The organism is Vibrio vulnificus CMCP6, from assembly GCF_000039765.1.
GTDB lineage: Bacteria > Pseudomonadota > Gammaproteobacteria > Enterobacterales > Vibrionaceae > Vibrio > Vibrio vulnificus_B.
On the sequence record NC_004459.3, the window covers coordinates 3,168,795 to 3,226,465 of the forward strand.

Annotated in this window: 49 protein-coding genes, 1 tRNA gene and 1 other RNA gene (2 of these 51 cut by a window edge); 27 read left to right on the plus strand and 24 right to left on the minus strand. The window is 46.7% G+C overall.

All coding sequences use genetic code 11. The annotated features are described in order from the left end of the window. From nth to VV1_RS14720, 3 genes are all read left to right on the plus strand, one after another. On the plus strand, positions 1-453 hold the 3' portion of the coding sequence (gene nth / locus VV1_RS14710) for an endonuclease III (RefSeq protein WP_011080901.1). The gene continues 189 nt to the left of window position 1, outside the view; 453 of the gene's 642 nt are visible here — the last part of the coding sequence; the start codon falls outside the window, past its left edge; it ends in the stop codon at positions 451-453. 24 nt (positions 454-477) lie between these two features. Then, positions 478-894 (plus strand): lactoylglutathione lyase, encoded by a 417-nt coding sequence (gene gloA, locus VV1_RS14715; protein ID WP_011080902.1) that lies wholly within the window; start codon positions 478-480, stop codon positions 892-894. Between the two features lie 129 nt (positions 895-1,023). Next, complete coding sequence (locus VV1_RS14720) at positions 1,024-1,458, plus strand: DUF2753 domain-containing protein (RefSeq protein ID WP_011080903.1); 435 nt, start codon at positions 1,024-1,026, stop codon at positions 1,456-1,458. On the opposite strand, the gene motY is transcribed toward VV1_RS14720, so the two are convergent. Beyond that, positions 1,455-2,336, minus strand: coding sequence for a flagellar protein MotY (gene motY, locus VV1_RS14725; protein WP_011080904.1), 882 nt, complete (start codon positions 2,334-2,336; stop codon positions 1,455-1,457). The genes VV1_RS14720 and motY overlap by 4 nt on opposite strands. 198 nt (positions 2,337-2,534) lie before the next feature. On the opposite strand from motY, the gene rnt reads away from it, so the two are divergent. Together rnt and VV1_RS14735 are read left to right on the plus strand one after the other, a co-directional pair. After that, complete coding sequence (rnt, locus tag VV1_RS14730) at positions 2,535-3,188, plus strand: ribonuclease T (RefSeq protein ID WP_011080905.1); 654 nt, start codon at positions 2,535-2,537, stop codon at positions 3,186-3,188. A 28-nt stretch (positions 3,189-3,216) separates the two neighbouring features. Next, entirely contained in the window at positions 3,217-4,542 is a 1,326-nt protein-coding gene (locus VV1_RS14735) for a Na+/H+ antiporter family protein (RefSeq protein WP_011080906.1), read from the plus strand. Between the two features lie 132 nt (positions 4,543-4,674). On the opposite strand, the gene VV1_RS14740 is transcribed toward VV1_RS14735, so the two are convergent. Both VV1_RS14740 and VV1_RS14745 read right to left on the minus strand, forming a co-directional pair. After that, the gene (locus VV1_RS14740) at positions 4,675-5,304 is read right to left on the minus strand and encodes a DsbA family protein (protein WP_011080907.1); all 630 of its coding nucleotides are present in this window, start codon (positions 5,302-5,304) and stop codon (positions 4,675-4,677) included. Positions 5,305-5,412: 108 nt separating this feature from the next. After that, complete coding sequence (locus tag VV1_RS14745) at positions 5,413-5,751, minus strand: Grx4 family monothiol glutaredoxin (RefSeq protein WP_011080908.1); 339 nt, start codon at positions 5,749-5,751, stop codon at positions 5,413-5,415. Between the two features lie 300 nt (positions 5,752-6,051). On the opposite strand from VV1_RS14745, the gene sodB reads away from it, so the two are divergent. The 3 genes from sodB to VV1_RS14760 all read left to right on the plus strand — a co-directional run bounded on the left by sodB (position 6,052) and on the right by VV1_RS14760 (position 8,165). Further along, a complete protein-coding gene (gene sodB / locus VV1_RS14750; protein WP_013572124.1) occupies positions 6,052-6,636 on the plus strand; it encodes a superoxide dismutase [Fe] in 585 nt (194 codons plus the stop codon). Positions 6,637-6,757: 121 nt separating this feature from the next. Further along, the gene (locus VV1_RS14755) at positions 6,758-7,261 is read left to right on the plus strand and encodes a VC2046/SO_2500 family protein (RefSeq protein ID WP_043921056.1); all 504 of its coding nucleotides are present in this window, start codon (positions 6,758-6,760) and stop codon (positions 7,259-7,261) included. A 220-nt stretch (positions 7,262-7,481) separates the two neighbouring features. Next, positions 7,482-8,165 (plus strand): SDR family oxidoreductase, encoded by a 684-nt coding sequence (locus VV1_RS14760; protein WP_011080911.1) that lies wholly within the window; start codon positions 7,482-7,484, stop codon positions 8,163-8,165. A 151-nt stretch (positions 8,166-8,316) separates the two neighbouring features. On the opposite strand, the gene adhE is transcribed toward VV1_RS14760, so the two are convergent. After that, on the minus strand, positions 8,317-10,992 hold the full coding sequence (adhE, locus tag VV1_RS14765; protein WP_011080912.1) for a bifunctional acetaldehyde-CoA/alcohol dehydrogenase: 2,676 nt from the start codon (positions 10,990-10,992) through the stop codon (positions 8,317-8,319). 647 nt (positions 10,993-11,639) lie between these two features. Here adhE and VV1_RS14770 point away from each other — a divergent pair. Together VV1_RS14770 and VV1_RS14775 are read left to right on the plus strand one after the other, a co-directional pair. Next, the gene (locus VV1_RS14770) at positions 11,640-12,278 is read left to right on the plus strand and encodes a YchE family NAAT transporter (RefSeq protein WP_011080913.1); all 639 of its coding nucleotides are present in this window, start codon (positions 11,640-11,642) and stop codon (positions 12,276-12,278) included. A 51-nt stretch (positions 12,279-12,329) separates the two neighbouring features. Then, positions 12,330-13,190, plus strand: coding sequence for an ion transporter (locus VV1_RS14775; protein ID WP_011080914.1), 861 nt, complete (start codon positions 12,330-12,332; stop codon positions 13,188-13,190). Positions 13,191-13,238: 48 nt separating this feature from the next. Here the strand turns inward: VV1_RS14775 and VV1_RS14780 are convergent, their stop codons facing one another. Beyond that, positions 13,239-13,760, minus strand: coding sequence for a prepilin-type N-terminal cleavage/methylation domain-containing protein (locus tag VV1_RS14780; RefSeq protein WP_043921057.1), 522 nt, complete (start codon positions 13,758-13,760; stop codon positions 13,239-13,241). 117 nt (positions 13,761-13,877) lie between these two features. After that, positions 13,878-14,993 (minus strand): aspartate-semialdehyde dehydrogenase, encoded by a 1,116-nt coding sequence (asd, locus tag VV1_RS14785; RefSeq protein ID WP_011080916.1) that lies wholly within the window; start codon positions 14,991-14,993, stop codon positions 13,878-13,880. 411 nt (positions 14,994-15,404) lie between these two features. On the opposite strand from asd, the gene nhaC reads away from it, so the two are divergent. Continuing rightward, the gene (gene nhaC / locus VV1_RS14790) at positions 15,405-16,841 is read left to right on the plus strand and encodes a Na+/H+ antiporter NhaC (RefSeq protein WP_011080917.1); all 1,437 of its coding nucleotides are present in this window, start codon (positions 15,405-15,407) and stop codon (positions 16,839-16,841) included. Between the two features lie 94 nt (positions 16,842-16,935). On the opposite strand, the gene VV1_RS14795 is transcribed toward nhaC, so the two are convergent. The 3 genes from VV1_RS14795 to yejK all read right to left on the minus strand — a co-directional run bounded on the left by VV1_RS14795 (position 16,936) and on the right by yejK (position 20,655). After that, positions 16,936-18,147 carry a chemotaxis protein gene (locus tag VV1_RS14795; RefSeq protein ID WP_080553481.1) on the minus strand — a complete coding sequence of 404 codons (1,212 nt, stop codon included), beginning with the start codon at positions 18,145-18,147 and terminating at the stop codon, positions 16,936-16,938. 57 nt (positions 18,148-18,204) lie between these two features. Beyond that, positions 18,205-19,539: an Hpt domain-containing protein gene (locus tag VV1_RS14800; protein WP_011080919.1), complete on the minus strand. Its 1,335-nt coding sequence runs from the start codon at positions 19,537-19,539 to the stop codon at positions 18,205-18,207. Between the two features lie 114 nt (positions 19,540-19,653). Next, positions 19,654-20,655: a nucleoid-associated protein YejK gene (gene yejK / locus VV1_RS14805; RefSeq protein WP_011080920.1), complete on the minus strand. Its 1,002-nt coding sequence runs from the start codon at positions 20,653-20,655 to the stop codon at positions 19,654-19,656. Between the two features lie 84 nt (positions 20,656-20,739). On the opposite strand from yejK, the gene VV1_RS14810 reads away from it, so the two are divergent. The 7 genes from VV1_RS14810 to VV1_RS14840 all read left to right on the plus strand — a co-directional run bounded on the left by VV1_RS14810 (position 20,740) and on the right by VV1_RS14840 (position 27,599). Next, entirely contained in the window at positions 20,740-20,967 is a 228-nt protein-coding gene (locus VV1_RS14810) for a YejL family protein (RefSeq protein WP_011080921.1), read from the plus strand. A gap of 21 nt (positions 20,968-20,988) precedes the next feature. Further along, positions 20,989-22,809 (plus strand): DUF3413 domain-containing protein, encoded by a 1,821-nt coding sequence (locus VV1_RS14815; protein WP_011080922.1) that lies wholly within the window; start codon positions 20,989-20,991, stop codon positions 22,807-22,809. A gap of 85 nt (positions 22,810-22,894) precedes the next feature. Next, positions 22,895-22,985: transfer RNA gene (locus VV1_RS14820), tRNA-Ser, on the plus strand. Positions 22,986-23,284: 299 nt separating this feature from the next. Next, the gene (locus VV1_RS14825; protein WP_011080923.1) at positions 23,285-23,947 is read left to right on the plus strand and encodes a potassium channel family protein; all 663 of its coding nucleotides are present in this window, start codon (positions 23,285-23,287) and stop codon (positions 23,945-23,947) included. Then, positions 23,944-25,314, plus strand: coding sequence for a TrkH family potassium uptake protein (locus VV1_RS14830; protein ID WP_011080924.1), 1,371 nt, complete (start codon positions 23,944-23,946; stop codon positions 25,312-25,314). The genes VV1_RS14825 and VV1_RS14830 overlap by 4 nt, the downstream gene beginning before the upstream one ends. Before the next feature lie 135 nt (positions 25,315-25,449). Beyond that, positions 25,450-25,917, plus strand: a complete 468-nt coding sequence (locus tag VV1_RS14835; protein ID WP_013572145.1) for a NanQ anomerase/TabA/YiaL family protein — start codon at positions 25,450-25,452, stop codon at positions 25,915-25,917. A gap of 206 nt (positions 25,918-26,123) precedes the next feature. Next, complete coding sequence (locus VV1_RS14840; RefSeq protein WP_043921106.1) at positions 26,124-27,599, plus strand: phospholipase D family protein; 1,476 nt, start codon at positions 26,124-26,126, stop codon at positions 27,597-27,599. A gap of 23 nt (positions 27,600-27,622) precedes the next feature. Here VV1_RS14840 and VV1_RS14845 read toward each other — a convergent pair whose 3' ends face one another. The 6 genes from VV1_RS14845 to VV1_RS14870 all read right to left on the minus strand — a co-directional run bounded on the left by VV1_RS14845 (position 27,623) and on the right by VV1_RS14870 (position 36,712). After that, a complete protein-coding gene (locus VV1_RS14845) occupies positions 27,623-28,537 on the minus strand; it encodes a diguanylate cyclase (protein WP_011080927.1) in 915 nt (304 codons plus the stop codon). 38 nt (positions 28,538-28,575) lie between these two features. Continuing rightward, positions 28,576-30,726 (minus strand): PAS domain-containing hybrid sensor histidine kinase/response regulator, encoded by a 2,151-nt coding sequence (locus VV1_RS14850; protein ID WP_243742150.1) that lies wholly within the window; start codon positions 30,724-30,726, stop codon positions 28,576-28,578. A 251-nt stretch (positions 30,727-30,977) separates the two neighbouring features. Further along, positions 30,978-31,916, minus strand: a complete 939-nt coding sequence (locus VV1_RS14855) for a histone deacetylase family protein (protein ID WP_011080929.1) — start codon at positions 31,914-31,916, stop codon at positions 30,978-30,980. Positions 31,917-31,921: 5 nt separating this feature from the next. Further along, positions 31,922-33,892 carry a DNA topoisomerase III gene (locus VV1_RS14860; RefSeq protein WP_011080930.1) on the minus strand — a complete coding sequence of 657 codons (1,971 nt, stop codon included), beginning with the start codon at positions 33,890-33,892 and terminating at the stop codon, positions 31,922-31,924. 85 nt (positions 33,893-33,977) lie between these two features. Beyond that, a complete protein-coding gene (locus VV1_RS14865; protein ID WP_011080931.1) occupies positions 33,978-34,526 on the minus strand; it encodes an NAD(P)H nitroreductase in 549 nt (182 codons plus the stop codon). 173 nt (positions 34,527-34,699) lie between these two features. Beyond that, positions 34,700-36,712, minus strand: a complete 2,013-nt coding sequence (locus tag VV1_RS14870) for an NADPH-dependent 2,4-dienoyl-CoA reductase (protein WP_011080932.1) — start codon at positions 36,710-36,712, stop codon at positions 34,700-34,702. A gap of 245 nt (positions 36,713-36,957) precedes the next feature. On the opposite strand from VV1_RS14870, the gene sppA reads away from it, so the two are divergent. Together sppA and ansA are read left to right on the plus strand one after the other, a co-directional pair. Next, the gene (gene sppA / locus VV1_RS14875; protein ID WP_011080933.1) at positions 36,958-38,808 is read left to right on the plus strand and encodes a signal peptide peptidase SppA; all 1,851 of its coding nucleotides are present in this window, start codon (positions 36,958-36,960) and stop codon (positions 38,806-38,808) included. A gap of 104 nt (positions 38,809-38,912) precedes the next feature. Further along, on the plus strand, positions 38,913-39,926 hold the full coding sequence (ansA, locus tag VV1_RS14880; RefSeq protein ID WP_011080934.1) for an asparaginase: 1,014 nt from the start codon (positions 38,913-38,915) through the stop codon (positions 39,924-39,926). Between the two features lie 57 nt (positions 39,927-39,983). On the opposite strand, the gene VV1_RS14885 is transcribed toward ansA, so the two are convergent. Beyond that, positions 39,984-40,268, minus strand: coding sequence for a YeaC family protein (locus VV1_RS14885; RefSeq protein WP_011080935.1), 285 nt, complete (start codon positions 40,266-40,268; stop codon positions 39,984-39,986). 104 nt (positions 40,269-40,372) lie between these two features. On the opposite strand from VV1_RS14885, the gene VV1_RS14890 reads away from it, so the two are divergent. Continuing rightward, complete coding sequence (locus VV1_RS14890; RefSeq protein WP_370293212.1) at positions 40,373-41,191, plus strand: DUF2989 domain-containing protein; 819 nt, start codon at positions 40,373-40,375, stop codon at positions 41,189-41,191. 195 nt (positions 41,192-41,386) lie between these two features. On the opposite strand, the gene msrB is transcribed toward VV1_RS14890, so the two are convergent. Continuing rightward, on the minus strand, positions 41,387-41,803 hold the full coding sequence (gene msrB / locus VV1_RS14895; protein ID WP_013572152.1) for a peptide-methionine (R)-S-oxide reductase MsrB: 417 nt from the start codon (positions 41,801-41,803) through the stop codon (positions 41,387-41,389). Positions 41,804-42,139: 336 nt separating this feature from the next. Here msrB and gap point away from each other — a divergent pair, with 336 nt between their 5' ends. The 3 genes from gap (at position 42,140) to VV1_RS14910 (ending at position 46,448) form a co-directional block, all read left to right on the plus strand. After that, the gene (gene gap / locus VV1_RS14900; protein WP_011080938.1) at positions 42,140-43,135 is read left to right on the plus strand and encodes a type I glyceraldehyde-3-phosphate dehydrogenase; all 996 of its coding nucleotides are present in this window, start codon (positions 42,140-42,142) and stop codon (positions 43,133-43,135) included. Positions 43,136-43,317: 182 nt separating this feature from the next. Then, complete coding sequence (locus tag VV1_RS14905) at positions 43,318-44,202, plus strand: D-hexose-6-phosphate mutarotase (protein ID WP_011080939.1); 885 nt, start codon at positions 43,318-43,320, stop codon at positions 44,200-44,202. A 209-nt stretch (positions 44,203-44,411) separates the two neighbouring features. Further along, a complete protein-coding gene (locus VV1_RS14910; protein WP_011080940.1) occupies positions 44,412-46,448 on the plus strand; it encodes a methyl-accepting chemotaxis protein in 2,037 nt (678 codons plus the stop codon). A gap of 62 nt (positions 46,449-46,510) precedes the next feature. On the opposite strand, the gene VV1_RS14915 is transcribed toward VV1_RS14910, so the two are convergent. Together VV1_RS14915 and VV1_RS14920 are read right to left on the minus strand one after the other, a co-directional pair. Continuing rightward, positions 46,511-48,199, minus strand: a complete 1,689-nt coding sequence (locus tag VV1_RS14915) for an LruC domain-containing protein (RefSeq protein ID WP_011080941.1) — start codon at positions 48,197-48,199, stop codon at positions 46,511-46,513. A 10-nt stretch (positions 48,200-48,209) separates the two neighbouring features. Beyond that, positions 48,210-48,686, minus strand: coding sequence for a hypothetical protein (locus tag VV1_RS14920; protein ID WP_011080942.1), 477 nt, complete (start codon positions 48,684-48,686; stop codon positions 48,210-48,212). Positions 48,687-48,968: 282 nt separating this feature from the next. Here VV1_RS14920 and VV1_RS14925 point away from each other — a divergent pair, with 282 nt between their 5' ends. Then, the gene (locus tag VV1_RS14925; RefSeq protein WP_011080943.1) at positions 48,969-50,720 is read left to right on the plus strand and encodes an amidohydrolase; all 1,752 of its coding nucleotides are present in this window, start codon (positions 48,969-48,971) and stop codon (positions 50,718-50,720) included. A gap of 225 nt (positions 50,721-50,945) precedes the next feature. On the opposite strand, the gene ffs is transcribed toward VV1_RS14925, so the two are convergent. From ffs to VV1_RS14935, 3 genes are all read right to left on the minus strand, one after another. Further along, positions 50,946-51,042: signal recognition particle sRNA small type (ffs, locus tag VV1_RS23985), an RNA gene on the minus strand. Between the two features lie 153 nt (positions 51,043-51,195). Continuing rightward, a complete protein-coding gene (locus VV1_RS14930) occupies positions 51,196-53,169 on the minus strand; it encodes a GGDEF domain-containing protein (protein ID WP_011080944.1) in 1,974 nt (657 codons plus the stop codon). A 124-nt stretch (positions 53,170-53,293) separates the two neighbouring features. After that, positions 53,294-54,037, minus strand: a complete 744-nt coding sequence (locus VV1_RS14935) for a VP0952 family biofilm-associated protein (RefSeq protein ID WP_011080945.1) — start codon at positions 54,035-54,037, stop codon at positions 53,294-53,296. 150 nt (positions 54,038-54,187) lie between these two features. On the opposite strand from VV1_RS14935, the gene VV1_RS14940 reads away from it, so the two are divergent. Beyond that, positions 54,188-54,490, plus strand: coding sequence for a DNA base-flipping protein (locus VV1_RS14940; protein ID WP_011080946.1), 303 nt, complete (start codon positions 54,188-54,190; stop codon positions 54,488-54,490). Between the two features lie 66 nt (positions 54,491-54,556). Here the strand turns inward: VV1_RS14940 and VV1_RS14945 are convergent, their stop codons facing one another. Beyond that, complete coding sequence (locus tag VV1_RS14945; RefSeq protein WP_011080947.1) at positions 54,557-54,982, minus strand: YbaY family lipoprotein; 426 nt, start codon at positions 54,980-54,982, stop codon at positions 54,557-54,559. 190 nt (positions 54,983-55,172) lie between these two features. Between VV1_RS14945 and tesB the strand changes: the two genes are divergently transcribed. Further along, positions 55,173-56,039, plus strand: coding sequence for an acyl-CoA thioesterase II (gene tesB, locus VV1_RS14950; RefSeq protein ID WP_011080948.1), 867 nt, complete (start codon positions 55,173-55,175; stop codon positions 56,037-56,039). 84 nt (positions 56,040-56,123) lie between these two features. Here the strand turns inward: tesB and VV1_RS14955 are convergent, their stop codons facing one another. Continuing rightward, positions 56,124-57,671 carry the 3' portion of a hypothetical protein gene (locus tag VV1_RS14955; RefSeq protein WP_011080949.1) on the minus strand. The gene runs 1,500 nt beyond the window's last position, so 1,548 of the gene's 3,048 nt are visible here — the last part of the coding sequence; its start codon lies beyond the right edge, outside the window; its stop codon occupies positions 56,124-56,126.

Here is a 57,671-nt window from a genome sequence, read left to right on the forward strand (position 1 = left end):
ATGTTGGATCTTGGGGTGGAAGGTCTGAAAGAGTACATTAAGACCATTGGCCTGTTTAATTCCAAAGCGGAAAACACCATCAAAACGTGTCGCATTCTGCTCGAAAAACACAACGGTGAAGTCCCTGAAGACCGAGACGCTCTTGAAGCACTGCCCGGGGTTGGGCGCAAAACCGCCAATGTGGTGCTCAACACCGCCTTTGGCTGGCCAACCATCGCTGTCGATACCCATATTTACCGCGTTTCCAATCGCACAAAGTTTGCCCCAGGCAAAAACGTGGATGAAGTCGAGCAGAAGTTACTTAAAGTGGTACCAAAAGAGTTTAAACTCGATGTCCACCACTGGTTGATTTTGCATGGACGCTACACCTGTATTGCACGCAAGCCTCGCTGTGGCAGTTGCATCATTGAAGACCTGTGCGAATTTAAAGAAAAAGTCTACCCAGAGAATTAATCTCTATCTGTAAGGAGCATAACAATGTCAAATGGTCGCATTCTTCACACTATGTTGCGTGTGGGTAATTTAGATAAATCGATTCAGTTCTACACCGAAGTTATGGGCATGCAATTGCTTCGTACCAATGAAAACAAAGAGTATGAATATACTTTGGCGTTTCTAGGTTACGGTGACGAATCACAAGGCGCAGTCATCGAGTTAACTTACAACTGGGGTAAAACGGAGTACGACCTTGGCAGTGCATTTGGTCACATCGCGATTGGCGTCGACGACATTTATGTTACTTGCGATGCCATCAAAGCCGCTGGCGGTAATGTGACTCGCGAACCTGGCCCAGTAAAAGGCGGCACAACCCACATCGCCTTTGTGAAAGATCCTGATGGCTATATGATTGAGCTGATCCAAAACAAACAAGCATCAGCAGGTTTAGAAGGCTAATCGCCACGTCAATATGGCGGAATAGCAACGAGGAGGCTAAAGCCTCCTCTTTTGATCTTAATCATGAAACTTTACATGATAATAATTTTCATTTAGATTAATCCCAATTTTGCTAACTGGGATAAGCACATGATCAGTGAATGGGAAAAACACACGTTGCTCGCCGATACCGCGCTGCAACTTGACGATCCAATTCGTAGTATTTTGCACTATCAACAAGCCTACAATTTGAGCGAAGACATCATTGCTTCCTCAACGGTAGAAGCTGACGACAAATTACTGATATCCGTGATCTCGTGCCACAACTTGGCACAATTTTGGCGCTGGGCGGGTGACACCGACTATGAGCTAAAATATCTGCAACTGGCCTCGGAAAAGGTGCTGACCTTAATTCCTCAGTGCCCTCACCACCAATGTGAAAGTTTTATCGAGTCTATTGGATGCTGCAAAAAAGCGTTGTTCGATTTTTTAAAGCGTCACCCAAACCCAAAGATCGCGCAGCTGGTGGAGAAGATTGACACGGCTACCCATTGCGAAATCATCGCAAAGTTCAAACTCAACTAAACTTCACTTCGCCCCAGTGAAATGACAACGCGGCGGTTTTTATCTTTACCAATAGGCGTTGCGTTGTCTGCAATTGGGCGGCGTTTACCATAACCTTGAACTTGGATGCGATCTTCCGTCAATCCTAGTGCTTTGAAATAATCTCTCAACGATTCCGCTCTACGTTCTGATAAGTTTTGGCTAACGCTAGTACCATCAGTGGAATCGGTGTAAGTCGAAACCAACACCAAATCAATATCAGAGTTGTAGCGCACGTATTCAGCAATCTGCGACAAGCGCTTTTGCGATGCCTTGGTGAGTTTATCCCCATTGCGTTCATAATGCAGAATAGTGAACGAAATATCTTCAAAGCTGTAAGGCAACAGATTGGCGACACAATCGCTAAATACGTTGTATTTTTGCTGGAACAGAACGGCAGATAGCGCAACTTCAATTCTTTGGTCACGGCTTTGCCAATCTTGATAACTAAACGTCGGATAACGCCCTTTCTCTAACTCAGACAGAATGCCCCATGCCGTTTGCCCACCAACATAACCATTAAACTGTTGAAAGAACTTAATATTAGTAATGCGGTCGGCATTTTCTCCTGGTCGCCATGGAGGCGGCATCGAAATCAAACTCACATTGCGTGTTTCGCCCATAGGTCGACGCATTTTTAGCTCAAAATCCAACACAATTTTTTTACTTGCGCGTGAAGAGAATTCCGCATCACCGTAGTTAGGGATCGGATGCACCAAACGGCATTCCAGCGGTGAATTCATCACCATTTCCCATTGTGATTGCTGCGGGGTGGCAATATAACGCTTCGTCATCGCTGCCGATGGCAATGATGCAAAGGTAGTTAGTACTAAACCACTGGTTATTAGCCACTTTTTCATTATCACTACTTCTCTTACTCGCTCACGGTTGCGTGGCAGACATTTGCCACTACCGGATGAATTCTATCTGACTTACACATTTATGCAAAAACCTCGCCAAATAGGAGCAAAACTTTTGCGGTTTTCTCCTTTTGTAACGTTTTTTTCATAAGGATAATCTGTAATAATGCAGCCTTTGTCACACAAAAATATAGAAACATGACTGTAGAAAACACAGCACTGACCCTGAAAAAACGCTTTCGCGGCTATTTTCCTGTTGTCGTCGATGTTGAAACCGCCGGGTTCAATGCCCAAACGGATGCCCTCTTAGAAATTTGCGCCGTCACACTATCCATGGATGAAAACGGTGATCTTCACCCTGCATCGACCATTCACTTTCATGTTGAACCCTTTGATGGGGCAAATCTCGAAAAAGAAGCACTTGAGTTCAACGGCATTCGCGACCCGTTTAGCCCATTACGCGGCGCAGTGACGGAACAAGAAGCGCTAAAAGAGATCTATAAACTCATCCGTAGAGAACAAAAAGCCGCTGATTGTAGCCGCGCCATTATGGTGGCACACAACGCAGCGTTTGACTTAAGTTTCGTTAACGCCGCTAATGAGCGTTGCAAACTTAAACGAGTCCCGTTTCATCCCTTTGCCACTTTCGATACCGCAACGCTCAGTGGCTTAGCTTATGGCCAAACTGTACTGGCGAAAGCGTGTAAAACCGCAGGGATGGAATTTGACAATCGTGAGGCCCACTCGGCGCTTTACGATACCGAAAAAACCGCAGAGCTGTTCTGTGGCATCGTCAATAAATGGAAAGCGCTTGGAGGCTGGCCATTAATTGAAGATGAAAACGAAAAATAATAAGTAAACACAACTACCTGAGAAAACTATGAATCCTGTCGTTATATCTGTTTGCGTCATGCTAATTTTAGCCTTGATGCGAGTGAACGTGGTGGTCGCCCTCACGTTCAGTGCCATCGTTGGTGGCCTTGTTGCTGGAATGGGCCTAGGCGATACCATCGCTGCTTTTGAAAGTGGCCTTGGTGGAGGTGCAACCATCGCACTGAGCTACGCCATGTTGGGCACCTTCGCAGTTGCTATTTCGAAATCGGGCATTACTGACCTGCTTGCCAGAAGCGTAATTAAGCGCCTTAACGGCAAAGAAAGTGACGCTTCAACCACCGGCTTAAAATACGCTGTTTTGGTCGCGCTCGTACTGGTGACCATGTCATCGCAAAACGTCATTCCTGTCCATATCGCCTTTATTCCCATTTTAATTCCACCTCTATTGGGCGTATTTGCAAAACTCAAACTCGATCGTCGATTGGTCGCTTGTGTGCTGACATTTGGCCTGATTACGCCATACATGGTCTTGCCTGTCGGCTTTGGCGGTATTTTCCTCAATAACATCCTATTGAAAAACCTGCACGATAACGGTTTAGAAAGCGTTGTCGCCAGCCAAGTACCGACCGCAATGCTCCTACCAGGTGCGGGTATGGTGTTTGGTCTTTTGACTGCTATTTTCTTTAGCTACCGCAAACCTCGCGAATACCGTGAAACCGAGCTGACCGTGGTGCATGAAGAAAGCGAAGGCATCAACAAAAAGCACATTCTGGTTGCAGCCCTAGGTATCATCGCAGCTCTTAGTGTTCAGCTATACACGGGTTCAATGATCATTGGTGCACTGGCTGGCTTTATGGTCTTCACCTTTGGTGGTGTCATTGCTTGGAAAGAGACTCATGATGTATTCACTAAAGGTGTTCATATGATGGCAATGATCGGCTTCATCATGATCGCCGCCGCTGGTTTTGCTGCGGTAATGAAACAAACGGGTGGCGTTGAAACACTGGTAGAATCGCTGTCAACCAGCATCGGTGACAACAAAGGCCTCGCTGCTCTTCTTATGCTTGTGGTCGGTCTGCTTGTTACGATGGGGATTGGTTCTTCTTTCTCAACCATTCCAATCTTAGCAACCATCTACGTTCCGCTTTCCATCGCTTTTGGTTTTTCACCGATGGCAACCATCGCTCTTGTGGGTACCGCAGCAGCGCTTGGTGACGCAGGTTCACCCGCTTCTGATTCAACGTTAGGCCCAACTTCTGGCCTGAATGCCGACGGGCAACACGAGCACATTTGGGAAACGGTTGTTCCAACCTTTATCCACTACAATATCCCGCTCATTATTTTTGGTTGGATCGCAGCTATGGTGCTGTAAGCACTTTAATACGTTGTACGATCGACAATCATAAAGAAGCCGCTCTGTTGAGCGGCTTTCTCTTTCAATAAAAATAGGTTGGTCTTTTCAGCGTGTCTCGCTGGCCTATTTCATCGCGTTATTTTCATCACACTATTGAGCGGGCATATTCTCGACAATGCGCTCACGGATCAACTTTAACGTCGGTTCGGTGGAGAGGTAATCGATCTCGATTGGAAAATACGCATCGTTAATTTGCAATACTAAACTTGGGTAAGAGTTTACGCCTAAGCTTCGAGCTAAACTCAGTTGATCTTCAAAGACACCTTCCAATAAACGCCCCGTCACATCGTTTTCAAACTGTTGAACATTGAGTCCAATTTCTTGCGCAAGCTGGCGATGTGTCGCTTCATCATGTGGCGGCATGGCGCGCAAATAATACGCGTGTTGGATCGCCTCTAGCATTTGCTCATAAGAATCTTGAAAACCTGCGGCAATCACCGCACGACACGCCTGATAGGTACTACGAACTGGTGTACAACTTGTCCAAAACTCATAATTAAATTGAGTCCCTAGGCGCTGTTCAATTTGATGCCAAATGCTTTCAATTTTTTGCTGCATTTCAGGTGGCATCGGCAATGTTGAATCTGGCGCTAAGCCGCCAACCACATACTCAAACTGAATGACTCCAGGTAACTGTTGCTTCAATTTTTCCAAGGTAGGTTTGTATCCCCAGCACCAGCTGCACATAGGATCATGGACGTAATATAGTTTGATTTTCATGGTAGTAACTCAAAAACAAAAAGGAGCCAAACAGCTCCTTCGTATTCTATCTTCGTTTGAAGATAACCACTACCGAAACTCTTTCAAGCTCCATAGTGGTTGGCCAAATTATTCCGCGTCGCTGCCCGCTGCGCGTGCTGCCGCTTCTTTGATCAATGGTTGAAGTTCGCCTTTTTGGAACATCTCAATCACGATATCACAACCGCCAATCAACTCACCTTCAACCCATAGTTGTGGGAAAGTAGGCCACTCCGCGTATTTTGGCAACTCAGCACGAATATCTGGGTTTTGTAGAATGTCTACATAAGCAAATTTTTCGCCACATGCCATCAATGCTTGAGCTGCTTGAGAAGAAAAACCACAGCTTGGTAGCTTTGGAGAACCTTTCATGTAGAGAAGGATTGGGTTTTCTGCGATTTGTTGTTTGATTTTGTCGATAGTTTCCATTGCTTCCTCGTTCACGGAATGACTGCAAATTTTTCGCACATTCTACCTTATTAGTGCAGAATAAAAAGCACATAAAATTAAGGGCTATTGTCCGTACTAGATCCGCATTAGAATGACAAAGAAATTTCATATCAAAAAGCGGATTTTTCCTTTTAATAAAGTAAAAACTTGCTAAACTATAGCGCAAGTCAGTCATATTGACAGTCGATTCGTTGATGAATCATCAAACGGGTTGATTTAATTATAAATTCACTGGAAGCAACCGAAGGTAATCCCTTCATATAAATGGAGAATCGAGCAATGGCATTTGAACTACCAGCTCTTCCTTACGCAAAAGACGCGCTTGAGCCACACATCTCTGCAGAAACTCTTGAGTTCCACCACGGCAAACACCACAACACTTACGTTGTGAAACTGAACGGCCTAATTCCTGGTACTGAATTCGAAGGTAAAACTCTAGAAGAGATCATCAAGACTTCTACTGGCGGTATCTTCAACAACGCAGCGCAAGTATGGAACCACACTTTCTACTGGCACTGTCTTGCTCCAAATGCAGGCGGCGAGCCAACAGGTGCAGTTGCAGAAGCGATCAACGCAGCATTCGGTTCATTCGAAGAGTTCAAAGCAAAATTCACGGATTCAGCAATCAACAACTTTGGTTCATCTTGGACTTGGTTGGTGAAGAAAGCTGACGGCTCTCTAGCAATCGTTAATACTTCAAATGCGGCAACACCAATCACTGAAGAAGGCGTAACTCCACTACTGACTGTAGACCTATGGGAACACGCTTACTACATCGATTACCGCAACCTACGTCCAGACTACATGAACGGTTTCTGGGCACTGGTTAACTGGGATTTCGTTGCAGAGAACCTAGCGAAATAATTTTCGCCCCTTAAGTTCCAATTTAGTCATACTTGAAAGCCCGCATTCGCGGGCTTTTTGTTTATTTTCCCTAAAGTTATCTGCCGACGTGCCGCTAATAAAGCATCACACGGAGAGCCGCATGCAGATACACACATTAGACAAAGCAAGCATCATTAACGAGCTGAGCTTCGGCAATGGCATTAGCCAAGCCGTTCAGCAAGGACGTCGTGCCGACTTTGCACTGCTGCTTTCGATGTTTTCTGAAGACGCTCGTCACATCACCCCCGTAGAACAAATTGAAACGCAGGAAATGACGAATGCCGTGTTGCGTAAGCAATTTGGTTTGTCTGAACCTCAAAAATTGAGAAGCGATCAATCAAGTTACGCGATTTCTGCAGAACAAGCGAAACAGTTCCACAATGCAGGGCTTCCTTCTGCCAAACTGAGTCACTATCTCAGCGCAGAGCCATTGGCTTATATGCCAGAAGAGACGTTTGATCTACCAGAAGAGGTTTATCAAAACCTTTCTGGGCACGAGCGAACAAAACTCGCAACCCCTGAAGTTAAATTGCTACCAGAAGCAGGGTTGTACAACCACCTATCCACTGCACTGGTCAAAGCGAAATTTGCCGCTTACGCGTAACACGCTGTTTATCGTTGTATTTACTGGCATGGCACGGATCAACTTTGCTAGACGCTATGCGACAATTTTTCATCCCTCAGAACACCAAACTGTGACTGTTTACAAATATCTCATCATCTCTTTTGCACGATTAACCGTTGTTTGAAGTTATTCACACAGCGTACCCAATTTCTCACCCAAGATGAAAGTACGGTCTGAATGCTTGAGGGAGAGCAACGAGATGGATATCAAGAACGCTTTGATTTTAGTGACGAGTGCGGGCTCATTATTGGGCAGAACAGTGGCAGCGCACTTTGCGCGTCTCGGTGCCATTGTTATTCTCTGCGACCAAGACCAAGCTGCATTGAATGATACGCACAAAGAGCTTTATGCCATCACTCAAGATGTTTATCCGATCACCTTGCAAGACTACAGTCAATCTTCCATCCAATCCTTGTTTGACCACATTCAGGCACAGTTTAACCGAGTCCCTAATGTACTCGTAAACTGTTGGACCAGCTCTCCTCTGCCACTTTTGAATACTGAAGCAACATCAGAAGGCTTCATAGAAAAGCTATCAAGTACCGCAGGCGCACTATACGGCTATGTGCAAGTGTGCGCGGAACGAATGCGACGCACCGAAACGAAAGGCGTGATCGTTAATGTTATTTCGCACGATGACCATCAAAATTTTACCGGTGTTGAGAGTGTGACTTCCCTAGTTTCGGGGTTTACCCACAGTTGGGCGAGAGAGCTCACCCCTTTTAATATTCGCGTTGGCGGTGTGATCCCTTCGATCTCTCATCTTCACGGACAAATAGACGCGACACATTGGGCTCAAGTGCAGGATGAACTCATTCGCAACGCTGAGTACATCGTCGCCAATGAGTATTTCAGTGGCAGAGTGGTGACCACCGAAATCTAACTGAACTCAAAAAATCAAACTGAAAAAAAGCCCCGGTCTTTCGACTGGGGCTTTGATCTTTTTCCCGATTTTTTTAGGTTTCGTGCTAGCGAAAACCTACCTCATTCCTGAGTCTTACTTCTTGCTGACACTTAGTGACTAAGTATCAGACTTATTTTTTCGCTTTTGGCGCTACTTGGTCTGCTTTCTTCTTGATTACAGTCGTACCTTCGAAAGTTTCACCTTCAACGAAAGCTTTACCGTAGTAAGAAGCCAGTAGAACTTCTTTTAGCTCAGCGATTAGTGGGTAGCGTGGGTTCGCACCAGTACACTGGTCATCGAACGCTTCTACTGCTAGTTCATCAACTTTCGCTAGGAAGTCAGCTTCAGCAACACCTGCCGCTTGGATAGACATTGGGATGTCTAGGTTACCTTTTAGCTCATCCAACCATGCTAGTAGACGTTCAATCTTCTGAGCAGTGCGGTCACCAGCTTGGCTTAGGCCTAGGTGGTCAGCAACTTCAGCGTAACGACGACGTGCTTGTGGACGGTCGTATTGAGAGAACGCAGTTTGCTTAGTTGGGTTATCGTTCGCGTTGTAACGTACCACGTTAGAGATAAGTAGAGCGTTCGCCAAACCGTGTGGTAGGTGGAACTCTGCACCGATCTTGTGCGCCATAGAGTGACATACACCTAAGAACGCGTTCGCGAATGCGATACCAGCGATGGTCGCTGCGTTGTGTACTTTCTCACGAGCGATTGGGTCTTTTGCACCGTTCGCGTAGCTTGAAGGTAGGTACTCTTTTAGCATCTTAAGTGCTTGTAGAGCCTGACCATCTGAGTATTCGTTCGCAAGAACAGATACGTAAGCTTCTAGAGCGTGAGTCACTGCATCGTAACCACCGAATGCGGTTAGAGACTTAGGCATGTTCATCACTAGGTTCGCATCTACGATTGCCATTTGAGGAGTCAATTCGTAATCCGCTAGTGGGTACTTAGCACCAGTCTTGTCGTCAGTCACAACCGCGAATGGTGTAACTTCTGAACCTGTACCTGAAGTGGTAGTGATACATACAAGTTCAGCTTTCTTACCCATTTTAGGGAACTTGTAGATACGTTTACGGATATCCATAAAGCGCATTGCAAGTTCTTCGAAGTGAGTTTCTGGGTGCTCGTACATTACCCACATGATCTTCGCAGCATCCATTGGTGAACCACCGCCTAGCGCTAGAATCACATCTGGCTGGAAGCTTTGCATTGCCGCTGCGCCTTTCTCTACAACAGATAGCGTTGGGTCAGCTTCAACATCAAAGAATGTTTGAACTTCCATGCCTTGAGCTTTAAGAAGTTGTACTACGTCATCTGCGTAACCGTTGTTGAATAGGAAACGGTCAGTTACTAGGAATGCGCGTTTCTTACCTTCTAGGTCGCTTAGTGCGATTGGAAGGCTACCACGACGGAAGTAGATTGACTTAGGTAGTTTGTGCCACAACATGTTTTCAGCTCGCTTCGCAACAGTTTTCTTGTTGATTAGGTGCTTAGGACCTACGTTCTCAGAGATAGAGTTACCACCCCATGAACCACAACCAAGAGTTAGAGATGGTGCAACGTTAAAGTTGTAAAGGTCACCGATACCACCGTGAGTAGTTGGGATGTTTACAAGGATACGTGCAGTCTTCAGTTTGTCACCGAAGTAACGGATACGGTCTGCGTTTACGTCTTGGTTAGTGTATAGACCAGATGTGTGACCGATACCGCCGATTTCAACCATGGTTACTGCTTGTGCAACTGCGTCTTCGAAGTCATCAGCACGGAATAGACCTAGAGTTGGAGATAGCTTCTCGTGAGCAAATGCGTCATCGTAAGACACTTTGCCTAGGCCTTCACCAACGAGAACTTTAGTATCAGCAGGAACTTTAACACCTGCCATTTCAGCGATTGCTGCAGCTGGCTGGCCAACGATTTTCGCATTTAGTGCGCCATCGATTAGCAGTACTTTACGTACTTTTTCTGCTTCAGCTTTGCTAAGTACGTATGCTTTGTGAGAAGCAAAACGCTCTTTCACTTCGTCGTATACTGCGTCAACAACGATTGCAGCTTGCTCAGAAGCACATACTACGCCGTTATCGAACGTCTTAGACATTAGGATAGATGCAACTGCACGTTTGATGTCCGCAGTTTCATCGATAACAACAGGAACGTTACCTGCACCTACACCGATTGCTGGCTTACCAGAAGAGTAAGCAGCTTTAACCATGCCTGGACCACCAGTTGCAAGGATAAGTGCGATGTCATCGTGCTTCATAAGCGCGTTAGAAAGCTCTACAGATGGCTGGTCGATCCAACCGATGATGTCTTTTGGTGCGCCAGCTGCTACCGCTGCTTCTAGAACCAGTTTCGCTGCGTCGTTAGTCGAGTTTTTCGCACGTGGGTGTGGCGAGAAGATGATACCGTTACGAGTCTTCAAAGAGATCAGTGATTTGAAGATTGCAGTCGAAGTTGGGTTAGTGGTTGGAACGATACCGCAGATGATACCTACTGGTTCAGCGATAGTCATCGTACCTAGGTTGTCATCCTCTTCTAGGATGCCACACGTTTTTTCGTCCTTGTATTTGTTGTAGATAAACTCAGATGCAAAGTGGTTCTTGATTACTTTATCTTCAACAATACCCATACCAGATTCTTCAACCGCCATTTGTGCTAGCGGGATACGAGCTTGGTTAGCGGCTAGAGAAGCTGCACGGAAGATTGCATCTACTTGCTCTTGAGAGTAAGTAGCGAACTCTTCTTGCGCTTTCTTAACGCGTGCAATCATCGCATCTAGTTCAGCCATATTAGTTACAGGCATAGGGAATCTCCTAAAATTAACAAATATTAAAAACTTTTTAGTAAGGCTACTTGTCTATCGTTTTTACTGTTTATCAGTAAGTTACTGAACAACCGACTTAGTAAATTGCTTTCAGGGCTGAGTATAATATTTCAGAGTGTGAAAAAAATTGACTTGGATCAGTTCACACACTCTAAATACCCCCAAAGTGGTGCTTTAGTACAACAAAAACCGCTAATTCATTGATAAACAAGTAAATTAAAAGTTACTTTTGGTTGAGCAAAAAAGAAGCAAACGAACCAAAAGGTCAAATTAACAACAAAACCTTGTAAAAAAGTTTCATCATAAATCTACAAAATTACATAAAATTACATGTAGACGAGAAATTCTGTGCTACTGAGAGTATATCCAAATGGTTAACTCGCTAAAGAAGCGCGCTTGGTTTTTATCAAAAATGTGCGAATGTTAACGTTTATGTAAATTGATTGGATGTTCGCGAAGGATTATACACAACAAAGTGTGACAAATTATTTTACAACTCTTTCAATAATTAGTTTTTCTCAGCAATCAAACAGCTCACACGTTAGTTTTTTTCATTCGTGAAGTCGCGCAATATCGACTATATTTCGCCAACAATCTGTTCTCCTATCTTTCGTGTGGTTTCTCTAATGCAAACGTTCGAAGTCGCTATCTTTTTGCAGTTTTTCTTAGGCTTAGTGGCCGCAGTAAACCCTGTGGGCATCATGCCAGTATTTGTGTCGCTTACAGGCCACATGACACCGGAAGAAAAATACAAAACCGCACTTACCGCCAATGTGGCGGTGGCGATTATTCTGACCGTTTCATTGCTAGCCGGTCAGATGCTACTCGACATGTTTAGTATTTCTCTCGACTCCTTCCGCGTTGCCGGTGGTTTACTACTACTTAGCATCGCCTTTTCGATGATGAGCGGTAAGTTGGGTGAAGATAAACAAAACAAACAAGAGCAGTCGGAATACGTGAGTCGCGAACAAATTGGTGTTGTGCCTTTGGCAATGCCTTTAATGGCAGGCCCTGGTGCGATTAGCTCGACCATCGTTTATGGCTCTCGCTACCCAAGTATGTTCGATACCATGGGTATTGTGATCACTATAGTTGCCTTTAGCTTTTGCTCATGGCTGCTATTTCGCTCAGCGCCAATTATCGTTCGCTTTTTAGGGCAAACAGGCATCAACGTGATCACCCGTATTATGGGTCTTATCTTGGGTGCACTCGGCATCGAGTTCATCGCCAATGGCCTGCGTAATCTCTTCCCCGGATTAGCCTGATTCCCGATTTAAAGGTATGATGTTGCAACGTTTCAACTATGTCGCAGCATCATGTCACGCCAGTCACTCAAGCATCATCTTTACGTTATTATTTTCGGTACGCACACGCCCGCAGGCAGAGCCTTTGATATTGGCTTGATCATCGCGATTTTGACCTCGCTGCTGGTGCTTTTACTCGAATCTATCCCGTCGATTCGCGCTCAGTGGGCAAGCGAACTCAAATACCTTGAGTACGGTTTTACCGCCCTATTTACGCTCGAGTATTTGCTGCGTTTATATTGCTCACCAAAACCTGCCGCCTACGCACGCAGTTTTTATGGTGTGGTGGACTTACTGGCGATACTGCCGACCTATCTTGCCTTTTTATTCCCATCAGCGGCTTTTATGGGCGTAATTCGACTGCTGCGTGTGATGCGTATCTTCCGTATTCTGAAACTCGTCCGTTATTTGCAAGACTCAAATTTGCTGATGCGCTCCTTGCTGATGGCTCGAAGAAAAATACTGATATTTTTCAGTGCGGTGGCTATTTTGGTGACCATATTTGGCGCCCTGATCTACGTGATTGAAGGTCCGCACAATGGCTTTACCAGTATTCCCAAAAGTATCTACTGGGCCATTGTGACGATTACGACCGTAGGCTATGGTGACCTCGTGCCACAAACCGATCTAGGCAAAGCCATCGCGTCGCTGACAATGTTACTCGGTTACTCAATTTTGGCAGTGCCGACGGGGATCATTACCGCCGAACTCAACCAAGAGATGAACTCACACCGGCAATTGGTCAAGTGCCCTAACTGCTCACGTGCTGGACATGAATCCGATGCACTCTTTTGCAAACACTGCGGCAGTGAACTGGCGGATCCCGATAAACGAGTGGTCGCCGTCCAAAACGCAGAAACCGACAAAAAATAAGCGCTCGTGTGAGCGCTTGATTACCTTGTTACATGAGCCGTAGCGGCTTCAACATCCGTCTGTGATGGTTTCCACGGCAAAGTCCGCCCCCGGTTCCATCGCGGCGGTATATTTGACGTAGCAACGACTATCTTCAATGGCTTTATTGAAATCCACAATGTTGTCATCGGCCAACCATTGTGACTGCGTAATGATCCACCAATCGGGATCTGAGACTGAGCCATTATTGTGTGCAGCCCAAACCCATTCACGTTCTAAATCATGGTACCCCGTGTCAATTTGTAAGAAGCTTTCCATTCCACCACGCGAGACACTCGGATAACCATATTGCACAATCCCGTAATTTGGCACGTGGTAGGATTCAATAGCTTCCATCCCTTCCACAGCGGCTTTTCCATACGCCATCTCCGCCGCATTCGTTACGGCGCCAGCTAAACCTTCGACGACGGAACGCCGTGCATCGGATTGCAAATTCAGGAATCTTGGCGCAGCGACCACCGCTAACACGGCAACAAGCACAATCACTACGATCAATTCTATTAGTGTAAAACCTCTAAATTTCTTATACATACAGCACACCACTCTCAAAACCCACGCTAAAGTAGGTCATCAATGTCAACGAACTGTCATTGAAAAAATAAAAAAGCGCCTTTTAGGCGCTTTTTAGAATGATGTCTCATATTTGAGTTATTGCTTCTCAGCAAGAATGATTCTTAGCGTACGACGCAAAGGTTCTGCCGCGCCCCAAAGAAGTTGGTCACCCACGGTGAATGCGTTAAGGAAATCATCACCCATCGACATTTTGCGTAAACGGCCAACAGGGATTGAAAGCGTTCCTGTCACTTTAGCTGGCGTTAGCTCTTGCGCGGTAATGTCACGCTCGTTTGGAATCACTTTAACCCACTCGTTGTCGCTAGCAATGATCTCTTCAATTTCATCAAGAGGGACATTTTGCTTAAGCTTGATAGTCAGCGCTTGTGAATGGCAACGCATTGCACCGATACGAACACAAGTACCATCGATTGGAATTGGAGAGTTTTGTAAACCAAGGATCTTGTTCGCTTCTACGCCACCTTTCCACTCTTCTTTACTTTGACCGTTTTCGCGTTTCACGTCGATCCATGGAATCAATGAGCCAGCTAGAGGCGCACCAAAGTTGTCAACTGGGAACGAGCTGCTGCGCATCGTTTCCGCAACCTTACGATCGATATCAAGAATAGAGCTTGATGGGTTGGCCAACTCTGAACTTACGGCATCATTGATCACGCCCATCTGAGAAATCAGTTCACGCATGTTCTGCGCGCCTGCACCAGAAGCCGCTTGGTAAGTCATCGCACTCATCCACTCGACCATACCTTGTTTGTATAGTCCACCTAACGCCATTAGCATTAGAGAAACGGTACAGTTACCACCTACAAAGGTGTTTGTGCCGCTATGGATGCCTTGCTGAATTTGAGCTAGGTTAATTGGATCAAGAGTGATAATCGAATCTGGAGCCATACGCAGCGTAGATGCCGCATCGATCCAGTAGCCTTTCCAACCCGCTTCGCGCAGCGCTGGGTAAACCTTTTCTGTATAACCACCGCCTTGACAAGTGATGACTGCGTCGAGCTGTTTCAACGCATCAATATTGAATGCATCTTGTAGTAAACCAGCATCTTTACCAAAATTTGGCGCTGGAATACCAATTTGAGAGGTACTGAAAAAGACTGGTTCAATCAGATCAAAGTCTTTTTCTTCAACCATGCGCTGCATCAGCACCGAGCCAACCATGCCACGCCAACCAACTAAACCCACTCTCATCACATTAACTCTCCGTGTATTCAAATAACAAAATAAATTTGCATTAATAGTTCTATTTTCTAGGCAAAATCTCAAGCACTAATTGACGAAAACGTCCAACTTTTTCGTTTTGATTTGTTAAGGTCGCAAAACTTCATGATTTAGCTTTGGTAAGAGCTCTGACCGAGCAGGATTTCCTACCCGGCCGCCACATTCACATATGAAGCACATTTATTTCACATTACACAACACTTAAAACTAATTATTTTAAACTTTAGTAGTTTATTATTTCACAAAATACGTATTACACCGATCCACATCAAAACAAACGACTAAATAAATCGAATTATCCACTACGTTAATGTAATGTAAGCATCCTAAACATACGGGGGCGTAATCCCTCTAACGCTCCGACATTTATCAGAGGAATATATGAAGCAGGAAATTACTCGCTTACCAAGTCTTCCCCAAGTGCTTATTTCACTGGGATTGTTTTTACTTTTGGCTTTTTCGTTTACCGCGAAATTAGATCTACCTATTCAGCTAGCACTTTATATCGGCTGGTTCATTATTATGGTGTTGGGCTTACGTCTAGGTCATCAGTATAAAGACCTGGAAAAAGCGGCATTAAACGGAATTTCGAATGGTTTGGGTGCTGTTCTTATTCTATTAGCCGTTGGCGCATTGGTTGGTACCTGGATCTCCGGCGGTATCGTACCCACTATTATTTACTATGGTCTGAAGGCAATACATCCTTCTATCTTCCTTTTAGCCACTATGATCATTTGCTCCCTAACAGCACTTGCAACAGGCACCTCTTGGGGCGCAGCAGGTACCGCAGGTATCGCAATGATGGGGATTGGCCAAGGCCTTGGCGTACCAGCGCCGATCACAGCAGGTGCGGTACTATCAGGCTGTTACTTCGGTGACAAAATGTCTCCGCTGTCAGATTCTGTGATCCTTGCTTCTTCAATGTCGAACGTGGAAGTCATGGAGCACATCAAAGGCATGCTACCTATCGCTCTGATCAGCTACATCATTACTGGCATTATGTTCACAGCATTTGGCTTCCATTACGCAGGTAATGTTGACATGAGCCAAGTGGAATCTGTGATTAAAGCGATGGATCAGCAGTTCTACATCACGCCTTACTCGTTTGTTCCTGTCATTATCGTATTGGCGCTACTTGCCATGCGCATGCCTTCATTCCCAGTCATCAGCTTTGGTTCTCTACTGGGTATTATTTGGGCCGTGATGATCCAAGATGTGGATTTCCTAACCGCGTTCAATACTGCTTGGGCACCGTTTGCGATTTCTTCAGGCGTCGATTTCATTGATTCCATCCTAAACCGTGGTGGTATGTCCTCCATGCTGGGCTCGGTGGCCGTGATCGTGTTTGGTCTTGGTTTTGGTGGTCTACTGGATAAAGTTGGCGTGCTAGAAACCATCGCGAAACTGTTTGAGCGTCGCGTGCAAAATGCAGGTTCTCTCGCAACCAGCACAATTGGTACAGCGTTTATGGGTAACGTGTTCGGTTCAGCGATGTACGTTTCACTGATTCTGACACCAAAGATTTGTGCGAAAAACTACGATCGCCTAGGTTACAAACGTAAGAATCTGTCACGAAATGCCGAGTTTGGCGGCACGCTAACATCCGGTATGGTGCCTTGGAGTGATAACGGCATTTACATGGCGAGCATCTTAGGGGTGGCGACGTTATCTTACGCACCGTTCATGTGGTTGAGCTTTGTCTGTATCGCAGTGACGATTTTCACCTCCTACATGGGTTGGTTTGTCGACAAGTGCGAGCCAACCGCGCAAGCGAGCGAAGAAGAAACACTGGCAGAGACAAGACAACAAACCGCTTAACCTCCGCCACTCAATAAAAAAGCGTAGCCCTCGAGCTACGCTTTTTTGTTTGTCGTTTCAGCAGCACTCGTTGCGCCAACGGCCAACCCTTTGGCTAATTGCTCTTTCTTTGTGCTCTCTTTCCGAGTGCGTAACCTAAGCCAAGCGGAGCAAAGAAAATTACAGCGATAAACAGAACAAAGTAAATAATCACGCTTTTGATCAGCTCAACCAACTTATCCATCGCCAGCGCGACCACATCTTGTGAGAGCTTATCCATGTCTTGAGTAAAGCTCACTCGTTCTTGCGTCACCATCTTATTCAACGCTTCTCTTTCACGCTCTATCATCGCAAACAGCTCAACCCTCTCGCGTGCAACCATGGCTTCCAACGCCGCCCTTTGTTCATCGAGTTTACTCATCTGACGCGAGGTTTTTTGGTCAATGTCAGCCACCAGCGGCTGCAACTCTATGGCCATCTGCTCCGCCAAGTTCTTCATGTATTCTGGGTTATTCTTCACGAAATCTTGAAAGGCCTCAGAAGTGGCCTTCATGGAGGCCAAGGTTTGTGACAAATCTTCGCCACTGATGTGGCTGTTAAGTGCAATAAGCTCCGCTTTCCAACTCATGATCTTCGGCGTTTGCTCTGAAATCAAACTGAGGCGATCAGAGACATCGCCTAAGGCTTCCGGCATGGTGCCTAGCGTGGTTATCGCCTCATCTTCATTAATATCATTGGCTTTTAGCCAAGCGCGGTAAGCTGGTGTGGGATTAAATTTGAGATCGGTAAATGGGTGTTGCGTGGCAAACTCGCGAACAAATTGCTGGCTGCTCTTGTACGAACTGTTCTTCAATAGAACACTCGCCAACTGTTCCACTTGTGTCAGTAAAGCTTGTGATGCATCTGAGGCGAGAGCCGATTCAAACTGCTCGCGACCCGGCCCTCGAGAAAAATAGTCGGTCATTTGCTGAGTAAACACCCAACTGTCGATCAGCGCCGCAGTGGGTGAAACCTGATACGCAGCCCGTGCTAAACCTTCCTCTGCATTGATTTTCCACAACAAAATATAGGACTGGTGCAGAGTATCCGTCGCAGGATAGCCACTTTTAAGCGTATCCGCCGTTTGCTCGACTTGGGTAAAAAATTGCAATGCGTATTCACGCGTATGTAAACGAGTATTCAGCTCTTGCTGAGTCAACGGGGTGACTTGGCTATCCAGCTTCACCTCTAATAACGAGCATCCCGACAAACTCATTAGCACCAAAATAGGCAAACAAAAACTTTTGTAAAAAGCGACCATCGTTGAGCGAGTCATTGCTATAACCACTACAAAAAGAAAAGGATGACGAATATAACCAGTATAAGTCAGAGAAATATCAGCATCTTATGATGAGATGACAATCTCGCGATTGAGAATGCGTTGCGCGTAAGCCACGGTTTTATCAATGCACTCTTTCAGTTGCTGCAATTGTTGCTCTGTCGGTTCATGGCCATGCTTCATGCTGGATTCAATCTCCATCGCCACTTTACGTAAAGCATCTGCACCAAGGCTGGCAGCGACCCCTTTCAGGCTGTGAACAATGCGCTGCGCCGTTTCGGGATCATCGCGATAGGTTGCAACAAAATTGCTGTGCTCATCTGCATGATCTTGGACAAACACGCTCAATAACATCTGCACCGATTCTTCATCTCCAGATAAAGAGTCCATCATCAAATCGATTTTAATCGGCGGCAGTTCTTCATTCCCATGCGGTACTGTCGTGGTGGAAACGGAACGGTTTCTGTCTATCTCTTTGCCCTGCTCAACCAGAGATGTGTCATTTTGACGGCTTGGTTGCTCTGGCCTCTCCGCGGTTTGCACCGCTTCGGATGACAATCGTTCATTCAAGGTTTCTGTTGGTACGTGCAACACCTCATTTTCTGCCGATTGTTGTGGCGACTTCACTAACGTATTGCCCCAGTACAGTAACCACAACAAGCCCAGAAAACAGAGCCCACTCACCGCAATCACAATCACGATGGATTGCAAAACAATATGGTGATACTGCTCTTCTAACCAAGATTGCTGGGCGTACACTTCATGGGTACTGACTTGATTAACCAGATGGTTCACTTCGGCATTTTGCCCAAGTACCACCGCCGATTGGGCCAACAACTTTTGTAACGGCACACGTTGCGCTTCTTCAAGGTCATTCGATAACAACACTAAATTATCGATATCTTTGAATACTGGGCTTAAGCGCGTGCTGTTACTTAACGTGGCCTCGGAAATATACGAGCCAAGTAAAGCAAAGGAGAGAATGGAATCCGCATGCGTTTGCTGAAGACGTTGGCGACGCACCTCAGCAACCAAGTCTGACAAGCGGCTGTCGATTTGCAAAATGGTTTTTACGCTGTCTACGTAGCGATCGGTGACGTGCAAAAACTGCGTAATATCAGGGGCAAAAAACGAGTGTACATAGGTTGCTTCGAGTTGAATACGTAACGCATAAATCAATTGCACATTCAGCGAAATTTCATCTAACTTTTGGATTCTTTGTTCACGCTTGTAAGAAAATGCCGCGTGCACTTCTTCAATTTTGTTCCCAACTTCCTCTACGGCATCGACCGCAGCACGCATGTTGGTGATTTGCATCCAAACAAACGCGACAGAGCACAACCACACCAAGGCAAGACCCAAAGAATAGCGAAATACCCATTTATTACTCAATCGAACCATGCTCCATCCTTGCACAGAGATTCCAAGTTGCTTTCATAAGCTTATAACACAATCCGCTAGGGTAATGTGAAGTCACAAAAAAAGAGAGCATCTCGCTCTCTTTCTTCATTTGTCTTAACGATTTCGCGTCAGTTGGTCACGCAGATTTGGCGGCGTACCTTTGATCGTCAGCGTATCGGTCTCTGGATCGTAGAAAATGCGCTCACCCAACAGCAAGCTGTCGAAGCTCACGTTAAGACCACCACCTGCCCCAACATACTTAGTCAACTTGCGCACTAAGCCACGATCGGCAGGAAAACTCTCTTCCAAACCATAGCCTTGTTCTTGCGTAAATTCTAAGAAGCTCGCGCCAGATGGGCTTGGTGGTAACTCGCCAGAAAGTTCGCGAATTTCCACTTCTTCGCCTGCTTTGATCTGGCCATTACAGTATTCATAGACTTGTTTCTTGTACTCGTTGACTTCTTGTTTTTCCAACTTCGCATCGGTACAGAAATCATCAAGTGCTTGCATCAATACTTGGTTTTGCTGCTTGCTGTCTAGGCCCACTTCCGCTTGCAAGAAATCGAGGAAGAAATCCGCCACTTTACGGCCAACTCGGCCCTTAATGTAAGAGAGATAACGGTTGGATTCTTTATCTGCTTCGTATACCGACAAATCAATACGCGCAGCGATGTCCATCTTATTGATGTCCAAATAATCGGTCGCACTGATGTCCAACCCTTCTGTCACTTTCAAACTTTGATTCAGCGGTAATATGCCCACGAACAAATAATCGGTCGCTAGGCTCTGGTACTCCGCAAACACAAGAATACCTTCGTCCGCAAACGGGTATTTTGCTAACTCTTCTTTCAGTCTTACGGCGCATTTTTGTGAGAAATCATAAAAATTCAGTTCGCCGCGTTGTAATTCATTGAGCCAAATCTGAAATTCGCTGTCAGATTGAAAACACCCAAAGCCTTTTCCTGCTTTGGAATGAAACACGCGATGCAGCTCAGCGACCAGATTTTCTGTAGAAGAATCATTGACCAGGGACTCAGAACGGTAGTTTACCATTAGCTCATCCTGATCATTTTTACTAAGCTGATGCAGAATAACGTTTGAAAGATGCAGACTCATAGTATTTTATCTTGCTTCAAGGTTTTAGTTGCGAGGCATTGTAGGTTATCATAGGCCGCTTTTACTATCATTATTAGAGTTTTTATGCCGATTACATCGAAATACACAGACGAACAAGTAGAAACCATTCTTACTGAGATTGGAGCGGTGCTTGATAAGCACGGTGCAACACCAGAATTATCACTGATGATTGCCGGAAACATCGCAACAAACGTTCTTAATCAACAAGTTGCCGCTTCTCAACGTAAGCTAATTGCTGAAAAGTTTGCACAGGCACTGATCTCTTCTTTACAAGAACCAAAAACTCACTAATAACGGATAACAGAATCAGACATGGTTGACAGCGGAAACTCATACGGCGAGCGCGTATCCAGATTAGTTGGATGGGGTCACTGGTTCGCATTTTTCAATATCATTGCTGCGATGTTGATTGGTACGCGTTATATCACCCAGTCCCCTTGGCCAGAAACGCTACTCGGGCAATTTTATCTGGTTGTCTCTTGGGTTGGTCATTTTGGCTTTTTGGTGTTTGCCTTATACCTACTGATTCTGTTTCCTTTAACTTTTTTATTGCCATCGCAACGGTTATTCCGTTTAACTTCTGTGGTTTTTGCGACCACCGGATTGACGGTGCTGCTGATCGATACACAAGCGTATCAAAGCATCAACCTGCACCTAACCCCCGTGGTTTGGGAGTTGCTCTTTAGCGATGACAAATCGGCTCTCAGCGCCGATCTCCAGCATCTGTTTATTGTGCTTCCACTGATCTTTTTCCTGCAACTTGGCTTGTCGGAATGGGTGTGGAAGAAACAACGTAAACTCGCACACAAACATATTGGCCGCCCGTTAGCTGCCGTCTTCTTTGTCTGCTTTATTGTTAGTCATCTGATCTACATGTGGTCCGATGCTTATTTCTATAATCCAGTGACTAGCCAAAGAGCCAACTTCCCGTTGTCTTACCCAATGACAGCGAAAAGCTTTATGGAAAAACATGGCCTACTGGATCGTGATGAATACCTAAAACGTTTGGAAGCGAACGAAAACAACGTCGAGTTGGTGCGTTACCCATTAGACCAGCTAACGTTCAACCGTCGTGGTAACAACCTCAATGTACTGATGATCAGCGTAAACAATTTACGCAGCGATCGTCTATCGGCAGAACAAATGCCAAATATGTTTGAGTTTGCCTCTAACAACCAATGGTTTACCAACCACTACAGCTCAAGTAACGATGGCTATGGCATTTTTGGCCTTTTCTATGGCCTGCCGACCAGCTACGCCAGCAGCATTAAAGCGCAAGGTACCGCCCCCATTTTCTTGAAAGTCCTCCAAGAGCAGGGCTATCAATTTGGTTTGTTTAGCGGCAATGGCTTTAACGAGCCTTTGTATAGTGAAGTTATCTTCCGTAATCAGAATTTAGCGACACAGATCGAAGCAGAGAAAAAAGCGGAACAAGCGGTGACTCATTCCGATGCACAAGCGGTCGATGCGTGGAACGAATGGTTAGTAAATCAAGCGAAATCGCCTTGGTTCAGCTACATCGAAGTGACTGAACTCGATAATATTGAAACCGCTTCGCTGCCAACCACGGCCAACGCGAGCGATAAATTCAAGCAAGCTTATGATGTTGCAGTGCGACAAGCCGACAGCACGCTACAACGTATTTTTGCAACCCTAGATGAACAGCAGTTAAGCGATAACACCGTGGTGATCATCACCTCAAATCACGGCAGCGAGTTTAACGAAACCCAAACCAACAGCTGGGGCGCAAACAGTAACTACAGTCGTTACCAGTTGCAGGTACCTATGGTGATTCATTGGCCAGGAAAACTGCCTGCGCAATTTGGTCAAAGTACCAGTCATTTGGACCTTTCCGTTACCCTACTTCAAGACCTGATGGGGGTCGCGTCGAATCCGGCTGATTTCAGCTCCGGTCGCAATTTGTTTGATGAAAGTAAACGCCGTTGGATCCTTGCAGGCGACACCCGCGAAATCGCGCTGATCACGCCAAGTCAAACGACGGTGATCGATAAATTCGGTAATTTCAAACTGTACGATAACCACTATCAGAGAGTTCGCGACGACAGCCCAAAACTGCCCGTTTTGATGCAAGGGCTCACTGAGTTACAGCGTTTTTACGCTAAAAGTAACTAAGCCGCTATTGGTTGGTGATTTTCTATTCACTTAGCATTCATAGGGCTTTACAAACGAATTCTGGGCTTATATATTTGCCCGCACTGGAGAGATGGCTGAGTGGTTGAAAGCACCGGTCTTGAAAACCGGCGTACGTTAATAGCGTACCTAGGGTTCAAATCCCTATCTCTCCGCCACTTTAGTAAAAGGGCCACTAAGACATTAGTGGCCCTTTTCGTTTCTGCCGCATCCAAATTAGTTATCTCTTCTTTTGCCAAGTAAATTCAGACACCATTTCTCACACAAATCAGCAAAAGTATTTATTCTGTTCAATCTTAGGCGTGTAGCTTCACGCCTCACCCGCGCCATCATGAAACATCGCTGTTTTTATGCACAATTTCCGTTAATCTTCTGTCAAATTCTCATCAATAAATTTGCACCGCAGTAAAATTAGGCGCAGACTTTTCTGCCGAAATCCATAGATTAAGAGGCGCTCATGAGACGAGCTGAAAAACAATTTGCGGTGATTGGCTTAGGTCGTTTTGGTCTGGCGGTGTGTCAGGAATTGACCGATTCAGGTGCTCAAGTGCTGGCCATCGACGTTAATGAAGAACGCGTCAAGCTAGCAGCTGGTTTTGTCACTCAAGCTCTAGTGGCCAACTGTACACATGAAGAGACCATGGCAGAGCTGAAATTGGATGACTACGACATGGTGATGGTCGCCATTGGTGCAGATATGAACTCCAGCATTTTAGCTACTCTGATTGCCAAAGAAGCGGGCGTCAAATCCGTTTGGGTCAAAGCCAACGACAAGTTCCAAGCTCGAGTTTTGCAAAAGATCGGCGCAGACCACATCATCATGCCGGAGCGCGATATGGGTATCCGCGTGGCGAGGAAGATGCTCGACAAACGCGTTCTTGAATTTCACCCACTTGGCAGCGGCTTGGCCATGACTGAATTTGTGGTTGGTTCACGCTTAATGGGCAAAACCCTCGGAGAGTTGGCTTTGTGTAAAGTCCCCGGCGTGCAGGTACTTGGGTTTAAACGTGGCCCAGAACTGGTCAAAGCCCCAGAGTTAGATGTCGAACTCGAAATTGGTGACATGATCATTCTGGTTGGCCCACAAGATGCATTGGCAAACAAACTCAGTTCACTATGAATCCATTTTCTTCTAACAACGGCTTGTTTTACCTCGCCGATAAAGCATCGAAACAGAGCAAAGGGAATGAGCCTCGCATCATTCTGCTTAGTTTTTTGGCCGTGCTATTACCCTCCGCAATCCTGCTGACATTGCCCGTTTTTTCTGTCTCAGGCTTGTCGATAACCGATGCGCTTTTTACCGCAACATCCGCCATTAGTGTGACTGGACTTGGTGTGGTGGATACCGGCGAACACTTCACCTTAGCAGGAAAAATCTTGCTGATGCTGCTGATGCAAATCGGTGGTTTGGGACAAATGACGCTTTCTGCCGTGCTACTTTATATGTTTGGTGTGAAACTGAGCCTTCGCCAACAAGCGTTAGCCAAAGAGGCGCTTGGGCAAGATCGACAAGTGAATCTGCGTCGATTGGTGAAAAAAATCGTCATCTTCGCTTGTGTCGCAGAGTTGATCGGTTTTGTGTTATTGGCGTTTCGCTGGGTGCCGGAAATGGGCTGGCAAAGCGGGCTGTTTTACGCCCTTTTCCACGCCATTTCTGCATTTAACAATGCCGGCTTTGCGCTCTTTTCTGACAGCATGATGAGCTTCGTTGACGATCCTCTGGTCATCTTCACCCTCGCTGCACTGTTTATTTTCGGTGGCTTGGGATTCACTGTGGTGGGAGATGTGTGGATGAACTGGCGACGCGGTTTTCACTTCCTCCATTTGCACACCAAAATCATGTTAGTCGCCACCCCTGCACTGCTCATTATTGGTACGCTGTTATTCTTCGTCTTAGAGCAGCACAATGCCAATACAATGGGCGAGTTAAGCACTTCTGGGCAGTGGCTTGCCGCCTTTTTCCAATCCGCCAGCGCGCGAACAGCCGGATTCAACAGTGTCGACCTCGCCCAGTTCACGCAACCAGCCCTACTGGTGATGATTGTGTTGATGCTAATTGGTGCAGGTTCAACCTCTACAGGTGGCGGGATCAAAGTCTCTACCTTCGCCGTCGCGTTTATGGCGACCTGGGCATTTTTGCGTCAAAAGAAACATGTGGTGATGTTTCAGCGCACCGTGAACTGGCCAACTGTGACCAAATCTCTCGCAATCATTGTGGTCAGCGGCGCAATTCTTACCACGGCGATGTTCTTACTCATGATCACCGAGCAAGCTCAGTTTGACAAAGTGATGTTTGAAACCATCTCTGCATTTGCCACGGTCGGTTTAACGGCAGGCTTAACCGCTGAGCTTTCGGAACCGGGCAAGTACATCATGATCGTGGTGATGATCATCGGACGAATTGGGCCACTAACGCTGGCTTACATGCTGGCGAGGCCGGAACCCACCCTGATCAAATACCCTGAAGACACCGTATTGACGGGCTAGCAAAGCACGCACAATATCTCATTTTAGAAACGGCGTTTCGAAAAATGACTGGCGTTTGCTTTCGCGAGCAGTAAAATCGTCGCAAACCAGCAAAACTGGTTTGCGACTTTTATTTTCTTCTTGGGGGTAATCACCGTGTTTGTCGGTAAAACAACAGAGCTCGCCTTTACATCTTGTCTCTCTTCAAATCTCAAGCAAATCATTACGCAGGTAGTGGCTAAACTGGCTGAGCCCATTGAAGATGGGCGTCATGAGTTGGACGGCGACAACGCGTTCTTTCTGGTCATGAGTGACCATACTCAGCCACTCGCGTTAAGAAAATCAGAATGCCACCAGCGCTACCTCGACGTACAAATTCTGTTAAGCGGGAAAGAGACGTTTGGCTACAGCTTGCTACCGTTTGCCGCATTGGATGAAGACTATCTCGCAGAGCGCGACTTGGCATTTAGTCACCATGTTGTGGATGAAAAGTTTGTGACACTCGGCGAAAACGAGTTCATTATTTTCCCGCCAGGGCAGCCCCATCGTCCGCTTATCGCACCAGAAGGCGAAGGCTCACCCGTGCGTAAAGTGGTCATTAAGGTGGATGGCGCAACGCTTTAATCTCACTCAAGGTCCATATGATAAAACGATGCGCCAAGCACTTGGGCCGCATCGTTTCTCCCTCCAATATCGTGAGCTTTACTGGATTTAAACCTCACACGACTTGCATGCCTGCCGTGCCACTTCCAGAATATCTGAAGAATCCATTTTTTGGGCTTGGTCCGTTGCGAACATTTATCCATAAAGCATTGACGTATTGTTCTGTGATGTTGCTCTGCGCGTGTACATCACTCGAAAATCACTCACCGTTCGACAAGCAACCGAGCTACCAACTGGGCTACCAAGCCGACTCTCGCCTTTCGGCCTATCTTAACCATCATCCTCAAGACAGAGAAAACTTGACCGCTTTTTTCCCTCTGGACAAAGGGCATGATGCGCTTCTCGCGAGATTGGCGTTAATCGAGGCAGCCGATAAAACGCTCGATTTGCAATACTACATCTTCCGCAATGACGAAACCGGACAATTACTGACATGGCGTTTATTTGAAGCTGCCCAACGAGGGGTCCGAGTTAGAATTCTCCTCGATGATATGCAGAAAAGGAACGATGAAGGATTGGCTCGATTAAGCGCTCATCCCAACATTCAGATTCGCTTGTTTAACCCGCATCAATATCGAACGGCACGTACGCTTGCGATGGCCAGTGATTTTTCACGACTCAATCGGCGCATGCACAATAAGTCCCTCACCGCAGACAGTGTGGTGGCCATTGTTGGTGGCCGTAACATCGGTAACGAGTATTTTTCGGTTAACTCTCCAGTCGAATTTGGGGATTTTGATTTGATGCTTTATGGCAACAGCGTTGAACAGACCGCCGAGCAATTTGATTTGTATTGGAACAGTCTCCATGCCGTACCAATTGAGTGGCTCACCGACAACCCCATTCCCGTCACCGAAGAGGAATTGCAAGCTTGGCTAAAAGAAACCCAACTAGAACAAAAGTTTACTCAAGGTCGATACGACTTTACTCAGTTGCAACTGTACCAACAGTTTACCGATAAGAGTTTGGTTTGGTATTGGGGTAAAGGGCAGGTTTGGTATGATCTGCCTGACAAAGTCGACACACAAGCACCACAATTAGCAGACAACCTCGCTTCGCTTTTAAGAACCGTGAAGGATTCCCTCGTCCTTATCTCGCCCTATTTCGTTCCAACGGAACGCGGCACACAAGCCTTGGTAGAAGCGGCCCATCGCGGCGTCGACATCACTATTGTCACCAACAGCTTGGCCTCAAATGACGTCTTTGCTGTGCACGGCTGGTACGCCAAGTATCGACAAGATCTTGTCGAAGCGGGCATTCAGTTATGGGAAACCAAAGCCAGCGCAAGAATTGACAGCAAATGGAGTTTCACTGGCAGCAGCCGCTCAAGCCTGCATGCTAAAGTGCTGTTAATCGACCACCGATTGCTGTTTGCCGGCTCCATGAACTGGGATCCTCGTTCGGCTTTGCTCAACACCGAAATGGCAGCAGTGATCGAACATCCTGATTACGTTCAATCGTCAGAAGCCAAATTGCCTATGGGTTTAGAAACCAATGCCTATCAGGTGCGAATGAAAAACGGTGAAGTGGCTTGGTTTGATCACCAATCTCAAGTTTGGTTTGATTCCGAACCGGAAGCCACGGTATGGCGGAAAATCGGCGCTTGGTTTGCTGGCATTTTACCCATTGAAGAGCAACTTTAGCCCTAACTAGCAATGCCGCATCTTTAAATTTCGCGGCTCTCCATGGCGCTGCTTGATACAACACGGTTTTTGCCACTCTTTTTGCCTTGATACATTGCGGCATCAGCTTGGCGAATGACGTGATGAAACGAGAGTGCACCTTGATTGCATGCGACTCCGAAGCTTGCGGTGAAGTGGTAAGCACCCAGCGTACCCTTCGATTCATTGAACTCATCTTGAATACAAGCGGCCAGATCGTAGGCACGTTTGGCATCAAAGTTCGGCAGTAAGATCAGGAACTCCTCCCCACCCCATCTTGCGCAGTAACCATGCTGCCCAATGACTCTGCGAGTAATCTCAGCGATTCTCACTAAAACTTCGTCTCCGACATGATGCCCATATTGGTCATTGATAGTCTTGAAATCATCGATATCAAACAAAATCAGAGCAAAGTTCCCTGACACTTTCCCCGCCATATCGGCAAGATAGCGGCGGTTGACCAATCCCGTCAGTGCATCGGTGGTCGCCATTCTTTTTAGTTGTTCATTTTGTTCGATCAATGCGCGCTGCAATGTCACCAAACCCGCATGAGTGCGAACTCTGGCCAACACTTCCATCACCTCGAAAGGCTTTTGAATATAATCGACACCACCGATCTGAAATGCGCGCACTTTATCTTGAACATGATCTAAGGCGCTGAGAAAGATCACCGGGATATCTTGTGTCGAGGGATCCTTTTTTAGCTGTCGACACAGTTCATAGCCATCCACCTCTGGCATCATGATGTCGAGCAATATCAAATCAGGTTTCTTTTTTTGGCACATGCGTAATGCACTCTTGGCACTCAAAGCGCCTTTCACCAAATAACCTTCGTTTTGCAGCAACTGACTTAAAAGCTTGACGTTATCAACGGTATCATCAACAACCAAAATTTCCGTATTCGATGGTTCTACTTTCATCTGCTTTCATTGCGACGCTTTTCCCGCAATGCCCTTTTTTATTCTTGAAATAACTCGTAAAGCTCATCAAATTGATAGTTCTCTACCAAGCTGTTTAGACGGGTGCGAACCTCACTGTTCGCTATCGTTTGTTCGAACAAGTAATAGAGCTCCTGCTGCTGCCCTTGCTCTATCGCTTCAACAATATCTTGAGTCGACTCGTGGGTTAAATCATCCAAAAAGCTCAGATCCAAGTCATCGAAGGATGTGTTCTCTGCCTCGTCTTGCCTCTGTTCATAGTCATACTCGAGATCGAGATGCTTCTTCATCATGTAAAACAAATCTTGCGGCATAAACGGCTTACGCGCAAAATCGTCCATACCTGACGCTAACATCTCTTCTATCTCGTCATTAAAGACACTGGCGGTCAAGGCAACAATTTTTACCTGGCTGTTCTCTGAGGCGGCACGGATTTCTTTCGTCGCTTGCAAGCCATCTTTTTTCGGCATACGACGATCCATCCAAATAAAATCAGGGCCCCAACTCTTATGCAGAGCAACCGCTTCTTCGCCGTCTCTGGCCAGTTTGACGGTAAAGCCCGCTTCCTGCAAAAGCGTGGCAAGCAACGTCTGGTTGTCTAGCTGGTCTTCTGCGATCAAAATCTTAGGACTGAATGAACCACTTTTTAACCCTAAGACTCTGGGCAAATTCGCAGGCTTGTTTTCAACCAAATGCTCACTGGTTTCCATCACAAGACTGAATGAGAAAGTAGAGCCTCGATGAAGCTCACTTTTGAGCACCAATTGGCCTCCCATCAGTTCGACAAACTGCTTACTGATGCTCAATCCCAGCCCTGTGCCATTTTGCGTAATATCAGAATCCAGTTGCTCAAAAGGTTGGAAGACGCGTTCTTGGTTTTCTTCACTAATACCAATGCCCGAATCACTCACTTCAAACGTTACTTTGTGCTGGCCATTTTGCAAAGCCTCGCTGGCAATGTTTAAACGGACATTGCCTCGATATGTAAATTTAATCGCATTTCCCAGCAAGTTGATCAGCACTTGTCGCGTTTTCACGACATCACCTAATACAAAATGCGGTACTGAATCTTCAACGCGGCAGTGCAATGTCAGTTGCTTTTGCATTGCCTTCATCTGCATGAGGTCATTAATCTCTTCAGAAACTTCTCGGAAATTAAACCACTTGCGCTCTACTACACTATGGCCAGCGTCGATCTTTGACATGTCCAACACATCGTTGATCAGCGATAACAGGTGCTCACCAGAGCGGTTAATGATTTCGAGATATTCGTGGTGTTTTGCAGTTAAGCGTTGATCGCACTTCATCAACTGCGTATAGCCCAACACGGCATTCAACGGTGTGCGAAGCTCATGGCTCATGTTGGCTAAAAAAATCGATTTTGCACGGTTTGCCACTTCCGCTTTGTCTTTGGTTTCAGAAAGACTCTGTTGCAGGCGCTTGAGTTTATCGATATCAACATGGATGCCGTTCATGCGCACAGGGACACCATCTTGATCGCGTTCGAACACTCGCCCAAGATCTAAAATCCATTTCCACTGACCATCACCGCAACGTACGCGAAACTCGGCATGGTAGAGCTCCGTCTCACCGTCTAAATGGGCTTGAATCTTATCTGTGGTTTCAGCCACGTCATCAGGGTGAACGATTTCAGACCATTTTTCGATGCCATTGATGATCTCAGAAAACAGAGCATCATCAGCAAACAAATGATTAGGTTCGAGTTTTTTCTGTGTCGCCCACGTTTTATTGCCAAAGATACAGCCCGTTGACGGATTGAAATCCCAAATGCCCAAATTCGCGCCTTGAGCAGCAAAGTCAAGCCGTTCAATGTCACGACGTAAGCGGGTATTTTCGTCCCTGAGCGCATCATCACAAACGGCTTCTTGTAACCATAAATCGAAACCACCTTGCGTTCTTGGGCTTGCCGAAAGCGTCCAATGCGTCGCGCGGGTAGACATGATGCTGAGTGGCGGGGATTGAGCGGAAAGCTGCTTTACCCATTCATAAAAGATTCGACTGGGATGAACGCACGTGAGTGCTTCCCCTACCATCAAGGGTTGATGCCAAAGCTCACAAGATTGTGCTTGCTGGTTATACGCTTCAATCCATCCTTCTTGAGTGATTGAAAGCCAACCAATGGGAAGCGTTTCGGGACAAATCGTTATCATTGCCATTCCCTTGCTCAATGCCCTTCGAGGACATTGTCCTTTGATTGCTTGCTTTTGTTAACGAGGAGTGCGAAGACCTAACGCCCACCTTCAGAGTAAGGCCATCTCCATTCGTTATTGTGCAAAACATCATCGTACTAAACATATGAGCGTACGCTTATTTAATTAATTCAAATTTATAGTGAAAGTTGATGCATAGCACACTTTGTCAAAACAACGTTTTCGAGCAAACATCTTGGCACGAATATGCATCAATCTGGTGTAGAACGATACACATCGAACGCCGCGTTGAGCAGTTGCAAATGCAGTGGCACCAGCGCTTCATGATCCGTTCGATATCCACCACCTACCACCGCGGCAACCGGGATCGCATTAGCTTTGGCCTGCCCAAAGAGAAAAGCGTCACGTTGATACAAAGCGTCGGTGGAGACGTTGAGATATCCCAGCTCATCTTCATGATGAATGTCGACACCGGCATCGTAGATAATGAGATCCGGTTGATGGAGACGTATCGCCATCGGAACCACCTCTTTAAACGCCGCAAGAAACGCCTCATCACCGCACTCTCTTGGCAAACCAATATCGAGATCAGAGTCCGGCTTACGAGCAGGAAAATTCTTATCACAATGGAAAGAAAGCGTCACAATGTCGTCGCGCCGTTGGCATAAAGTGGCCGTGCCATCGCCATGATGCACATCGCTATCGATGATCAACACTTTGTCGACGCTGCCGTGTTCCAACGCTTTATGTGCAGCCATCACGAGATCGTTGAACAAGCAAAAACCGCTGCCATAGTCGAAATGGGCATGGTGATAGCCGCCACTGAGATGAATCGCAACGCCATGTTGCAACGCTTTTTCCGCTGTCAGCACAGTGCCTGCGGTTGAGGTTAACGTGCGTTCAATCAGTTTTTCACTCCAAGGAAAACCAATTCTGCGCATTTTCGCCGCAGGCAATAGGCCCGTCGTCAGCAGATCCACATATTCTTGTTGGTGAACTTGCTTAATGGCTTCAATCGATAACGCTTCTGGCTGATAAAAAGCAAATGCCTGCTGCCACTCGAGATGCTGTTGCTGATATCGACACACCGCTTGATAAAGATGGTGATATTTCATGATCGGGTAACGATGCCCCTCTGGCAGGGGCAACTGAGAGTAGATTGGGTGATAGATCAGAGGAATGCTCATCATGGGGTTTAAGCCGACTTGTTGGTTCTTTTTTGGGTCGCGGTTGACGCCGTTTTCTTGCTGCTACTGGTGCGTCTCTTGCGCTTAAACTCTGGGCGCTCCACTGGTGGCAGTTGACGCAGCGAGCTCGGCACGGGTGATGTTTTGACCTGCTGCATTAATTCCGAAATACGCTGTTGCAAGGCAGCCATAAATGGCTGGTAGGCTTGGTTGCGTTCAGCCATGCCTTGCAATTGGTGCTCCCAGTGAGCCGTCATATCCGGATAAGTTGATTCTTGTGGCAACGCATGGATCAACCCTCTCCCTGCTGGAGTACTAAGAATGGCTTTGCCTTGTCGAGAGAGTAACTGACGTTTAAACAGAGTATCGAGTATGCCCGCCCTGGTCGCTTCCGTACCTAATCCGTCGGTCTCTCTTAAGATTTTTTTCAGTTCTTTATCACTGACGTAACGTGCAATTCCCGTCATCGCCTGCAATAAGGTCGCTTCGGTAAAGTGCTTTGGCGGCTCGGTTTTACAGTCTTTGATTACCCCTTCTCGACAGGTAAGCACAGTGCCTTTCGCAAGGGGTGGTACGGTATCTGCCCCATCCTCTTCTTTTTCTGTTGCTCCCGTGAGTGCTTTCCAACCAGCGAACGTCAATTGGCGACCTTTCGCAATAAAGACACCACCAGCAATCTCAAACACCAGTTTGGCTTCAGCGTATGTGGCAGCGGGATAGAACTGCATCAAATACTGTCTGGCGATCAATTGATAGATCTTCATTTCGTAGCCAGACAGCGCGTTAACACTGGCTTGTTTCGGCGTGGGGATAATCGCATGGTGGGCTTCGACTTTGCTGTCGTTCCACGCTTTCGATTTTAAAGAAAGATCAGCGCCACTCACCGCATCGGCCAGCTCTTTCGCATTGTTGGCAATGGCTTGGCTGACACTGGCGGCCTGCGCATAATGTTCTTTAGGAAGATAACGGTTATCCGAGCGTGGGTAGGTGATCAGTTTGTGCTTTTCGTACAGTGACTGACACGTATCCAGCACCTGTTGTGCACTCATACCATAGCGTTTAGCCGCATCAATTTGCAGCGCCGACAGCGAATAAGGCAAAGGCGGGGCTTGCTTGGTCTGTTTGTGTTCCGATTCCGTCACGGTAGCAGGTTGATTGGCAATACGACTGGCAACATTTTCCACCAGTTTACGACTCAAGACTCGCCCTTCTTCGTCTTGCCAAGGTTGGCAAGCTTCGCTCGGTTTCCAACGTGCTTTGATGTCAAACGGTTCACTGCCATTCTGATAAGGGATCAGCGCGTGAAGAGTGAAGAAATCACGCGGAACGAAATTCTCGATTTCCTCATCACGGCGCACCACCAGCCCCAATACCGGCGTTTGTACTCGTCCGACTGACAACACACCTTGATAGCCTGCTTTTTGCCCCAGCAAAGTGTAAGCGCGTGACATATTCATGCCATAAAGCCAATCAGCCCGTGAGCGTGCCAGTGCAGAAACCGACAGTGGGATGAAATCACGATTGCTGCGCAGACTATTCAACGCACGCTTAACTGCAGGCAGGTTGAGATCGCTGATCAACAATCGCTGGGTTTGTGCTTTTTTGGTTTGGCTCAGTTTGCAGTAATCCAGCACTTCATCCACCAGCAATTGCCCTTCTCTGTCAGGGTCGCCTGCATGGATCACTTCACTTGCTTCTTTTAGCAGCTTGCGAATCACGGTCAATTGTTTACTGGCCGATGGACGTGGGCGCAGTTGCCATTGCTCAGGGATGATGGGCAAATCCGCCATATTCCATTTTTTATAACGTTCGTCGTAAGCATCTGGCTCAACTTGCTCCAGCAAATGTCCAATACACCACGTCACGATGTCACCATTGCCACAGCGAATAAAGCCTTGTTCTTTCTTTTGAGGATTGGGCAATGCGGCAGCAATCGCGCGGCCTAAGCTGGGTTTTTCAGCGATAAACAGACGGGTCATAACAAATTTTTCGAGCTCAACAAACAAAGGGCCACATTAGCGGATGTGGCCCTTAAAAATCAACAAAAACTGTATGTATAGACAGTTATAGATACTCAACAAATTTAGCCAGATCACGCTCTGGCACTTTCATCGCAGAACATTCTGCGCTGCCCAAGTAGAGGAAGCCCACAATGGCATCGTCTCCCTGTAAGCCAAACGCTTGTCTCACTTCCGTATCGAACATCCATTCACCCGAACGCCAAAAACCTTGGAATCCTTGAGCCACAGCCGCCATTTGCATTGCTTGCACAGCACAACCCGCGGAAAGATGCTGTTCAAATGCCGGGACTTTTTCACTCTCGGTCACTTTCGCAATCACGGTGATCACCATCGGCGCACGAAATGGGGCATTTTTCACTTTTTCCACCACCGATTCTTCACTGCCTTTGGCCTGTGCCGCCTTCACTAGGATGTCTGACAACTTCTGCAGGCCAGAGCCTTGCGCGATGACAAAGCGCCAAGGCGTCAGCGCGCCGTGATCTGGGGCTCTTAATCCCGCACGAATGATATTTTCAAGTGCTTTGCCTTCTGGGGCTGGAGCGGCCAATTTACCAATAGAACGACGATTAAGTAGAAGATCGAGAGCGTCCATCCAAGAATCCTTATAGTGGTATCGATTTGCGTTTACACTTTAGCATAGTTCACTACGCCATATAACCGCCTGTTTATTGTGGAAATTCACGATTTACGCAAGAACTGCTCAAACAAAAATACCGCGAATCACTTCGCGGCATTTTTTATGTTCAAACCTTCAACCTTCACCGATTAAAGTTTTGTCGCAAGCGTGACCCCTTGCTTAATCGCGCGAACCGCATCCAGTTCTCCTGCGTAATCGGCCCCACCGATCACATGCAGTTTATCGCTAAGCTCATGCCATTTGTCTTCAAATGGGCGAACCGATTCTTGCCCTGCACAAATGATGATGGTGTCGGCATCAAGTAACTGTTTCTTACCATTGACGGTAATTTCCAATCCTTCAGGCTTGATACTGTCGTAGCTCACGCCCCCGAGCAAATTCACGCCACGTTTTTCCAATGTGCGCTTGTGAATCCAACCTGTGGTTTTTCCCGGACCTTTGCCTACCGCGCCTTTACGACGTTGCAGCAACCACACTGTTTTGTCACTCATCGCATCCGGGAATGGGTACAAGCCACCCGGTTGCGTCATTTCTTTATCGATACCCCACTCTTGTAGCCAGTCGTCTAGGTTGTGCTGAGCAGGTTCTGTGACCATACTCGCGACATCGACACCAATTCCCCCGGCACCGACAATCGCTATCTTGTTGCCGACTGGGGTTTTCTCTCGGATCAATGTTTGATAATTGATCACTTTACTGCTCTCGGTTAAGCCGTCGATATTCACTTTGCGCGGTTCAACCCCTGTGGCAAGCACCACTTCATCGTACTCTTTGAGCAGCTCTAACGTGGCGTCGGTATCGAGGCGTAAGTTCACCCCTGTTTCGTCAATCATATTGGCGAAGTAGCGAATGGTTTCACGAAATTCTTCTTTGCCAGGGATCTGCATCGCGAGGCGGAACTGACCACCAATACGATCATTTCGTTCAATCAAATCAACACTATGACCACGTTGCGCCAAGGTGGTTGAACACGCTAACCCAGCAGGACCTGCGCCCACCACCGCAATGCGTTTTTTCTCACTCGCAGGCGTCACCACCAACTCGGTTTCATGACACGCCAGTGGGTTAACCAAACAGCTGGCTCGTTTGCCTTTGAATACGTTGTCCAAACACGCCTGATTACAGCCTATACAGGTATTGATAAGGTGAGATTTTGCTTGCTCAGCTTTGGCAATGAAATGCGGATCGGCGAGGAAAGGTCGTGCCATCGACACCATGTCCGCTTGACCAGAAGCGAGAATACGCTCTGCTTCTTCTGGGGTGTTGATTCGGTTGCAGGTCACAATCGGCACAGAGACATGCGGCTTCACTTTCTCAGTAACCCAAGTGAAAGCGCCACGAGGCACTTGCGTTGCGATTGTCGGTACTCGCGCTTCATGCCAGCCGATGCCAGTGTTAATGATCGTCACCCCTGCATCTTCGAGCGCTTTGGCGAGCATAATCACATCTTCAAACGTGCTGCCTTGCTCCACCAAGTCCAACATAGAAAGGCGGAAAATAATGATGAAGTCACTGCCTACCGCTTTGCGCACCGCTTTGACGATTTCCACAGCAAAGCGCATGCGTTTTTTGTAGGTACCGCCCCACTCGTCATAACGCATATTGGTACGCTTACACAGGAATTGGTTGATCAGGTAACCTTCGGAACCCATGATCTCTACCCCATCGTATCCTGCCAGTTGCGCGAGACCTGCACTGTTGGCGAACGCTTCGATGGTTTTGCGAATCTGTCTTGGGCTCATTTCGCTGGGTGCAAACTTCGCGATAGGTGCTTTGATGCCAGAGGCACTTTGCGCAAAAGGATGCATCGCGTAGCGGCCAGCATGCAGGATCTGCAGCGCGATTTTCCCGCCATGTTTGTGCACGGCTTCCGTCACCACTTTATGCGCTTGAGCGTGTTTGGGTTTACTAAATTCCGCACTCAGCGGGTGCAGACGACCGCGTAAATTCGGTGAAAAGCCGCCCGTCACGATCAGACCGACGCCACCTTTGGCACGCTCTTCGTAAAACGCAGCGAGTTTTTGTAAGCCTTCCTTATGCTCCTCAAGGCCTGTATGCATCGAACCCATGAGCACTCGATTTCGCAGTTGAGTGAATCCGAGATCCAAAGGCTGTAACAAATGTGGGTACATGGCAGACATGACAAACTTCCATTTTTATTATCGTGGTCAGACCAGAGTATGAGCTCTTATCTAAAAAATCAAACATGCGTTTACATTTTTGTAACACCGATCAATCTTAAGTGAGCTATGCCATTTGGATTATTTGCGTGTTAAGCTTTGATAACTGTTATCTTTTGCATGACTTATTGATGGCGTTGGTGCCAGTTTGGCGATCATATCGATCTTTCATGTGAATGGTTGAGGCATCTCGTTACGGAGAAACAATGAAATCATTATTCAAACTCATCGGTTTGGTTTTTAAAGGAATATGGAAAGCCATTACCTTTGTGCGTCTCGCACTCACCAACCTGATTTTTCTACTGTCTGTTGCGCTCGTTTACTTTGTCTATTTCTACGGCCATGACACTCAGCCTCAGGTTGAGCAGCCTTCCGCATTGGTGCTAAACCTATCCGGCCCTATCGTCGAACAAAGCCTTTATATCAATCCGATGGATTCTTTCACCAGCTCATTGTTTGGTGAAGAAATTCCTAAAGAGAACGTGTTGTTTGATGTCGTGGACACCATTCGCTACGCCAAAGACGACGAGAAGATCACTGGTTTGGTGTTGTCGTTACGCGATATGCCTGAGACCAACCTCACCAAGCTGCGTTACATTGCCAAAGCACTCAATGAATTCAAAGCCTCGGGTAAGCCCATTTACGCCGTCGGCGCTTTCTATAATCAAAGCCAATACTACCTTGCTAGCTACGCCGATAAAATTTATCTCGCGCCTGATGGCGGGGTAATGCTGAAAGGCTATAGCGCTTTTAATCTCTATTACAAAACGCTCCTCGAAAAGCTCGATGTGACAACGCATGTTTTCCGTGTTGGCACTTATAAATCTGCGATTGAGCCGTTTGTACGTGATGATATGTCACCTGCTGCTAAGGAATCTGCGACACGTTGGTTAACGCAACTGTGGGGCGCTTTCGTGGACGATGTGGCGAATAATCGCAACATCGACCCAAAAACACTCAATCCTTCGATGGAAGAGTTTTTGTCTCAGTTGAAATCCGTCAACGGCGATCTCGCGGCCCTTTCCATCAAACTTGGTTTGGTCGATGAGCTCGCAACTCGCCAACAACTGAGAGCGCAACTAGCCGAGAAGTTTGGCGCGAGCGGGGATGACAGCTACAAAGCCATCAGCTACTACGACTACCGAGCAACCATGCACGATAACTTTGATGTGAATGCCGATGATATTGCCGTTGTCGTCGCCAGCGGCACCATCATGGATGGTCAACAACCGCGTGGCACAGTGGGCGGCGACACCGTTGCCGGATTACTGCGTCAAGCTCGTAATGATGACAAAGTAAAAGCGGTGGTATTGCGTGTGGATAGCCCCGGAGGCAGCGCATTCGCTTCGGAAGTGATTCGTAACGAAGTTCAGGCGTTAAAAGACGCTGGCAAGCCAATTGTGGTGTCCATGTCTAGCCTAGCTGCATCCGGCGGATATTGGATTTCCATGAGCGCGGATAAGATTATTGCTCAACCCACCACGCTTACTGGCTCGATTGGTATTTTTAGCGTCATTACTACCTTTGAAAAAGGCTTCAATAAACTCGGTATCTACACTGATGGTGTCGGTACATCGCCATTCTCTGGTGAAGGCATCTCGACAGGTCTTTCAAAAGGGGCGTCACAAGCCTTCCAAATGGGCATTGAACACGGTTACCAACGTTTTATCAGCCTAGTCGGTGATAATCGCGATCTGTCATTGGACGCAGTGGATAAAGTGGCTCAAGGCCGAGTGTGGACCGGCTACGATGCACTGCAACACGGTCTGGTTGACCAAATCGGCGACTTCGATGACGCCGTTGCTGAAGCGGCAAAAATGGCTCAACTAGAGAACTACAACCTTTACTGGGTCGAAGAGCCGCTCTCACCGACTGAGCAGTTTATCCAAGAGTTTATGAAGCAAGTGAAAATCTCTATGGGCGTCGATATTCAAAGCATACTGCCACCGAGCTTACAGCCTGTCGCCCAACAAATGGAGCAGCACGCTTCGCTGTTGCAAAATTTTAACGATCCGAAAGGCTACTACGCCTTCTGTTTGAACTGCGAAGTGCAGTAGAAGTAAGAAGTGAGAGGCATCTGTGTAGCAGATGCCTCTTTTTCTTAGCCAAGTTTTCGCTATAATCGCCGCTCTGTTCCCCTACACCTAAGTGATCACTCACTATGACAAGAAAACACATCTATATTGCCTACACTGGCGGTACTATCGGCATGAAGAAGTCTGATCATGGCTACATTCCTGTCGCTGGTTTCATGGAAAAGCAGTTAGCAAACATGCCGGAATTCCATCGCCCAGAAATGCCGCAATACACCATTCACGAATACGAACCATTGATGGACTCTTCAGATATGACCCCTGAAGATTGGCAACACATTGCCAACGACATTCGTGACAACTATGACAAATACGATGGTTTCGTTATCCTACACGGCACCGACACCATGGCGTATACCGCTTCGGCGCTCTCCTTCATGTTGGAAAACCTTGGTAAGCCAGTCATTGTCACAGGCTCTCAAATTCCCTTGGCGGAACTGCGCTCTGACGGTCAAGCAAATCTGCTTAACGCACTACATATTGCAGCCAATTACCCAATCAACGAAGTCACGTTGTTCTTCAATAATCAGTTGATGCGCGGCAACCGCAGTGTGAAATCGCACGCAGATGGTTTTAATGCGTTTACATCGCCAAACTTACCGCCTCTGCTTGAAGCAGGGATCAACATCCAGATCAGCAACAGCATCAAAGTCGGCGCGCAACCAGAAGGCGAATTCAAAGTTCATAACATCACCCCGCAACCTATCGGTGTGATCACCATGTACCCAGGCATCTCACACGAAGTGATTCGCAACACCTTACTGCAGCCAGTGAATGCGATGATTCTGTTGACCTTTGGTGTGGGCAACGCGCCACAAAATCCAGAGCTATTGGCCCATCTTAAAGAAGCGTCTGAACGCGGCGTGATTGTTGTCAACTTAACGCAATGTTTAGCGGGTAAAGTGAATATGGGTGGTTATGCAACTGGCTGCGCCCTCGCAGAAGCAGGCGTGATCAGCGGTTACGATATGACGCCTGAAGCAGCCTTAGCAAAACTTCACTACCTATTGAGTCAAAATCTGTCTTATGAAGAAGTGAAAGCACAAATGCAGCAAGTGCTGCGTGGTGAGATGAGCTTATAAAGTAAAAACCAAGAACCTGGATCTATTCTAGGTTCTAGGTTCTAGGTTCTTTAACGACTAATCTCTATTTGGATTAACGCGGACAATATCTTCCTGACCCGATTGAAACTGTTTTTTCAGCTCTGCTTTCGACTTAAAGCAGATTTCCCCACCCGCAGCCACTGACATATGCTCAGCATCAATATTGTGCTTAGATTGATACAACATCACAGCTTGCATACAGGAATCTCGCTGTGTTTGTGAAAGTGGTGTACCCTCTGGCCAACGTCCTGTTTCTACTGCATACGTCAGACGTTGGTAAACTTCTGGTGTCATTGCGCTGAGTAGCTGCTCTGTGTTCATAACATACCTTTACACTAACATTTTGTTCACAGAACATATCTGGATACTAAACTGAGTCAAGAAACAGTAAATAAATTGTTGTAATGGATCACAAGCAAATCACCATGAGTAAAAAAACTTGGCTATTCGCCCTTAGCATACCGCTGCTACTCAGTGGCTGCTTAGAAGGCAACAAAACCACGGAAGAACTGTGTCAATCACAACCAGGGCTACGCTGTGAAAAACTGAATATGGATGACGGGCAGTGCCGTGTTGCACGTACTGACCTCATTTGGCACCGCTTTGAGGTGCTGAAAAACCCATCCGACAGTAACAAGATTAAGGAATACAAGCTAACCGCAGAGTATCGCAAGTGCTTGGAGTTGGCTTCGCAAATTACACCCATCGATCAAAGTGCGTTAAAACAAAAACGTTTTAATGCGCTGGTGCATAGCATCTCTGAGCTTGAACGTATTGTGCAAGAACTTAGCTCTTCACGTGAACCTGAAAGCCTCTATTTCCTCTGGAGCCAGACCGGCAATACCAATGCACGTCGCCAGTTTTTACAGATGGAAGGTACACCTGCGCTAGAAACCGCTGAAATGCAATACGCCTTGGCAACGTTTTATACCACACGTGATCAAACGAAAACCATCCAACTGCTTAATCATTCTCTCGAGCTGACTAAAGACGGTAAAGTGAATACCGAAGCGTTAAAATCATTGGCAAGTACCCATCAAGGGTTACGTCAAATGAAGCAAGCTTACGTTTGGGCAATGGTCGCAAAAGAGTTTGATGTGCCCTTAGCCACAGAGCGAGAAATGCAACTGATGTTTGGCTTTAGTGCGCAGGAGTACAAACAGTTGGATGCTTTAGCTGAGCAAGTGGCATCCGCACTCGAAAAAGGGCAATACCGCTCTATGATGATCCCGAGTGACTTGTAGCCTGATACCTTCGTAGCCACACGCTGATGACAATGCAGCTTTAGTTCAGCGCTTCTTTCAAAGAACGACGCACTCAAACAAAAACCTTCCACATGGAAGGTTTTTGTCTCTTGGTTACTCACGCCATTTTGACTCTTTCAGTATGATAGCAAGACACGATATGACTGAAAGCGGGGAACAGCGTTCGGTGAAAAATCACTCATTAGTTTCAATTTTGTTGAAAATTAACGACACTGAATTGACACAAAAACGTTCTCCGGTTGTTTTAGGTCCATCAGGAAAAACGTGCCCTAAGTGGCTATCGCATCGTGCACAGCGGATCTCTACTCGCTTCATTCCGTGACTAAAATCATCTAAATACAGGACAGCCGTCTCATTAATCGGCGCATCAAAACTTGGCCAACCACAGCCTGAGTCGTATTTGTTAACAGAAGAAAACAGCGGCGCATGACAGCAAGTGCATGCATATTCTCCGCTGTCTTTATTGTGCAGTAGCTTGCCACTAAAAGGAGGTTCGGTTCCTTGCTCACGACACACATGATATTCCTGTTCAGACAACTGCTCACGCCATTGCTGGTCTGACTTGAGCACAACTTTACTTTCTTTTGTCACGTCACTAATTTCCCTTTTTCTTATTAATGTTGACGACTTTTTGTGCAAAAAACTTGCGGAGCATCATGGTTGTAGCACATACTTTCTCACCATCATGTCCTATGTTTTAAAATTGCTTAGAGCACCTGCTCTTGAGTTATTTTACGCCAATTGGTGAGTAGAATAACCGGTTCAAAGTTTAAAAAACGAGCATTTGCAAAGAATTGTTAAAAAAAGCGTCGCTTTTTTTTGACTTTAAACAAGTTAAGTCCGATTATCACTTGCAGATGTTTACTGGATTCTGTAATTTTACTACCAGTTATCTTTAATCAGAAATTAAGTTGTGGAGCAACTATAATGACTATCAAAGTAGGTATTAACGGTTTTGGCCGTATCGGTCGTTTCGTTTTCCGTGCAGCGCAAGAGCGTGCTGACATCGAAGTTGTAGGTATCAACGACCTTATCGACGTAGATTACATGGCTTACATGTTGAAATACGACTCAACTCACGGCCGTTTCAACGGTACTGTTGAAGTTGAAGGCGGTAACCTAATCGTTAACGGTAAAACTGTACGTGTAACTGCTGAGCGTAACCCAGAAGATCTAAAATGGGATGCAATCGGTGTTGACGTAGTAGCTGAAGCAACTGGTCTATTCCTAGACGACGCAACAGCTCGTAAACACATCACAGCTGGTGCTAAGAAAGTTGTTCTAACTGGTCCTTCTAAAGATGCGACTCCAATGTTCGTAATGGGTGTTAACCACACTTCTTACGCTGGTCAAGACATCGTTTCTAACGCTTCTTGTACTACTAACTGTCTAGCTCCTATCGCTAAAGTTCTTAACGACAAGTTCGGTATCGAATCTGGTCTTATGACTACAGTTCACGCTACTACAGCAACTCAAAAAACTGTAGACGGTCCTTCTGCTAAAGACTGGCGCGGTGGTCGTGGTGCTTCTCAGAACATCATCCCATCTTCAACTGGTGCAGCTAAAGCAGTAGGCGTTGTTCTTCCAGAACTAAACGGCAAACTAACTGGTATGGCTTTCCGCGTACCAACTGCTAACGTTTCTGTAGTTGACCTAACTGTTAACCTTAAGAACGGCGCATCTTACGAAGCTATCTGTGCAGCAATGAAAGAAGCTTCTGAAGGCGAACTAAAAGGCGTTCTAGGTTACACTGAAGATGCAGTAGTTTCTCAAGACTTCATCGGTGAAGTTCAAACTTCTGTATTCGATGCTAAAGCTGGTATCGCTCTAACTGATAACTTCGTTAAAGTTGTATCTTGGTACGACAACGAAATCGGTTACTCAAACAAAGTTCTAGACCTAATTGCTCACATCTCTAAGTAATTTCTACTTAGTAAAATAAGCACTTAGCGAAGAATTTCGTTAGACAAAAAGGCGACCTTAGGTCGCCTTTTTAGTATCACGGATTTGAGGTTAGCAATGGAGCTTTAGACTCTCTGCAGTGTCTGACTTCACGGTCCGTTTCTAAAACGAATCTTTTGAAACTGATTGTTAAGGAAATTCAGATGGATCTTAATTCACTTCCGGCGCTGACTGTCCTGTCTGATTGCGTCACCATTGTTGAAAAAGACAATGTCAAAATTGTTCGTGTGATTCACGAGAAAGCAACCGCAGGTATCTCTTTGTTTGGCGGCCATGTTGTCTCCTATCAGCCGACGGGTACAGCTGACGTCATTTGGATGAGTGACAAGGCAGTATTTGATGGAAAAACTGCGCTGCGCGGCGGCATTCCGGTTTGTTGGCCTTGGTTTGGCCGCATTGCAGCACCTGCACACGGCTTTGCTCGCACTTCAGAGTGGGAACTGGTTGAACACCGCGAAAACGACAACGGTGTGATCGTGGAACTCGCCTTGTTCCCGACAGAAGAATCGCACAATCTCTGGCCTCATATGTTTGATGTTCGCCTAATCGTCGAGATCGGCGATGAACTGAAAGTGTCACTCAACATTCTTAATATTGATGACGACGCATTCACTTTCTCGGGCGCTCTGCATACCTATTTGAACGTCGGTGATATTGAACAAACTCAAACTATGGGCATGGGCTCTGAGTACATTGACAGTTTGAAAGCGGGCGAACTATGCAATGGCGGTGAAGTTTTACAATTGACCGACACGATCGATCGCGTCTACACGCAACCTGAGAAAGAGATTGTGGTTAAAGACCCAGTCATTGAACGTACTCTGTGCATTGAAAACCAAGGTCACAACAGCGCCGTGCTCTGGAACCCTTGGGCTCAAGGTGCCGCTGGCATGGCGGACATGAGCGATGACGGTTACAAAACCATGCTGTGTGTAGAATCCACTCTGCATGCAGACAGTATTACTCAGGGCAAAACGCTCAACCCTGGCGAAAGTCACCAGTTAATCACTGTGCTTTCTGCGCGCTAAAACTGATCACCGCACAAAACGCAGTGGCAAACGTTCACTGCGTTGTTTATCCCATCAATATTCGTGGTCATTCCATCACCACAAATGAGCAATTACTTAATAAATATCAATTAATTCTATCAATCTTCGGCTATTATCCCTTCCATTATTACAATCTATTCTTTCAAACATACATCGTGTAGAGGCTGCTGATTTCAGCAGGAATAACAGTGCTAGAAAAATATAAAAATCAAAGCGTCGGTTTTCAGTTAAAACTGGTGATTACGCTATGCCTTATCATCGCCTTTGGCGGAACCGCCACTCTTGTCTATCGTAATGCATCTGACGTGCTACTCGAAAACACGCTTCGGGAACACCAATCAAAAGTGGAATCCATGGCAGCAACCATTGCTGGCCAATTTGATGCCTATTTACAAACCGCGAAGGTACTTGAATCCACTTTCCGCAATGGTTACTTAGCCGGTATCTATGTGGAAGATTACCAAGTGGATTTTAATGGCAAATCGCTGCGTAATATCACGCAATACGGTGACAGCCTGATTAATGACACCAAACTTGTCGACAGTTTCACGCGAGATACTGGCGCAGTAGCGACTATTTTTGCTCCGCTTGGCGATGATTTTATTCGTGTTTCAACCTCGCTAAAAAATCCTTCAGGGCAACGAGTTGTTGGTAGCACTTTAGGCTACAACCACCCAGCCTATCAGAAGCTCCGCGCAGGGCAGCCCTATTACGCGCAAGTGAAGTTGTTTGGTGAAAGCTACATTACCTATTACTCGCCCATTCTTGACGCACAGAACAAAGTCACTGGTGTTTCTTTTATCGGCTTACCCGTGCAAAAAGCAACAGAAGATCTCTTCAGTGCGTTGAATCAGGTGAAATGGGGTGACACAGGGTACACCATCGTCGTAGATAACGAGCAAAGCAACCTTGGTAAGTACTTGCTGCATCCAACCCGAACCCAAAATGATCCTTCTATTATCGATACCGCAGATTACGACGGCAACAAACCCTATGTCGCGATTTTTGAAAACAAAAGTGGTTTGATTCGCTACCGCCATGAATATCAAGGTACTGTTGGGGAAAAATACCTCGTCTATACGGAAATTCCTGGCTGGAACTGGAAGCTTCTTGGCGGCACCTTCATTTCAGAAGTGACGAAAGGAAGTCAAACGCTGCTTAAGCTGATTATCGCCATTGCCACCGCCGTGGCCGTTGCTACATTTGCAATCTTGACGTTTGCCATCAATCGTAATCTTCACCCTTTAACGGCCTTAAATGCTCTGATGGCAAGACTTGCCAAAGGTGAAGTGAGCATTCAAATTGCGAGCACGGGTCAGCCTTCAAAAAATGAGATCACCAACCTCACCAACGGCGTTGCCAACATGGCAAATCAGCTCAACATGCTGGTCGGTGAAATTCGTCAAACGGCTGAAACCGTGTATATCGCGTCACACAGTGTTTCTGAAGATGCAGGGAATAACCTGACTCAGGCAGATCGCCAACAGGAACAGGTGGAGCAAGTGGTGACGGCCATTGAAGAGATGGCCACCTCAGCTCAGTCGGTCGCTCAACAAGTGGAGAACATTGCGGATAACGTTCGCAGTGCAAATGAGGATAGTCAATCTGGATTGAGCCTAGTGGAAGGTGTCTGCATTGATGTGGCAGAACTGAATGATCAACTTGATCGCTCTGCCCATGCCATCAAACAAGTCAACACCGACAGCGAAAGCATTCAAACCGTGACGAAAATGATCGATGAAATTGCAGAGCAAACCAATTTACTGGCACTCAATGCCGCCATCGAAGCAGCGCGAGCCGGCGAACAAGGCCGTGGCTTCGCAGTGGTTGCTGATGAAGTAAGAACGCTTGCTCACCGTACTCAAACTTCGGTCAAGGATGTGGTTCAGATTATCGAGAAACTTAAAGCTTCCACAGGTAATGCGGTGGGGCTAATGAGCCAAAGCCAGCAAAGTGCCAATCAAGTGCTTGATAAGGCGCAAGAAGCAGGTAGCGCCCTAGAAGCCATTGCGAGCCAAGTTCACGCCATTGCGGCACAAGCCGAAACCATTGCCGCCACCTCAGAGCAACAAGCTCAAGTGTCGCAAGAAATCGCAGCCAATGCTCACTCGATCAGTGATCTTAACCGACAGAGCCGAGCCACCAGCGCGCAAACGTCTGAAAGTGCTGAAGAGCTGCAAAAACAGGCGAATTCACTTAAATCGCAAGTCGACTTTTTTCACTAATTCGAAGAGCGAGCAAAAACAAAGGGCGAGTTTTCGCCCTTTGTTGTCTTTGACTTTGAGTGTTAATTACACTTCCAGCACTTCCCTTTTACCCAAGTGTTAAACCACGTTGTAGAACTCACGCCTCCCGACTCAGCCCAATCCACCACCTGCGGATAAGCCAAGGTGCTATCGATGTTTTCATAAGGGTGTTTCCAGGCGGTTGGAATCGAAAGTGCCCAAGGCAATCCGTCTGCAGTAAGATAGTATTCTCCCGCTTGAGTATTCGTCGCATCCACACCCTGCCCAAATGAGGCTTGATTGGCCAAGTCACTGCTTGGGTAATTCATCAAGTGCACTTCCCTTCCTCTTTGTGCTGCTCGGAAGATAAAGGGATTCAGCGTATGGCTGGCAAGAGGTGGCATTGAGCTATTGAGTATTAGAGAGACACTGTAATCGACGACAGGTCTGTCATCACCCATCTCTGTATTGTAAAACTCACTGTTGGCATCGCCAGGTAACAAAGTACTGATGCTTTCCAAAACCACAAACACCAACTCACCACTGTGTCCATTTTCAGCCACCATGCTGGCACTGACGCCATCGACGACACGAGTCAAACTGCTTACATCTGCAGATTCTATGCCCGCGATCGACAAGGCAAAGCGATTATCCACAGACGCCCCTCTTGCTACCGCCTGACCAATAAAATCTAGACGCGTAATCTGATTGTTCGCGTTGGTGTACACCTCATACGCGTAATGTGAGACAAAATCGTTGAGATCATAATCACCGGCAAATGGCCACATGTCTTCATAAGTAAGAGTATACCAACCCGACGTAGGGGTACGCGCGTAAAAGGCAATGGTTGGGTCGTTAGGCGCATAATCGTTGGCATCCGCCACACCATCACCATCTGAGTCACCAATCGCAGGCCATTCTATTTCGGTGATATCACTGATTAAACCATTGGTATCTTCGGCCTGTACTTGTACTTTCCAGCGCTCACCATTGTTAGTTTGTGCAGCGGGTACAGACGGACCGGTGTGATTGTTTTTACCCGCAAATTCATCATCAACAAAGAATCCCTGCCCAACATCAACAAACCAACGATAGTTATAACTGACTGAATCACCGTCTGGATCAGCGGGGTTAGGGCCAACAATTGACACCACGAGATCATCATTGGTTGAAAGCCCTTGGCTACGACTCAATTCGGGCACATACGGTGGTGTATTGCTCGTCACCAAATAGGTCACCGTCATTAAGCTGTAGTCCAAGGTTGTTAGCCAGCCACCATTGTTCATATCGATATCCAAATAAACATTGATCAAACCATCAGCCAAAGAGGAAATCGGTAATGCAAACTCTGTGATTGACCAAGTGTTGTTGGTTCCTTGTAAAAATCCAGGATTCAGTTGAACACCATCGACAGAAACGCCGTCGTATTCACCGTTTTCTCCGTGAAACGCTTCCGAGTCCACATCATAGGCATAAATAGTGAGTTTCGCTTCGAGCACTTGCGCCCCATCGGGCAATGTGATGCTGTGCTGCCAGCCATAATCTTGATTCGCATTACTGTAGATGCCAAAGCCGTATGCCCCCGGAGAGCTGTAGTGAGGTGCACTACTGTTTTCATCGACGGTTTGCGTAACAGTGACGGAGCCATCCCCATTGACAACTTGACTGTCATTAGTGGCGGCAGACCAAGCCAAATGGCCGATCAAACTAAGAGGGGCACCGCAGATCCAAAATATCGTTGTTTTCTTCATGATGATTCTCCTAGTCCGACTCAAGCGCAATGTCACAACCCAAGGCGATCACATTGTCCATTGCGGAAATTTCCGTGCTTGATACGCACTCAATTTCTCTCACTGTCGATACCGCTTGGATTGCCTGCCAGTGCCCAGAGAGTTCAATTGCATAGCTCAGCTCCCCAGAGTTTTCCGTCAGCCCCGTAAACAACGGAGTCGCATCGACTACGTCGTCTATCACACTGAACAGGCTTACCACATGCTGCCCTCGAATCGGCATGGCTTCTCCCTGCTGAACACTGTAGTTACTCACAACTTTAATGGTCACTTGACGATTTTCGCTACTGCGCCACTCAAACCCTGTCGGCGCCGTAATGTCGGTAAACTGAGTCTGCACGGCTGGCGAAGAAGGTGCGCTAGAGCCACCACCGTCTCCACCTCCACAACCGGTTAACAGGGAAAAGGAGGAACAAATCAATGCTAAAGTTTTTTCTAGGTTACTCATTCTTCATCTCTCTCATCGCGCATTTTTACGACTAAAGCGAAACGCATGCCACAACCTATCCAAATGAAAATTATGTGTTTTTTATAACAAAGAAGGAAAACGCGTGTTTTTTCCAGCATTGATTCTCAAATTGGGAATACATTGAACGAGCCCTTGGGAAACGATACTCGCCGCCCAATTTTGATACGCCAATAACATCCCGCCCCTTTCGCGTTTGCAAACCTTTTTGTGCCCTGATATATGAACATGTGTGATTAACCTGATCCCACTTTGGAGGGAGATATGAAAACACGCTGGATTCCAGTCGCCTTGTCCGGTCTTGCTTTAACCGGTTGTTTTTCTGATAAAAGCGACCCGGCTACCGCCGTCACTCAGCCGCTAAATGTGACCGCAGCAGACGCCATCTATTTCGGCGGAGAGATCTTAACAATGGCAGGCGACACACCAGAATATGTGGAAGCCGTGGCCACAAAAGACGAAAAGATCATTTATGTCGGCTCAAAAGCGGGCGCCTTAGAGCATCAATTTGCTCAGACCCAACTTGTCGATCTGCAAGGCAAAACACTGTTACCCGGTTTTGTTGACCCCCATAGCCATGTCTACGGCGTTGGCTTACAAGCCATGGTGGCTAACGTGTTGCCACCACCAGATGGCGACGCCAATACCGTTGCAAAAATCGTAGAGATTTTAAAAACCTCCCATCAAGATGAAACCAAACGCCTGTTCATTGAAAAAACAGGATGGATTCTTGGCTTTGGTTACGACGACTCGCTACTGGACTACTATCCAACCAAAGCAGACCTCGATAAGGTCAGCCGTGATAAACCTGTGTTGATCATTCACACCTCTGGTCATTTAAGTGTGGCCAATAGCAAAGCCCTCGAAATGGTGGGAATTACGGCAAAAACCAAGAACCCAGAAGGTGGCGTCATACGTCGCATGCCTGGCAGTCAGGAACCGAATGGGGTGCTTGAAGAAAACGCGCATTTTGCCATGTTATTTCGACTCACCGCTCTGATTGATCAAGAGCTGCAAGATATGATGTTGGCTGCATCACAAAAAATGTACGCACAATATGGCTATACCACTGCGCAAGAAGGACGAGCGACAAAAGAAGGCTATGAAGCACTGAAACGTGCCGCAACAGGAGGCCATTTGCTCATTGACGTTGTCGCGTATGCTGATATGGCCACCAGCAGCGACTTTATGAGCTCAGAATACCACGCTCCTGAATACACCAATCATTTCCGCATCGGTGGCGTAAAACTCAACTTCGATGGCTCACCGCAAGGGAAAACCGCTTGGTTAACGCAACCGTATTTCCATCCGCCTCACGGGCTTGCGAAAGATTACGCGGGCTACCCAACCTTTACTGACGCACAAGCATTTGAGTACGTTGAAACCGCGTTCAAAAATAATTGGCAAGTACTAACCCACAGCAATGGTGACGCTGCGATTGAGCAATTTATCGACGCGGTGACCGCGGCCAATAATAAACTCGGAAAACAAGATAGACGGCCAGTGCTGATTCATGGCCAAACCATTCGTGAAGATCAAATCCAGCGCCTCGCAGAGCAAGGAATTTTCCCTTCCCTCTTCCCAATGCATACCTTCTATTGGGGAGATTGGCACCGTGATTCAGTGCTTGGCCATCCTCGGGCCGATTTTATTTCACCGACTAAAGCCGTACGTGATGCAGGATTGATGTTTAGTACACATCATGATGCTCCCGTTGCCCTGCCAGATGCGTTTCGGGTGCTTGATGCAACGGTCAACCGCACCACCCGCACAAATAAAGTGCTCGGTCCCGATCAGCGTGTCGATGCCTACACCGCATTGAGAGCGATGACCATTTGGCCTGCTTACCAACATTTTGAAGAATCGATGAAAGGCAGTATCGAAGTGGGGAAAAACGCCGATTTCATTCTGCTAAATAAGAATCCTCTCAAAGTGGAGAGTGCGACGTTAAAAGACTTACAAGTCCAACAAACCATCAGCCGTGGGCAAGTGGTCTTTACCAATACTGCCCGCTAAGGTAATTTCGCCCTCTAATTTCTCTATTGCAGGGAGTTGGGGGGCGAAAAATAAGAACGAGGGACTAGGGACTAGGGACTAGGGACTAGCAAACCGGGAAACTAGAAAACTAGCAAACTAGCAAACTAGCAAACTAGCAAACTAGCAAACTAGCAAAAGCTTCCCAGAAATCGAATGAGACTAAAAAGCAAAAAGCCGCCCTAAAGGCGGCTTTTTTAATGGGTGGGACCCCAGCCACATCCCGGCACACAAGTCATTCGCTGCGGCTGCTTCCTTCCGGACCTGACCGAGTTCACGAACTATTGTTGCGAGAGGACCAGAGCCCCATAGATTCGTTTATCAAGCATTTCGCTTAATGTGGGCACGATTATTAAGCATCCCCCTCAAGATTGCAACCCCAATTCGGCAATAATCCATGATGAGGCGAGCGAATGCTTAACTCTTGTGCAAAACACCACTTTTCAAGTGAGGGAGGTTAAGAATACCCCATCTCACGCTGTTCATTCTTGCTCTGATACATGTCGACATCAGCCAGATGCAGCGCTTTTTGCAAGCTCATGGCCCGCTCCCTCCTCGCGGACAAGCCAATCGAAGAACTGATGATCAAGGGTTTTCCGGCAATATGCTGTTCAAGTCGAATTCGGCTAAAACGATCAAACGCTTCTTCAACTTCTTGCTGAGACGCTTTGCCAATTAAAATAAACTCATCGCCGCCCACGCGGAAACCTTTGCCACGCCAATGGCTTTTGATTTCTAGGGCTATGGCTTTGAGCACCATGTCGCCACAGTGATGACCATATGTGTCGTTAATCGGTTTAAAATTGTTAACGTCGATATACAAAATCGCAAGGTCGCCCGCGATGCCATTGCCATATTTTCTCTGTAGTTGGCGTCGATTGCCTAACCCAGTTAAGTTATCCGTATTCGATAAACGATGCAGATAATACGAGAGTGCAAACGCCAGCAATAACATCGCCGCAAATAGCGTTTGTGTTTTTGCAGCAAACTTTTGCTCCATTTCTAACGAGCTTCGCCAGTCAGGACGAACATCGTAACGTTCGATAATGCTATTGAGATCGAGCATTTCTATCGCCCGACTAAAATACGGAGCCAGCGCTCTGCCCTTTTCCGTGTTAGCCAAACCGATAGAAATTTTCGACGTATCAAATACGCCAATCGCATCATCTTGCTCAATAGCCAGCTTCAACTCATTTCGTAGTAAGTAGTTGAGTGTTGCCGTGTCCATCGTGATGTAATCCACTCGGTTGGCAAGTAAGGCACTGACCATCGCATCGTGATCGGAAAAACGACTCAGATCTTTCAATGGCAACATTTGCGTCAACAACGCATCAAAGTAGTCATCCTCAACCACCCCGACTCTCTCTGCAATTAACTGGGAGACATGAGAATAGACATTGGGCTTATACCCCAAACGTTTGACGATAACCGACTGAGGCGCATAGTGTGGGCTTGTGTAATAGGTAAACTGCTCTCTCGCTTTGGTCATCGCCAGCGGAGCCAGTAGGTCAAACTCTTGCTGTATGAAGCCTTGTAACATTTCTCCCCAACGTTCATCTGAACGGCTCACCAGTTGACAGTTAAGGGCAAGAATATCGCAACTTTGCTGCAGAACTTCGGCAGTAATCCCACTCACGTGGCCATCAGGATGGTAAATCACATAAGGGTAAATCGGCTCAAGTTTGATGGTTAATGGTTCATCTAGCTCGAGGGGTGCCTGAACAATAGCCTGTTGTAGCGCCTGTTTTCGAATAGCAAATTGGTATTGCGTAATTTCTTCACGAAGCCTTTTTTGCATCTGCTCGCTGTGAATGAACTGAGCAAATTGAGTCAACTCTTCTAAGTGTTGCCCTTTTTGACTGACGATAGAGACGGGTTTTATCGATATTTCATCGTTGAGAAGATGGGCATTGGTTCCTTTAAGCAACATAGGCTTAAGTTGATTGATGGCATCCACAATGCCATCGACTTGACCGTGACTGATCAGCGCATAAGCTTCTTCATGGCCTTGGTACGAAACAAGCTGAATGTCTGGATGATTTACCGCAATCAGCTCCCCATAAATGGTATCTTGAGGTACGCCAATACGTGTCGCATCACGCAACGAATTGGTCGTATTAGAATAGAGATAGGTATATTCAATGTTGGTTGGGTGTGAATAACTGAATCTTTTTTCACGTTCATGCGTAAACGTAATGTTCGCTGCGAAGTCTGTTTCACCACGCGCAACTGAATCGAGAATAGCATCAAAACTCGGCATATTCACATAGGTGACGTCCAGCGCAAACTGCTCGGCAATGGCATCAAACAGAACCCGCGTCACCACATCATCCGCTTCCGTTGCTACTGTGATCTCTTTACTCTTTGCCCAACAGTTGAACGATACCCAAACGAATACGCAGGAAAGCAGCCAACCAAATTTTTTTATCATGTCACTGACTTAATCTAGGTTTCACACAAGCGTCAAAATATGAAGCAGAAACCTTATATCAACTCATTGTCACGTGCATAAATATTTTTATTGATATGCAATACCAGTCACTGTTCTAGGCAACTCAATCCTGCTCTTTCATCTCTTCTTCCGCATTTAAGATGTAGTCTGTCATCCAAGCGGTACCCAACAAGCAGATCCACACCACAAACACGGAATTGGGCACATCGACATTCGGCGTCACCACTAATGCGGCGAACCCCACTGTCGGTAATGTCCAACACAGCAGTTTGTTCCATGAAAAAGTTTTAAGTGAGTTAAGACTTTCCATACACGCCATAATGCCGGTAATTGAGAGAGCCACTAATACCGCGTAAGGCAAACCTGCCATCCATAGTGGGATCAATAGTAGCAATGGCCACCAGCTATGTTTGCTCGAAGGTCGCCAGTGATTTGCCGCCCACCAAATGACCGTCACCGATAGCACTTGTACCACGGTTACCCATGGTGAACCGGTCAACTTACCGGCCATTTGCGTCACCATAATGCCGACCATCAGAGCCAAGACGATCATCCCTGCGGTGAGCAAGACTCCCAGGCTGCTTTTCTTGGAAAACACCACCATAAGGAGTGGAAACAAAATCCACACGCACACAGAGAGAGCTATCGGCTGCATGGGTAACGTGAGGCCATACACCGTCATCGCAGCGAGCAAGACGAGACCAGCAATACCACCTTGAGGTAGAATCCACAAAGCAGGAATCACTAAGGCGAGGACGGGGATATCACCAGCGCTCATGCTGATTGCTTTGGCACAGACCACCGCTAAAAGGCTTGTGATTGTGAATTGAAGAATTGAAAATATCATAGCGCCTCCTTTAAGACCCGATTCTGTTTTTAATCAGACTCAGCGCAACGCAGAAACTTAAAACACAAAAGGTTGTACGCTAAGTGGGTTCATTTCCAGCACACCTGGCTTACCAATCCTTGGTAAACGACGAACTAGGACAATTTGAGTATGGACCATTTTTTGCCCCAAATCTTTGCTGTAATTCAACAAATTCCCTTTGGTAAAGTGACCACGTACGGAGAAATCGCACGTATGGCTGGATTTCCTGGTTATGCAAGGCATGTCGGTAAAGCATTAGGAAACTTGCCAGAAGGCACAAAACTACCTTGGCATCGGGTGATCAACAGCCAAGGCAGAATTTCGTTGCAGGGTTCGGATCTCAATCGTCAACGCCAATTGTTGCTGGCTGAACAGATTGAAGTGAGTGAGATAGGAAAAATAAGTTTAAAAAAATACCGATGGCAACCATAGTCGCCATCAGTATCAAAATTGGGGCATCAAAATTCGATTGTTGTGGTGTTGAGCACCTTGTCGTGATTAACGAACGCCCACAACCATGATTTCAACATTATGTGTGTTCGCCTCGTCAGTGATGACAGGAACGATGGTGTCACTGATAAAACGTAAACGTCCATTGACTTCGATACGCGCACGTACGTTGTAACGGTGATTAGCAATGATCTTTTTGCTGTCATAAGCAAGATCGAACGACAGCGGGACTTGTTTACCATTGGTAATAAACTTGTGCTTTGCGATCACTTTGGCAGGCGCATCAGCCAGTGAGACATCTTCCAAAACCAGGGTGACAGCCGCGTCTTCTGGTAAGGCAATACGCTCACGATAAAAAACCGTCCCACTGATGGTTTGGATACCTTGGTCTTTCACTAATGGCTCCGAAGTCTGGCAACCCGCTAACAAAGCACCAAAGAACACTGACATCATCACTAAGATTATTTTTTTCATAGAGCCTCACTCATTAATAAATTCGCGACGATTATAGTTTGAGCACGTCACTCTGTCTTGTGGATCAAATGTTTATTGACAATAGTTTGACTAAGTTAAAAATATTCACCGTTGTTAATTGCGTTATACTCAACGCAGTTACTTGAATCAAAGTGACAAACCCATGTGTTAAAGAGAGGAATCAACCAACATGAGTAAACCCTTAAACGAGTTACTAAGTTTGCTGCAACTTGAAAAACTGGAAGAAGGACTGTTCAGGGGTCAAAGTGAGAATCTTGGTTTACCACAAGTGTATGGAGGCCAAGTGTTGGGGCAGGCCTTATCGGCGGCTCGCTATACGGTGTCTGACGACCGCACGGTGCATTCGTTTCACAGCTATTTTCTCTATCCTGGCGATCCAGAAAAAGCCATCATCTACGATGTTGAGATTTTAAGAGACGGTAAAAGTTTCAGCACTCGCCGTGTTAAAGCGATCCAAAATGGACGCCCAATATTCTATCTCACCGCTTCCTACCATGGTGAAGCACCGGGGTTTGAACACCAAAATACCATGCCCGATATTCCAGGGCCGGAAAATTTCATGTCTGAATCGGAACTCGCCAGTCATATTGCTGAGTTTCTTCCCGCGAAGCTGAGACAAACCTTTTGTGGTGAGAAACCGATTGAGACCAGACCTGTCACCGTCATCAACCCGCTTAATCCTAAAAAGGCCGAGCCAAAACAGTATCTCTGGATACGCGCCAACGGTGAGATGCCCGACAGTCAATTGATCCACCAGTATCTATTAGCCTACGCGTCCGATTGGGGCTTTTTAGTCACGGCATTACATCCACACGAAGTTTCGCTCATGACACCGAAATTCCAAGTGGCAACCATCGATCATTCGATCTGGTTCCACCGCCCATTTAAGATGGATGAGTGGCTGCTCTATGCCATCGAAAGCCCAACTGCCTCGAATACCAGAGGACTTGTCCGTGGCGAGATCTACAATCAGCAAGGTCACTTAGTGGCCACCGCGGTGCAAGAAGGGGTGATGCGCTTTATCGATAAAAAATAACAGCGCAGGTTATTTGCCCCTTGAACAAAGAAGGAGCGCATCGGCGCTCCTTTTTGATCGTCCCTCTCTCATTTCTTTGAGAAGTTATTCAGGTTGATAGTGAAATTGAAGGGTTACCCATTCATACAAGGTTCTTGGGTCACCATAGGTGAGGCTAGATACCACTTCTTCCTCTCTTGGGTAACGGCCACCATCGCTCTCTGGTAAAAATCGGCGCTCGCCTTTGCGATAAAAAATCATCGGGCGTACCAGCTCATAAGCTTGCTTCTCTAGATGAGTGTCATCCACCACCGTAACTCGCGTCATTCGCAACGTACGAGACCCATCTTCGCAGTATCCTGGTGCATCAAATGCAACCGCTTTGAATGGTTCAATATTGTCAGGGTCTAACTTAGTGGCGCAATCATCAAAACGGGCAATATGCAGCATCAATTGACGTCGTTCAGTGAGTACATCGGAGCCAATAGGTTTCACTCTCACGATGGCAATCATACCTTCACCGTACTCTTTGAACTGTTCATCGGTTGGTCGCAACAAGCGATCAACACCCATCAACCCAAATTGAGATTCTTGCAGACTAGCAAATTCAGAACCACTCAGTTTACTGATAATGACCGTCTGCTTCTCGGTAAGAGTATGGTTAGAATCCGCTTGCTCCGCTTTCGGTGCGTTCAAGGTAAAGTTCAGAGACGTTTGGCTCAGAGCAAGATAGTCTCTCGTCTCATCTTCACTCACGACAATAGATGCCACTTGATCTTGGCTGTCCCCCAGATAGTCCTTGAGCGTTATCACGCCGCTGATAGGATCCACGGAGATGGTGCTATCAGACAGCATCGTTTTGTAGCTGCGCGTACCTATCGGTGAGCGCATCGCCAAACTAACCTGCTTGAAGGGCACAAAATCAATGCTCTGCGGCTTGTAATCAAGCGCTTTGGCCGCGGCCTTGCTAATCGTCCCCGTTACACGCTTGGTCACTGTTTTATAGTTGCGAGCAGAAACCGTTGCTTCAATTTCGAAGCTCCCTGCATGCAGCATACTTACAGATCCCTCAGTACCGGAAGTGAGTTTTACTGTTGGATCGGCTTGATTGATCAAGCGGTAGCTGCGTTTATCCATCACAAGTGAAAGAGACGGCACAATCGTTTTGTTCTCTTCAAAGATCGTATTTGGATAATGAATCTCAACCGGGTTATCGGCGGGTAAGACGCGAGCGGTAAAACTGGTTTCACCTGCATTCACACCACTACTGCCTGTGTCTTTAACGATGACTCGAACAGAGCCCGCATTGAGCATCTTCATAAAACCAGAGTCTTTATCCAATGCGACAACGTCGGTTGGTTCCCCCTCGGCGAGATAATAGCTCAGTTTGCCCACAGCCCCCGTGATTAAAGGAGCGCCAATCGAGCCGAATGCAGAAGTCCAAGTGCCCTCGACAAGCGGTTGCGCCGCTTTTAGCTGACTATCAGCACTATTGATACGAACATTGACGTACTGTACCGGACCTGCCAAATAGTTGTTTGTTTCTGCTCTTCGAATGGTCAAACGGGTTTCACCCGCTTTCAAGACGTGCAGAATGCCTCCGTCTAGCACTTTGACTACGTTAGGATCGCTGTTATTAAGTACCAACAAATC

Coding starts and splice junctions, on each gene's coding strand:
- gloA (WP_011080902.1), top strand. CDS start 478: ATGTCAAATGGTCGCATTCTTCACACTATGTTGCGTGTGGGTAATTTA.
- VV1_RS14720 (WP_011080903.1), top strand. CDS start 1,024: ATGATCAGTGAATGGGAAAAACACACGTTGCTCGCCGATACCGCGCTG.
- motY (WP_011080904.1), bottom strand. CDS start 2,336: ATGAAAAAGTGGCTAATAACCAGTGGTTTAGTACTAACTACCTTTGCA.
- rnt (WP_011080905.1), top strand. CDS start 2,535: ATGACTGTAGAAAACACAGCACTGACCCTGAAAAAACGCTTTCGCGGC.
- VV1_RS14735 (WP_011080906.1), top strand. CDS start 3,217: ATGAATCCTGTCGTTATATCTGTTTGCGTCATGCTAATTTTAGCCTTG.
- VV1_RS14740 (WP_011080907.1), bottom strand. CDS start 5,304: ATGAAAATCAAACTATATTACGTCCATGATCCTATGTGCAGCTGGTGC.
- VV1_RS14745 (WP_011080908.1), bottom strand. CDS start 5,751: ATGGAAACTATCGACAAAATCAAACAACAAATCGCAGAAAACCCAATC.
- sodB (WP_013572124.1), top strand. CDS start 6,052: ATGGCATTTGAACTACCAGCTCTTCCTTACGCAAAAGACGCGCTTGAG.
- VV1_RS14755 (WP_043921056.1), top strand. CDS start 6,758: ATGCAGATACACACATTAGACAAAGCAAGCATCATTAACGAGCTGAGC.
- VV1_RS14760 (WP_011080911.1), top strand. CDS start 7,482: ATGGATATCAAGAACGCTTTGATTTTAGTGACGAGTGCGGGCTCATTA.
- adhE (WP_011080912.1), bottom strand. CDS start 10,992: ATGCCTGTAACTAATATGGCTGAACTAGATGCGATGATTGCACGCGTT.
- VV1_RS14770 (WP_011080913.1), top strand. CDS start 11,640: ATGCAAACGTTCGAAGTCGCTATCTTTTTGCAGTTTTTCTTAGGCTTA.
- VV1_RS14775 (WP_011080914.1), top strand. CDS start 12,330: ATGTCACGCCAGTCACTCAAGCATCATCTTTACGTTATTATTTTCGGT.
- VV1_RS14780 (WP_043921057.1), bottom strand. CDS start 13,760: ATGTATAAGAAATTTAGAGGTTTTACACTAATAGAATTGATCGTAGTG.
- asd (WP_011080916.1), bottom strand. CDS start 14,993: ATGAGAGTGGGTTTAGTTGGTTGGCGTGGCATGGTTGGCTCGGTGCTG.
- nhaC (WP_011080917.1), top strand. CDS start 15,405: ATGAAGCAGGAAATTACTCGCTTACCAAGTCTTCCCCAAGTGCTTATT.
- VV1_RS14800 (WP_011080919.1), bottom strand. CDS start 19,539: ATGGTTCGATTGAGTAATAAATGGGTATTTCGCTATTCTTTGGGTCTT.
- yejK (WP_011080920.1), bottom strand. CDS start 20,655: ATGAGTCTGCATCTTTCAAACGTTATTCTGCATCAGCTTAGTAAAAAT.
- VV1_RS14810 (WP_011080921.1), top strand. CDS start 20,740: ATGCCGATTACATCGAAATACACAGACGAACAAGTAGAAACCATTCTT.
- VV1_RS14815 (WP_011080922.1), top strand. CDS start 20,989: ATGGTTGACAGCGGAAACTCATACGGCGAGCGCGTATCCAGATTAGTT.
- VV1_RS14825 (WP_011080923.1), top strand. CDS start 23,285: ATGAGACGAGCTGAAAAACAATTTGCGGTGATTGGCTTAGGTCGTTTT.
- VV1_RS14830 (WP_011080924.1), top strand. CDS start 23,944: ATGAATCCATTTTCTTCTAACAACGGCTTGTTTTACCTCGCCGATAAA.
- VV1_RS14840 (WP_043921106.1), top strand. CDS start 26,124: ATGTTGCTCTGCGCGTGTACATCACTCGAAAATCACTCACCGTTCGAC.
- VV1_RS14845 (WP_011080927.1), bottom strand. CDS start 28,537: ATGAAAGTAGAACCATCGAATACGGAAATTTTGGTTGTTGATGATACC.
- VV1_RS14850 (WP_243742150.1), bottom strand. CDS start 30,726: ATGATAACGATTTGTCCCGAAACGCTTCCCATTGGTTGGCTTTCAATC.
- VV1_RS14855 (WP_011080929.1), bottom strand. CDS start 31,916: ATGATGAGCATTCCTCTGATCTATCACCCAATCTACTCTCAGTTGCCC.
- VV1_RS14860 (WP_011080930.1), bottom strand. CDS start 33,892: ATGACCCGTCTGTTTATCGCTGAAAAACCCAGCTTAGGCCGCGCGATT.
- VV1_RS14865 (WP_011080931.1), bottom strand. CDS start 34,526: ATGGACGCTCTCGATCTTCTACTTAATCGTCGTTCTATTGGTAAATTG.
- VV1_RS14870 (WP_011080932.1), bottom strand. CDS start 36,712: ATGTCTGCCATGTACCCACATTTGTTACAGCCTTTGGATCTCGGATTC.
- sppA (WP_011080933.1), top strand. CDS start 36,958: ATGAAATCATTATTCAAACTCATCGGTTTGGTTTTTAAAGGAATATGG.
- ansA (WP_011080934.1), top strand. CDS start 38,913: ATGACAAGAAAACACATCTATATTGCCTACACTGGCGGTACTATCGGC.
- VV1_RS14885 (WP_011080935.1), bottom strand. CDS start 40,268: ATGAACACAGAGCAGCTACTCAGCGCAATGACACCAGAAGTTTACCAA.
- VV1_RS14890 (WP_370293212.1), top strand. CDS start 40,373: ATGAGTAAAAAAACTTGGCTATTCGCCCTTAGCATACCGCTGCTACTC.
- gap (WP_011080938.1), top strand. CDS start 42,140: ATGACTATCAAAGTAGGTATTAACGGTTTTGGCCGTATCGGTCGTTTC.
- VV1_RS14905 (WP_011080939.1), top strand. CDS start 43,318: ATGGATCTTAATTCACTTCCGGCGCTGACTGTCCTGTCTGATTGCGTC.
- VV1_RS14915 (WP_011080941.1), bottom strand. CDS start 48,199: ATGAAGAAAACAACGATATTTTGGATCTGCGGTGCCCCTCTTAGTTTG.
- VV1_RS14920 (WP_011080942.1), bottom strand. CDS start 48,686: ATGAGTAACCTAGAAAAAACTTTAGCATTGATTTGTTCCTCCTTTTCC.
- VV1_RS14925 (WP_011080943.1), top strand. CDS start 48,969: ATGAAAACACGCTGGATTCCAGTCGCCTTGTCCGGTCTTGCTTTAACC.
- VV1_RS14930 (WP_011080944.1), bottom strand. CDS start 53,169: ATGATAAAAAAATTTGGTTGGCTGCTTTCCTGCGTATTCGTTTGGGTA.
- VV1_RS14935 (WP_011080945.1), bottom strand. CDS start 54,037: ATGATATTTTCAATTCTTCAATTCACAATCACAAGCCTTTTAGCGGTG.
- VV1_RS14940 (WP_011080946.1), top strand. CDS start 54,188: ATGGACCATTTTTTGCCCCAAATCTTTGCTGTAATTCAACAAATTCCC.
- VV1_RS14945 (WP_011080947.1), bottom strand. CDS start 54,982: ATGAAAAAAATAATCTTAGTGATGATGTCAGTGTTCTTTGGTGCTTTG.
- tesB (WP_011080948.1), top strand. CDS start 55,173: ATGAGTAAACCCTTAAACGAGTTACTAAGTTTGCTGCAACTTGAAAAA.